Here is a 57,671-nt window from a genome sequence, read left to right as displayed (position 1 = left end):
AAGCGAAAAAATTAACTGATAAACCTTTTGGAGTAAATATAATGCTTTTAAGCTCTAATGCTGAAGAAGTAGCTAAACTTGTTTGTGAAGAAGGAGTAAAAGTAGTTACTACAGGAGCAGGAAGTCCTGGAAAGTATATAAGCATGTGGAAAGAACACGGAGTAAAGGTTATCCCTGTTGTAGCATCTGTAGCTTTAGCAAAAAGAATGGAAAAGGCAGGCGTAGATGCTGTAGTAGCAGAAGGATGTGAATCAGGAGGACATGTAGGAGAACTTACTACTATGGCTTTAGTTCCACAGGTTGTTGATGCAGTAAATATACCTGTTATTGCTGCTGGTGGAATAGGCGATAAAAGAGGAGTAGGTGCAGCATTTATGTTAGGAGCTTCAGGTGTTCAAGTAGGAACTAGATTTTTAGTAGCTAAGGAATGTACAGTACATCAAAATTATAAAGATAAAGTAATAAGTGCTAAAGATATAGATACTGTAGTAACAGGAAGAACTACAGGTCATCCTGTAAGAGTACTTAGAAATAAATTATCAAGAAAATATCAAATACTTGAAAAGGAAGAAGCATCAATTGAACAGTTAGATGAACTTGGTAAAGGTGCTTTAGTAAAGGCAGTTAAAGATGGAGATACAGATAACGGTTCTGTAATGGCAGGACAGATAGCAGGACTTATTTCTAAAGAGGAAACTTGTAAAGAAATAATAGAAGAAATGTTTGACTTAAAGTCTTTATTAAATAAATTTGATTCCATTATATAGCTTTAATATTTCTTTAAAACTAAAGAAAATATGAAGATTGGAGAATGGTTATGGAAAGTACGAAGAAAATTGCTTTTATTTTTCCAGGACAGGGTGCTCAATATCTTGGCATGGGAAAAGAATTATATGATAACTTTTCACAGTGTAGAGACACATTTAATGAAGCAGATAAAGCTTTAGGATTTAGTATAAGTAAAGTATGTTTTGATGGACCTGAAGAAGAGTTAAGTAAAACAGAAATAACTCAACCAGCTATTTTAACTACTAGTATAGGGGCACTTAGAATATTAGAAGATGAAGGCATAAAACCCGATTTAGTTGCAGGACTGAGTCTTGGAGAATATTCAGCTCTTGTATGTAGCAAAAGATTAGATTTTGTGGATGCAGTTAAGTTGGTAAAAAAGAGAGGAAGATATATGCAAGAAGCAGTACCTCAGGGAGTAGGAGGTATGGCTGCAATAATCGGATTAAAAGAAGATAAAATTTATGAAGTATGTAATGAAGCTTCAGTGTTAGGAGTAGTTGAACCAGCTAATTTTAATTGCCCTGGCCAAATAGTTATAGCTGGAGAAATAGAAGCATTGAAGCATGCCTGTGAAGTTGCTAAGGAGAAGGGAGCTTTAAAGGCAATTATGCTTAATGTAAGTGGACCATTTCATAGTTCTATGCTAGTTAAAGCAGCAGAAAAGTTAGAAGAAGAGTTACTTAATATAAACTTTATGAAATCGGATATTCCATTAATAACAAACACAACTGGTGAATATTTAGAAGAAGATAAAGTAAAAGAAACATTAAAGAAACAAGTAATGAGCTGTGTTAAATGGGAGCACACAATAAATACTATGTTAAGGGATGAAGTAACTACTTTTGTAGAAATAGGACCTGGAAAGATATTAAGTGCATTTGTAAGAAAGGTTAATAGAAAAGCAGAAGTATATAATATAGAAGATATTAAGTCATTAGAGAAAACACTAATAGCGTTGAAAAAATAAAATAATATTTAGTTGGAGTGGATAATTAGTATGTGTAATAAAACATTACAAGGTAAAACAGCAATAGTTACAGGTGGAAGTAGAGGAATAGGAAGAGCCATAGCATTAAAACTTGCAGAACTTGGCGCAAATATAGTAGTTAACTATAGAAGCAGTGCTAATGTTGTAGAAGAAATAATAAAGGAAATAGAGAGTAAAGGATCAAAGGCTATTGTAGTTCAGGGTGATGTTAGTAATTTTGATGATGCAGAAAGAATAATAAAAGCTGCAGTAGATGAATTTGGATCTTTAGACATATTAGTAAATAATGCTGGGATTACAGCTGATGGGCTTTTAATGAGAATGAAAGAGCAAGATTTTGATAAGGTAATAGAAGTTAATTTAAAAGGAACTTTTAATTGTATAAGACATGCTTCTTCAATTATGGTTAAACAAAGAGCTGGAAAAATAATAAATATATCTTCTGTTGTGGGTATTACAGGAAATGCAGGTCAGGCAAATTATGCAGCTGCTAAGGCAGGAATTATAGGACTTACTAAGTCTGTAGCAAGGGAATTAGCTTCAAGAGGAATAAATGTAAATGCAGTAGCTCCTGGATTTATAGAAACAGATATGACAGATTCCCTTTCAGAAAAAGTTAAGGAAGGTGCATTAGCAAATATTCCTTTAAAGAGATTTGGTAAAGCTGAAGATATAGCTGAAGTTGTAGCCTTTTTATCCTCAGACGATTCTTCTTATATTACAGGTCAAATTATAAATGTAGACGGAGGAATGGTTATTTAATTATTCAAAGAAAGGTTGGTATATAAAGTGAAAAGAAAAGTAGTTGTTACAGGAATGGGTGCCATAACTCCTGTAGGAAATAATGTAGGTGCCTTTTGGAATAGCCTAAAAGGCGGAGTTTGTGGTATAGATTTCATTAAAGCATTTGATACAGAAAACTTTAAAGCTAAGCTTGCTGCAGAAGTTAAAGACTTCAATCCAGAAGATACAATAGACAAAAGAGAAGCAAAAAGAATGGATAGGTATTGTCAGTTTGCTGTAGCAGCCGCAGTTGAAGCGGTTAAGGATGCAAATATAGATTTAGAAAACATAGATAAAGAAAGATTTGGAGTAGTTGTAGGTTCAGGAATAGGTGGAATAGGAACTATTGAAAAACAGCAACAAACGCTTTTAGAAAAAGGTCCTAATAGGGTACATCCATTATTTATTCCTATGATAATAAGTAATATGGCAGCAGGAAATATAGGAATAAAGTTTGGTGCTAAAGGAATATGTACTACAGTGGTAACAGCATGTGCTACAGGAACAAATTGTATAGGTGAAGCCTATAGAATGATTCAAAATGGTGTAGCTGATATTATAATAGCTGGCGGAACAGAGGCTTCAATAACACCTCTTTCTGTGGCAGGATTTATATCATTAACTGCATTAAGCAAGAGTACAGATCCAAATAGAGCATCTATTCCTTTTGATAAAGAGAGAAGCGGATTTGTTATGGGAGAAGGGGCTGGAATTGTTATACTTGAATCATTAGAGCATGCTGAATCTAGAAATGCAAAAATATATGCAGAAGTAGTAGGCTATGGATCAACTTGTGATGCTTATCATATTACATCTCCAGGACCAGAAGGAGAAGGAGCTGCAAGAGCTATTAAAATTGCTATAGAAGAAGCAGGCATAGAACCAGCACAGGTTTCTTATATAAATGCCCATGGAACAGGAACAGAAGCTAATGATAAGTTTGAAACAGCAGCTATAAAAACTGTGTTTGGTGATTCCGCTAAGGAAATACCTGTAAGTTCAACAAAATCAATGACAGGTCATCTTTTAGGTGCTGCAGGAGCAGTAGAAGCTATTGCTTCAATTAAAGCTATGGAAGATAACTTTATTCCTCCTACTATTGGTTACGAAGTAGCAGATGAGGAATGTGATTTAGACTATGTACCTAATAAGGGTAGAGAAAAGGAATTAAACTATGTTATGTCTAATTCTTTAGGATTTGGTGGACATAATGCAGTTATTCTATTAAAAAAATGGAGTGAATAAATATGGATTTTAAAGGCATTGCTGAATTAATAAAGGTAATGAGCGATTCTAAAATTACAGATTTAGAAATTCAAGAAAATGGTGTATCCATAACAATGAAAAAGGATACAGAAAAAGTATATGTAGAAAATTGCGAGAATAAGAATAAAACTATAATTTCTATGGATAGGGATATAGAAAAAGTGCAAGGTATTGAAGAAGATGTGGATAGTGAGAAGTTAGAGGAAAAAGTTATAAGAGAAGATAATAATGATTTAATTACAATATCTTCTCCTATAGTTGGAACTTTTTATATTTCACCTTCGCCAGATAAAGAGGCTTTCGTTAGTGTTGGAAGCAAAGTGAAAAAGGGAGATACTTTGTGCATTATAGAAGCTATGAAGTTAATGAATGAAGTAGATAGTGAAGTTGATGGTGAAATAGTAGAGATAATAGTTAAAGATGGAGATATGGTAGAGTATGGTGAACCCCTATTTAAAATTAAGCCTTAAAATTTATTAATGAAGGTGATTTTATGAATAAAGAATTAAATGTAAAAGAAATTATGGAAATACTTCCTCATAGATATCCTTTTTTACTAGTAGATAAAATTGTACAGTTGGATCCTGGTAAAAAAGCAGTTGGATATAAAAATGTTACTATGAATGAATACTTTTTTCAGGGTCATTTCCCTGGAGAACCTGTAATGCCAGGAGTTTTAATTGTAGAAGCATTAGCACAAACAGGAGCGGTAGCAGCATTAAGCCTTGATCAATTTAAAGGCAAAGTAGCATATTTTGCTGGAATTAACAAAGCAAGATTTAGAAAAAAAGTAGTACCTGGGGATACATTAAAGTTGGAAGTTGAATTAATAAAATTAAGAGGATCAGCCGGAATAGCTAACGCTGTGGCAACTGTAGATGGAGAAAAAGCAGCAGAAGCAGAAATAATGTTTATGATAGGGTGATAAAATGTTTAAAAAAATATTAATTGCCAATAGGGGAGAAATTGCTGTAAGAATAATAAGGGCTTGTACAGAAATGGGAATAGAAACAGTAGCGGTATATTCAACAGCAGATAAAGATTCTCTTCATGTTGAAATGGCAGATGAGGCAATATGTATAGGACCAGCATCTCCTAAGGATAGCTACTTAAATATAAAAAATATATTGAGTGCTACTGTACTTAGTGGAGCAGAGGCTATTCACCCAGGTTTTGGATTCCTTTCTGAAAATAGTAAGTTTGCTCAAATGTGTAATGAATGTAATATAACTTTTATAGGACCAGATGCGAATATTATAGATAAGATGGGGAATAAATCTAATGCTAGAAGTATGATGATAGAAGCTGGAGTGCCAGTAATTCCAGGATCAAAAAAACCTATATTAAATGATGAAGAAGCATTAAAAAATGCAAAAGAAATAGGATATCCTGTAATGATTAAAGCTTCTGCAGGAGGTGGAGGTAGAGGAATTAGAATAGTAAGAAATGAAGAAGAACTTCTAAGTTCTCTACACACTGCAAGAGCAGAAGCTAAATCAGCTTTTGGTGATGATACTATGTACATGGAAAAGTATTTGGAAAATCCAAGACACGTAGAAATACAGATATTAGCTGATAACTATGGAAATACAGTTTATCTAGGGGAAAGGGATTGTTCTATTCAGAGAAGAAACCAAAAGGTATTAGAAGAAGCTCCTTGTCCTATAATGACATCAGAGTTAAGAAAGAAGATGGGAGAAGCAGCTATAAAAGGAGCAAAAGCTGTAGGATATAAAAATGCTGGAACCATAGAATTTCTATTAGATAAAAATAATAATTTTTATTTTATGGAGATGAACACAAGAATCCAGGTGGAGCATCCTATAACAGAGTTAGTTACAGGAGTAGATTTAATAAAAGAGCAAATAAAAATAGCTTCAGGAGAGAAATTAAGCTTTTGCCAAAAAGATGTTGAGATTAAAGGGCATGCTATAGAATGTAGAATAAATGCAGAAGATCCTGAAAAAGATTTTAGACCATCACCAGGAAGGATAGATGGTGTGTTTATGCCAGGTGGACCAGGAGTAAGGATAGATTCACTTATTTACGATGGATATAAAATTCCTCCAAATTATGATTCAATGATAGCAAAGCTCATAGTGTATGGAAAGGATAGAGAAGAAGCTATAAATAAAATGAGAAGAGCTTTATGGGAGTTTTCTATAGGTGGAATTAAAACTAATATTGATTATCAATTTAAGATTATAAATAATAGTGATTTTATAAAGGGAAACTATGATACAGGCTTTATAGGCAGAAATCATAAATAGGAGGTGATTAGATGTTTAAAGGGCTTTTCAAGAAAACTAAATATATTACTGTTAGTTCACAGAGCTTAAATACCATAAGAAATAGCGAAGAAAAAGTAGAAAAGCCCAATATTCCAAATGGAATGTGGGTTAAATGTAAGAAGTGTGGACAGATTATCTATACTAAAGATTTGGAGGGGAATTTAGGGGTTTGTGGTTTCTGTAAATACAATTTTAGAGTACCAGCCTATAATAGAGTAAAACAGATTATAGATGAGGGAACTTGGACAGAAATAAATTTAAACCTATCTACATTAAATCCCATCCAGTTTAAAGACTATGAAGAAAAAATTAAAGCTTTAAAAGATAGTACTGGTCTAAATGAAGCTGTGGTTACAGGCATAGGAGAAATAAACGGAGAAAAAACAGTACTTTGTATTATGGATAGTAGCTTTTTAATGGGAAGTATGGGTTCAGTAGTAGGAGAAAAAATAACTAGAGCTGTGGAAAAAGCTATAGAAGAAGAGATACCATTAATAATATTTACTGCTTCTGGTGGAGCTAGAATGCAAGAGGGAATGTATTCGTTAATGCAAATGGCAAAAGTAAGTGCAGCTTTATCAAGATTAAATGAAAAAGGGCTATTATATATATCTGTACTTACAGATCCAACAACTGGAGGAGTTACAGCCAGCTTTGCTATGTTAGGAGATATAATATTGGCGGAACCAGGAGCTCTTATTGGTTTTGCAGGAAAGAGAGTTATTGAGCAAACAATAAAGCAAAAGTTGCCAGAAGAATTTCAGAGTGCGGAGTTTTTATTAAAACATGGTTTTGTAGATAAAATAGTACAAAGAAAAGAATTAAAGAATACATTAGGAGTAATATTAAAGTTACACAAGAAAAAAGATATAAAAGAAATTGAAGCTAATTGTAATAACATTGAAAATAAAGAAGAAGTAGATAAACGTAAAACCACACATCCTTTTAGTCCATGGGAAAAAGTTAATATGGTAAGAAAAATGAATAGACCTACTTCTCTAGATTATATAGATAGAATATTTGACTCTTTTATAGAGTTCCATGGAGATAGATATTTTGGAGATGATGGCTGTATAGTTGGTGGATTAGCATTTTTAAATGGGGTTCCTGTTACAGTTATAGGTCAACAAAAAGGAAGAGATTTAAAAGAAAATATAACTAGAAACTTTGGTATGCCTAATCCAGAGGGCTATAGGAAGGCTCTAAGGTTAATGAAACAAGCAGAAAAATTTAATAGACCTGTAGTGTGCTTTGTAGATACTCCTGGAGCTTATTGTGGACTTGGTGCTGAAGAGAGAGGCCAAGGTGAAGCTATAGCAAAAAATCTTATGCAAATGGCTTGTCTTAAAACTCCTATTATATCTATAGTAATAGGTGAAGGTGGTAGTGGTGGAGCCTTAGCTTTAGCTGTAGCAGATAATGTTTGGATGTTAGAAAACTCTATATACTCTGTACTATCAGTAGAAGGATTTGCAAGTATATTGTGGAAAGATGCATCAAGGGCAGAGGAAGCTGCAAAAATACTAAAAATAACAGCTCAAGATTTAAAAGAATTTGGCATAATTGATAAGGTGCTAAAAGAGCCTTTAAAAGATGCAAGTAAAGATATAGAAAAAATGTCTAGGGAGATAAAAGAAAATTTAATAAACACTTTATGTAATTTTAGTAACATATCTATAGATGAATTGTTAGATAATAGATATAATAAGTTTAGAAGAATTGGTGTTTATTCTGAATAAGTTAACAGGTATTTCCTGTTAACTTTTTTATAATTAACATAAAATTAATAGTAAAATATGATAAAATTCTTTTGGTGATAAATATGAATGAGAGAAAACTTAGGATATTTTATGAAGTAGCTATGAAATTAAATATGACCGAGGTTGCTGAAAGTATGTATATAAGCCAGCCAGCAGTAAGTCAAACTATACACGAATTGGAAAAGGAATTGAATGTAAAACTCTTTGATCGAATAGGTAAAAAGCTACATTTAACTTATGAGGGAGAAGTGTTTTTAAATTATGCTAGAAGAATACTAAATATATATGATGAAGGAATAAACAGAATCAAAGATATAAACAGCTTATCAGAAGGAAAGATAAGAATAGGTGCAAGTACTACTATAGGTATATATGTTTTACCTAATATAATTGGTAAGTTCATGAAAGAGTATAAGAATATTGATATATCTATAGCTATAGAAAATACTAAAATTATATCTGATATGATATTGGAAAATAAGATAGATTTTGCTTTTGTGGAAGGACCAGTGTGGGAAGACGATATAATAGTTGAGGATTTTTGTGAAGATGAGCTTGTAATAATAACTTCTAAAGATCATAATTGGTCAGAATTACAAGGAATAAATATGGATAAAATCAGTGAAGGTAGAATTATAATGAGAGAAGAAGGTAGTGGTACAAGAGAAGTTTTTGAAAGTATATTAAATGCTAAGGGAATAAGTTATAAAGTTGCTTTTGAATTAGGAAACACTGAAGCTATAAAAAAAGCTGTAGAAGCAGGATTAGGAATAGCTTGTATTTCAAAGAGATGTGTAATAAATGAAGTATTGGATAAGAGAATAGTCACTATAAAATTATTAGATGAAACTATTAAAAGAGAATTTAGTCTAATCTATCATAGGGATAAGTTTATGTCGAATTTATTTCAAAACTTTATAAATTTTGCTAAAAAGGAAGTTAATGATATATGACCCCTATATAAAAAATAGGGGCCATATACTTATGGCAATAATTTATTTAAATCTAGTATACCACGCCCTTGAAGCCACCTTGACATATTAATAAGTTTGCAAGAGATTTTAAGCAAAGAAGATATATCTTTAAAAGTAAGGCTAGGATTATTCTCGTATAGTAGAGCACATACTCCACTTATATAGGCAGCGGCACAAGAGGTGCCAGTATATGATGTATAGGGTATATCTAAAGTTTGAGGATATATTTTTATACCATTTTTTTCTGAGATGTAATTTGTATTTGAGTTTAAAGAACAAATATCTACACCAGCGGCAGATAAATCAGGCTTATCTATTTTATTTGCTGGTCCACAAGAAGAATTTATATAGGGTTTAATAACTGCAGAAGTTGTATCTAAGGCACCCACAGTTATGCAATTATCTAATATAGCAATTCCCCTCATAGAACATTCATTGTTTCCATTATGTCCTGCAGGTACTATAACTGTCATTCCTTTATTTGTAGCCTCTTTAAAAAGTTTAGAAAATAGTGAAAGAATAAAATCGTTATTTTGTGTTATTTCAAATGGAAGACATATAACCTTTATGTTAAATTCTTCTCTTTGCTCTATTAATCTTTCTATTGAATATAATATGTCTGATACAAAGCCTCTTCCTAGGTTATTAAAAGCTTTGATGCAATAAATACCACTATTTTCAGCTATCCCTTTATACACTCCTTTAGAGAGATAACCACTACCGCATATTACACCGCTAATAAAGGTGCCATGTCCATTATCATCATAAGGATATTTATAGTTATTAATTATATCTATGAATTTTTTTATTTTGTTTCTTGGGGTAAGCAGGTCAGGATGCGGATATACTCCGCTGTCAATTAATCCTATACATATACCATTTCCAGTGAGCTTATATTTTTCTTCAAATCCAACCCCATTAGATTCCATTACTCCTTGACCACACAAAAAGGCATAAGAATCAAAAGTTATATAGTTTATATTAGGATATTCTAAGATTCTATCTATTACGTTTGGTGAGGCAGTGGCACATATGCAATTGATAGAAGAAATGGTTCTGATAACTTTACCTCCATAGCTTTTTATTTTATTTTCGGTTTTCTCTTGTAAGGTTTTGCAGTGAATTAATATTCTTATATTTTTATAGGATTTATCTTTAACTATTTTTTTTAAATCAGGATCCAATTTACTTTTCAGTGTAAACATTTAGCACTCCTTAAAATTAATTCCATTATATATTATAAGCAGGAATGTGGATAAATGTGATATAAATACAAAAATTAAGAAAATTTTAACCTTAATTTGGATAGTAATTATATGGTAATTATTATAAAAATTTAGTATAATATACATGTAAGTTTTTTTTATATATTATAAGTTTCGATGAAATAAAAATTAATAAGGTAGAGGGGGAGGATTATGGAATATGTAATAGGGATAGATGGAGGAGGCACAAAAACAGAAGCTATTGCTTATGATTTTCAGGGTAATGAGCTATTTAGAAATTATAGTGAGTTTGGTAATTTAGCAGTAGATAAAGAAAAGGCTTTATTTAATATAGAAAGTACAGTAGACAAGTCAATAAAAGTGCTAGGTAGTGATTGTAGATATATATACTTAGGATTAGCAGGAGTAGAGTCCGGCAATAATAAGGAATTTATTGAAACTTCATTAAAAAATAGATTTAACACTAAGGTAAAGGCTGTTAATGATGCGGATATAGCACTATCTGCAGTATTAGAAGGTAAGGACGGTATTTTAACTATAGCAGGTACAGGATCTATAAGTTATGGAGTATATAAGGGAATAACGGCAAGGGCAGGTGGCTGGGGTCATCTTTTAGGTGATGAAGGTAGTGGTTATTATATAGCTATAGAAGCTTTTAAAAAGGTGATAGAAGAAAGAGATTTGGGAATAAAGGAAAGCTTGTTAAGTAGGCAGTTATTAAAAGGAATAAATATATGGAGTGATGAAGACATAAAAGATTTCATATATTCAAATACAAAGGGGAAAGTTGCTGGAGTGGCTCCAATAGTTATTGAAGCTGCTAATAATGGTGAAGAAAACGCAATAAATATAGTAAAAAAATCTACTAACGCTTTAGGGGATATAACTTTTAAAGTATATAAAAGATTGGGAATAGAAGAGGATGTTAACATAGGAATAAAAGGAAGTATACTTACAAAGTCAAAGCTTGTAAAAGGTTTATTTGAAGACTATATAAAAGAAAATATAAAAGGTTTTAGACTAGTTGACAATGAAATATCTCCAACAAAGGGAGCATATTATCTTGCCATGAAAGAATTAAATAGTAAGTAGATTAGGAAAGGTGATTTTATGGCAAAATATGTAGTTGGACTTATGTCGGGCACTTCTTTAGATGGTATAGATGCGTCATTGGTGAAAATAGAAGGTTACGGAAAAGATACAAAGATCAATCTTATAAAATATATAAAAAAGGATATGCCTGAAAATATAAAACAAGAAATTATGAATTGCTGTGATGTTGAAAAGTCTGATGTAAGAACTATATGCAGTTTAAATTTCAAGTTGGGATATATTTTTGCGGATGCTGTAAAACAGGTTTGTGAGGAAGCTAACTTTTTTATTAATAAGTTAGATTTGATAGGATGCCATGGACAAACAATATATCATATACCAGATAAATATGATGTTTTTTATAGATCAACTTTACAAATAGGAGAACCAGCTGTAATAGCTTATGAAACGAGAACAAAAGTAGTATCAAATTTTAGAACAATGGATATTGCAGCAGGAGGGCAAGGAGCCCCATTAGTGCCTTATACTGAATTTATTTTATATAGAAGCGATAAAAATACACTCCTTCAGAATATAGGGGGCATAGGGAATGTAACCGTTTTACCGGCCAATTGTAATTTAGAAGATATATATGCTTTTGACACAGGCCCAGGAAATATGATTATAGATGAAATAGTAAAAAGGTTAAAAGGAATACCTTTTGATAAAAATGGAGAAATTGCGGCTAAAGGAAGGCTAAATGAAAATCTAATAGATGAACTTATGAATATTGAATATATAAACAAAATCCCACCAAAAACTACAGGAAGAGAAGGTTTTGGTAAAGAATTTGTTAATAAACTCATAGATAAATGGGGGAGTATAAAAACTGAGGATTTAATATATACTGTTACAGCGTTTACTGCAAAATCTATATGTGAAAATTATAGAAAATTTATATTCCCTAATTTAAAAGTAGAAGAAGTAATACTTGGTGGGGGAGGCAGTTATAATAATACTTTAGTGAATATGATAAAAGGGTTATTACCACATTGCAAGGTTATGTTACAAGAGGATTTGGGATATTCATCAGATGCTAAGGAATCTATAGCCTTTGCCATATTAGCTAATGAAACAATAAATGATAATTTTGGAAATGTTATTAAAGCTACAGGAGCAAATAATAGAGTGATATTAGGTAATATCACTCCTGTCCCTATAAATGATTAGGATTATTATATATGTATACACATATTAAATATTTTAAATAATATAAGGGGGATTTTTGTATGTTAAATTTAAAAAGGATTTGTGCAGTAGCACTGACAGGGGTTATGATGGCCGCTGTATTAACAGGTTGTGGTGGAAAAACATCAACAACTTCTGGAGAAAAAGAGGGAAAGAAGGATGTTGTTAAAGTTTGGACATTTCCTGTAGAAAAAAATTATCAAAAAACCTTTCAAGAAATAAAGAATGATTTTGAGAGTAAAAATAAAAATGTAAAAGTGGAAGTAGAAGAACTTTCTTGGTCAGAAGGAATGAAAAAATTTGATACTGCAATAAATGCAGGGACGCCACCAGATATAATGTTTGTGGGTCCATCAGCAAAATATGTACAGACAGGTCTTGCTGTATCAGTTGAAGATTATATAAGTAAAGAAACATTAGCAGATTATTACGCTAACATAGTTGACTATATGAAGATTGGAGGAAAACTTTATGGACTTCCACTATATATGGAGCCTCATACTATTGGAGGAAACAAAAAGTTATTAGAAGAAGCAGGTATTGATTGGAAGAAAATACAAAAAGAAGGTTGGACTTGGGAGGAATTTAAACAGCTAGCTAAAAAAGGAACAAAGAAAAATGCAGATGGAAAACAGCAATATGGTTTAGTATTCCATGGGGCAGGTGGTCCATCAATGTCATCAGAGTTGTTTGATCATATGATTAAGAATAATGGATTACCTTACGCTGTTGATGAAAAGAACAATTATATGTATACTGATTCAAAATTTTTAGAAACAGCTAAATTTATAAGATCACTTATAGATGAAGGAATTATGCCAAAAGAATCAAATCAAATTACTCCAGCCAAAAGAATGGAATATTTATATTCAGAGCAGGCTATGATAATTGGAAAATCTATGGCTTATTATGAAGTAGTTATTGGAGATAATAACGAAAAAGTAAAGGACGGAAAAGCCCCAGCAGGACAAAAGGAAGTGGAATTTGTTTTATTGCCAGAACCACATGGTAAGGGTCAGAAGTCTGTCACAGCTGGTGGAGTGGATGGATATTCAATGTTTAAGCAGAAGAATTACAAGGGAGATGTTTCCCAGGAAGAACATTTAAAAAATACAGCTAACCTATTAGTAGCTTTAACTTCAGGAAAAGCAGGAGCTTCAGCAGTAGTTTTATGTATTCCACAAGTAACAAAATCAGGGGAAGCTATGTGGAATGATAAATATACAATGAAAGCAGAAAATAAGGCAGTGGTAGATACTTTATTTAAGAATTTTGTACCTCCAGTACAATGTGATCCAGCTGCATCTAAAAAAGCAACTAAAATTAAGGATGAAGTTATAATTCCTAAATATTCAGGTTTGCTTGGTGGAGATGTAACGCCTGAACAAATGTATGATGCAGTTAAAAATAGAGCAAAAGAGGAGTTTAGTAAGTAGTGAAAAAAATTTTAAAAATATAGCCAATATATTGAAAATTTGTTTAATTTGATGTATGATGTTAATTAAAAGGTAATATATAGAAAAAATGTTTTTAGGGGCAGGAATGATAATTAAAATATAGTTTAGGGAAGGGGGATATACAATGAAGAGCGTTAAAAAAGTAGTTGGAGTAATTTTAGCAACTGTAATGTTAACTTCAACTTTTGCTGGCTGCGGAGGGACAAAGCAAACTAACGGACAAACTGCTGAAAATAAAAAGGATATAGTTAAGATTTGGACTTTCCCAGTAGAAAAGGACTACAATAAAAACTTCCAAGCTATTAAAGAGGATTTTGAAAGTAAAAACAAAAATGTGACTATTGAAGTAGAGGAACTGTCTTGGCAAGAAGGAATGAAGAAGTTTGATACTGCAATAAATGCTGGTTCACCACCAGACTTAATGTTTATGGTTCCTTCAGCAAAATATATACAAACAGGTCTTGCAGAACCAGTAGAAAAATATATAGATAAAGCAATCTTAGATGATTATTATCCAAATGCACTTCAGTATATGAAGATAGATAATAAATTATATGGATTACCTCTTTATATGAAGCTTCATAGCATTGGAGGAAACAAAAAGTTATTAGAGGAAGCGGGAATTGATTGGAGAAAGATACAAAAAGAAGGTTGGACTTGGGATGAATTTAAACAAATAGCTAAAAAGGGAACAAAGAAAAATACAGATGGAAAGCAACAGTATGGTTTTATATTTCATGGTGCAGGTGGACCATCGATGTCAGCAGAATTATTAGATCACATGCTTATAAATAATGGATTAGAAAATGCAGTTAATGAAAAGAACGAGTATACGTATAAAGACCCTAAATTCTTAGAAACATTAAAGTTTATAAGATCTTTAATAGATGAAGGAATTATGCCAAAGGAATCTAACCAGATAACTCCTCAAAAGAGAATGGAGTATTTATATTGTGAACAGGCTATGATTATAGGAAAAGCTATGCCTTATTATGAAGTAGTTATTGGAGATAATAATGCTAAAGTAAAAGAAGGAAAGGCACCAGCAGGACAAAAGGAAGTAGACTTTGTATTATTGCCAGAACCACACAATAAGGGACAGAAGGCTGTTAGTTCTGGTGGAGTAGATGGATATTCAATGTTTAAACAAAAAAATTATAAGGGGGAAGTGTCACAAGAGGAACATTTAAAAAATGTTGCTAAAGCTTTAGTGGCATTGACTTCGGGAAAAGCAGGAGCATCAGCAGAAGTATTATGCCTTCCTCAAGTTACAAAGTCAGGAAATGACATGTGGAAAGATAAATATACAATGAAACCCGAAAATAAACAGGTTGTAGATGGTTTATTTAAAAATGTAATGGTTCCAATTCAAGTAGATCCAGATACAGCTAAAAAGGCTTCAAAAATTAAAGACGAAGTTATAATACCAAAGTATTCTGCTGTTTTGAGTGGAGAAGTAACTGCCGATGATATGTATAAAGCGGTTCAACAGAAGGCTAAAGAGTTATTTGGTAAATAAATAAGAATGGCTTAAGGGCGTTGCCCTTAAGCCATATTAAAAATTAAGGGGAGTTCGGTATATGGAAAACGCAACAAAGCTAAACAGGAATTCAGGAAAATTTAAAAGGTTCTTAACTGACTATGGGTGGTGTTATATATTTATAGCACTTCCAGTAATGCTGTTTACATGTTTTACATTATATCCGCTAATAAGAGCTTTTATAATGAGTTTCCAAGAATATAATGTTTCTCAGTCAACCTGGGTAGGCCTTGATAATTATAGACAAGTTTTTACAAGTGCCTTATTTAAAAAGTCATTAATAAATACATTAATATATACTGTGGGAACAGTTCCTATTAACATACTTATATCTTTGGGATTAGCTGTACTTATATTTCAGCTAAGTAAAAAATCACAAACATTTTTTAAAGCCGCATTTTATCTGCCAGCAGTAACGTCAGGTGTTACTATGTCCTTAGTTTGGTTATGTATGTATGATCCTATGCCAGAAGGATTAATAAATAGGTTAATAAGTTGGTTTGGATTTACGAATGTTAATTGGTTAGGACAGAAAAGTACAGCACTTTTTTCTTTGATGTTTATGACATATTTGGGTGGACATGGAGGAGGAATAATACTTTATCTAGCTTCTTTAGGAGGAATACCAAAGACTATATATGAAGCAGCAGATATAGATGCTGCTGGTACATGGTCAAAGTTTAAAAATATAACATGGCCATTATTGAAACCTACTACATTATATATGTTTGTAACAGGTATAATAGGATCTTTTCAAGTATTTATGAATGCATATCTTATGACAGGTGGAGGACCAGATCATGCTACTACCACCATTGCCCTTTTAATATATGATCATGCTTTTTCTTATTTTGAATTTGGTGTAGCAGCTGCAGAATCTTTTGTTCTCGCAATAATTATTGTAACAATATCAGTATTGCAATTTAAATATTTGGGTTCGGATGTTGAATATTAATGGAGGTGAAAATATGGCTGAAGTTAAATTAAAAAATGAAAATGTACCTGTGTTTGTGGAGAAGAAAAGTAAAGCTGCTAAAGTAAAAAAGTGTATAACATATGCTATTTTAATATTGTGGTGTATATTTACCATTTTACCTTTATATTTTATGTTAATAACCTCATTTACAGATCCAAATTCTTCGGCAAACCTGCAATTTACTTTAATTCCAACTGAATTTACATTAGGCTCCTATAAATACTTTTTTACTTTTAATAAGAATGTGTTAAGATGGCTTTTAAACTCACTTTTAGTAGCATCCATAATTACATTATCTAATGTATTATTTGCTTCTATGGCTGGATATGCTTTTTCTAAACTTAGGTTTCCAGGAAAAAACGCAATATTTTGGATGTTAATGTGTGCAATTATGATACCTGGGCAAGTAACATTGATACCTCTTTATATATTAGTAAAAAATATTTTTAATATGACAGACTCGTATTTTGCGCTTATAATACCTTCGCTTGTATCAATATATAACATATTTTTGATGAAGCAATATATGACATCAATACCATCTACCCTAATAGATGCGGCTAGAATAGATGCTTGTAGTGAATTTGGTATTTATGCAAAAGTTATATTGCCTCTAGCAAAACCTGGACTAGCTGTTATGGGCATATTTAGTTTTGTTGCCCATTGGAATGATTTTTTCTGGCCTTTGCTTGTAACAGAGTCAAGTACTATGAGAACAATACAAGTTGGACTTGCTTCTTTTAAGTTTGTAGATTCAACAATGTATGGTCCATTGATGGCAGGTTCAGTTATTGCATCTATACCAATGTTCATATTGTTCTTCTCGTTGCAGAAGTATTTCTTACAAGGTATAACCATAGGTGCTATTAAAGGTTAAGGGGGAAAAATAATGGCTAAGATAGTATTTGAACATATAACTAAGGAATTCGTAGATGAAAAAAGAGGAAAGGTTAGGGCTGTAGATAATGCTAATTTTACTATAGAAGATCAAGAATTTATGGTATTTGTAGGTCCTTCTGGATGTGGAAAAACAACTTCTTTAAGAATGATAGCAGGACTTGAAAAGCAAACCATGGGAAATATATATATAGGTGACACATTAGTAAATAACCTTCATCCTAAGGAAAGAGATATAGCTATGGTTTTTCAGGACTATGCTTTGTACCCACATATGACTATATATGAAAATTTATCTTTTGGTCTTAAGAATTTAAAGGTTCCAAAAGATGAGATAGATAGAAAAGTTAAGAGAGCTTCTGAAATATTAAGTATAGGAGATTTATTAGACAGAAAGCCTAGGGAGTTATCAGGAGGACAAAGACAGAGGGTAGCGGTTGGAAGAGCCATTGTTAGAAACCCTAAGGTATTTTTATTTGATGAACCATTATCTAATTTAGATGCAAAGCTTAGAGTTCAAATGAGAATAGAGATAGCTGAACTTCATAAAAAGCTAGGAACTACTATAGTTTATGTAACTCATGATCAGGTAGAAGCTATGACATTAGGACAAAGAATAGTAGTAATGAATAAAGGAGTAATTCAACAGATTGCTTCTCCAGATGAATTATATAATAATCCAGTAAATATGTTTGTTGCAGGATTTATTGGGGCACCATCTATGAATTTCATTCAATGTAGAGTTGAAAATGATAAATTCATAGCAGAAGATGTATCTTTAGATATACCTGAAAAATATTTGAATGTTATGGCACAATATCAAGGTAGAGATATAATTATGGGAATAAGACCTGAGGATATACATGATGAAAAATATTGTCATACAGTAAAAAATAAGGCTGAAATTATGGCAAATGTTAAAGTAGTAGAAAAGTTAGGATCAGAAAATTTGGTGTATTTTAATAAATGGGGTAATACAGTTACTGCTAGAGTATCTCCAGAGAGTAAGATTGTTTATGGAGATAAAGCTAAATTAGTTTTTGATATGGATAAAATTCATGTTTTTGATAAAGAAACAGAAATGGCAATATAGATTAGGCACATTAAAATAAATAACAAGTCAAAGATGCAAAATAGCCTAGCATACTGACTTATTTATTTTTTAAATGTGACTTATATGAAGTAGGCTTAGGCTTCAAAAATTAATATCTGTTTATATTAAGGGATATTATGTTTTTGAAGCTTATTCTATTAATTAATGTAGGAGGAATTTATGAATAGTTTAAGCAGGGTTCTTAAAAAAAGTGGACATGATATTTTTGAAAATATTGTAGAAATATTAGAAATAAGTTTGATGGCATCTATACCAATTTTGCCAGCTTTTTTTGTAGTGTTGCCTATAGGTATAGTATATTTACTTTTATTAGCTATGCCATGTTTTATTGCAGCATTTTATGCTTTAAGGCAAAGAATAGATAGGAAGCCCTTTAAATGTAAATTGTTTTTTAAAGGATTTAAGAAGTATTATTTAAGAAGTATGGCTTATGGATTAATAATTGCATTATTTTTATTAATAGTCATATCTTCATGGTGGTATTACCTAAAAGTAAAGACTATGGTATCATTTACCATAGCTATGTTTCAGAGCTACTTTTTTATTATGATATTTGCATCACAAATGTATACTGTATCAATTCTTGTAACAGAAGATATAAGTTTATTTAAATCTATAAATTCATCTATAAAACTTTTCTTAGATAATCCTGGCTATACTATGGGGACGCTAATTCAGATTTTGGCTTTAAGTGTGTTGCTAATTTTAACAGTAGTAAGTGTACCATTGCTTTTTGCGGGGATGGTGTCTATATTCTCCATAAATATATATGATAATTTATTATTAAAATATAAGGAAGAAAGGGAGGAACAGTTAATTAGTCAAGAATAGGGGTGTCTTTATGATTAATAGTAATTTTATTATAAGTGAAATTAATGATTTGCATATTCCCAGAGTAGTAGAATTATGGAATAAAACTTGTAATAAGAATTTTTTGTATAAGCCATTTAAGGAGGAAACTTTTAAAGAAAAGTTTGTAGACAGTTCTTATTTTAGGTGCAGTAGAAATTATGTATGCTTATTAAATAATGAAGTTGTTGGATTTGCTAATGGTGTATATAGAAAAGAGTTATTACCAGGAGAAAAATATGAAGATATACCTGGTTATATAACTATAATAATTGTAAAGGATGACAAGAAAGGACTGGGAATTGGAAGAGCTTTAGTAGAAAAGCTAGAAAAGTATCTAAAAAATGAGGGGAAAAATAAAGTACGTGTAGATTTTTTTAATCCAACAAGTCTACCTTGGTATATACCAAACTCATTAAGACATGATCATCCTAACGCTCCTGGGGTAGATATAGAAGGAGAGGGTTACGAATTCTTTAAAAAGTTAGGGTATATAGAAAGAACAAAAGAAGTATCTATGTATAGAACTTTAAAAGAATTTGTATTGGGAGAAAGAATAAAAGAAAGGGAAGAAGAGCTTAATAAAAACGGGATTGTAATCCAATATTATAATAAAAGTAAACATTATGGATTAGAGGAATTCTTCCATAACTTAAAGAATGAGTATTGGAGAAAAGATATATTTAACAATTTATCTTTAGAAAAACCATATCCATTTTTTATAGCAGCTCATAATGGTAAAGTTTGTGGTTTTGCAGGTCCACTGCAGGTAGAGAAAAGTGGAAGAGGATTATTTTGTGGTATAGGAGTAGAGCCAAATTATGAAGGAAAAGGAATAGGAAAGCTGCTCTTTTTTAAACTTTGTGAAGGTTTTAAAAAGGAGGGAGCAGAGTTCATGTCTCTTTTCACTGATATTAATGGGAATGCTAGAAAAATGTATGCTGATGCTGGATTTAAGGTAATAAGAACTTGGGCATTATTTGAAAGGGAGGTATAAAAAATGGACAAAAAAGTTCACATAATGGCTATAGGTGCTCATGCAGGAGATATGGATCTTACATGTGGAGGAATTTTAGCCAAATATGCTATGGAGGGACATAGGGTTACATTGGTTCATATGACCCCAGGAGAAAAGGGACATCCAATTTTAAATGATGAAGAATATGCGAAACAAAAGCTTGAGGAAGCTAAAGAATTTGCAGATAAGATAGGAGCAGAGGCTTTAATGCTTCCATATAGGGACGGAGAGTTAGAGGATACTGATGAAGTGAAATTTCATGTTTGTGATATTATTAGGCAATACAAGCCAGATATTTTAATAACTCATTGGAAGAATAGTATGCATAAGGATCATGCAGCTACTTATAGAATTGTACAAGATGCTTATTTTTATGCTGGTATTAAGTCTTTCAACAGAGATTTGCCAGAACATTCTGTAAGCGGGTTGTATTTTGCAGAAAATTGGGAAGATCCATATGATTTTAAGCCTTATGTTTATATAGATATATCCTCAGCTTATGATAAATGGATAGAAGCTATAAAGAGCTATGAATTTGTTTCTAATAGTCCTTACTTTAAGTATTTAGAGTACTATAGTGCTCTGAGTGTGGTAAGAGGGGCTGAATGTAGAAAAGATAAAGCAGAGGCTTTTGCAGTAGATCCACTATCAATGAAGCAAATTTTTGAATATTTTCCTGTGAAATAACTGAGTTTAGAAATTATGAAAAAGCTTATAGGGAAGGTAATGTTATGAAAAGTGTATTAAACGATGCTAGCAAATTATTAGACATGGGAGTAGAAGAAGAAATTTTCCCAGGGGCTGTGGTTATAGTTGGAGATAAAGATAAAGTTTTATTTAAAAAGGCTTGCGGATTTAGAGAACTTTATCCTGATAAAAAAGCTATGAATATAGATACCCTGTTTGATTTAGCATCCTTAACTAAAGTAGTGGTTACTACTCCTTTAATTATACTATTAGTAGAAAAGGGTGAGATTTCGTTATATGACGAAGTAGGGTATTATTTACCTCAGTTTAAAAGTTACGAAAATTTAAGAATAATAAATTTACTTACACATACATCGGGATTTAAAGACTTTTTTCCCTTGCACAAATTTTGTAAAGGTTTGAAGGACAGTTTGGATTTTATAGGTAAATCCAAGCTTGAATGCAAAGTAGGGGAAAAGGTAATATATAGTGATAACAATTTTATAATACTAAGATCAGTAATAGATAAGATATTAGGTAAATCTTTTGAAGACAGCAGCTATAAGTATATATTTAAGCCTTTAAATATGAAGAATACCTTCTTTAGCCCTAAATATGATGATAATATAGCAGCAACAGAATTAGATAATACAACAGGAACATATATAAAAGGAGTAGTTCATGATGAAAATGCTAGGTTATTTAATGGAGTATCTGGGCATGCAGGACTATTTTCTACAGCGTTAGATCTAAGTAAATATTGTAGTAGCTATTTAAACAAATCTCTTCTTAGGGAGCAAAGTATTAAAGCTATGACATATAATTATACTAAATGTTTAGGTGAAAGTAGAGGGTTAGGGTTTTGTATTAAGTGCTATGGGGAGAATTCTTCAGGTGGCGAATTAATTAGTGATGGTGCTTTTGGGCATACAGGCTTTACAGGTACCTCAGTTTGGATTGATAGCACCTTAGGCATATATATAGTACTCCTTACAAATAGAGTGCACCTATCAAGGGATAACACAAAAATAATTAGATTTAGAAGAGTATTTCATAATGCTGTAATAAGCCAATTAAGTATGTAAAAGAAAAAATAGTTGGAGTTAGTCATTAAATTTTGCTATTACTTTTTCAGTATGCTTTAAATAAAGAAGGGGATAAAAATGGGTAAGGTAAAGTTAGGTATAGATAATATAGATAAATATATGGATATATTTGAAAATAAGAAAGTGGGACTTATCACTAACCCTACAGGTATGGATAGTAACTTTAATAGCACTATAGATTTATTAAATGAAAGAACTAATTTGGTAGCACTGTATTCTCCGGAACATGGAGTAAGAGGAGATATTCAGGCAGGAGAAATGGTAGATAACTATATTGATGAAAATACAGGATTGAATGTATACAGCCTTTATGGAAAAAGCAAAAGGCCATCCTATGATATGTTAAAGAATATAGATGTTTTAGTATTTGATATTCAAGATGTTGGATCAAGATTCTATACTTATTTGTATACTATGGCGTATGCTATGGAAAGCTGCAAAAAGTTTAATAAAATATTTGTAGTATTAGATAGACCTAATCCCATAGGTGGAGAGGAAGTAGAAGGAAACATTTTAGATGTAAACTATAAATCATTTATAGGGCTTTACCCCATAACTCAAAGATATGGGTTAACTATTGGAGAGGTAGCGTTACTTTTCAATAATGAATTTAAAATAGGATGTGATTTGAAGGTAATAAAAATGGACGGTTGGGAAAGAAATATGTATTTTGAAGATACCAATCTTCCATGGATAATGCCTTCACCTAATATTCCAACAATTGATACTGCTTTAATTTATAGTGGAACATGTATTTTTGAAGGTACAAATATTTCAGAAGGCAGAGGAACCACTAAGCCTTTCGAAGTAATAGGGACCCCATGGCTAAACCCTTATACAATATCAGAGGAAATGAATTTAATAAACTTACCTGGTGTAAAATTTAGACCAGTATATTTTACTCCTACTTTTTCTAAGCATAAGGGGGATTTATGTAAAGGGGTTCAAGTTCATATAACTAATAGAAAGGAATTTAAACCAGTAAGAACAGGATTAAGCTTGTTATTTAAGATTAAGCAACAAAGCAAGGATAAATTTCAATTTAGTCCTCCATATACGGAATTTGGAAAACATATGATAGATTACAATACTGGTGGAAGTAGCGTTAGGGAAGGTAAAGCTACATTACAGCAATTAATTTCAATATGGGATGAAGACAGAAGAAAATTTACAAATATTAAAGAAGCATATCATATATATTAGTGTAATTTTGAAATAGGTTAGGGGGGTGTGATTAGTGAAATTAGAAAATATGACTCTACAGCAAAAGATAGGACAGATGTTAGTTGCAGGGTTTAGTGGAACTGAATTAAATGATCATATAATAAAGGCAATCAGAGATTATCATATAGGAAACGTAATATTGTTTGCTAGAAATTTTAAAAATCCTAAACAGCTTTATAACTTAAATAAAGAACTTCAAGAATTAGCATTAAAAGAAAATGGAATACCTTTATTTATTACTATAGATCAAGAGGGGGGAATGGTTACTCGGATAACAAATGGAGCTACTTTTTTCCCAGGAAATATGGCATTATCTGCTGGAGGAAATGAAGAAGATGCTTACTTATATGGTAAGTATTGTGGAGAAGAATTAAAGGCAATGGGCATCAATTTTAATTTAGCACCTGTATTAGATGTAAATAATAATAAGGATAATCCAGTAATAGGTATTAGAAGCTATGGAGAAGATCCAGAAAGGGTAAGTAGATTAGGATCAGCTTATATTAAAGGTATCCAGGAAAATGGCATTATTGCAACAGGAAAGCATTTTCCTGGGCACGGGGATACAAAAGTGGATTCTCATCTAGAATTGAGTAGTGTAAGCCATAATGTAGACAGGTTAGAAAAAGTGGAACTTTATCCATTCAATGAAGCTATAAAGAATGGTATAAAAGCTATTATGTCAGCTCATGTAATGTTTCCAGCATATGAAGATAGAAAACTTCCAGCTACATTATCAGATAAAGTCCTTACAGATTTATTAAGAAACAAACTTAACTTTAAAGGATTAATACTTACAGATTGTATGGAAATGAATGCAATAGATAAGTATTTTGGTACTATAGAAGCGGCAGCTATGGCTGTTAAGGCAGGAGCGGATATGATATTTATTTCTCATACTAAGGAAAAGCAAATAGAAGCTTTAAATAGAATAATGGAAAAGGTTGAATCTAAAGAAATAGAGGAAGATAGAATAAATGAATCAGTAAGAAGAATAATGGAAACTAAATCCAAGATTCATACGGAAAGCTTCATAAATTCTTCCTTTAAAGATGTGGAACATATAATAGATAATAGTGAACATAAAGCTTTTGCACAAAAAATAAGTAATAATAGCATTACTATAGTACGAGATGATAAATTATTGCCTGTAAAGGCAGAGGAAGAAATATTAATAATATCCACTAATGCTCAAGCAATTACTGGCATAGAGGATTCTATAGAAAAGAGAAGCATAAATGATTATTTTCAAATAGAATTCCCTAATTGTGATGCTGAGATTATAAGTTTGAAGCCTAGCGAAGAACAGATGGAGTTATTGAAAGAAAAATCAAAAGGTAAAGATAAAGTAATAATATGTACTTATAATGCTAATTTAAATATTGAACAAATAGATTTAGTAAATAGAATATATAAATGCAATAAAAATATTATAATGATCCCTATGAGAAATCCTTACGATGTGGTGAATTTAGATTATATACCATGTTTAATCTTGGCATATGAATATACACCTATATCAATAAAGAGTTTAATAAAGGTTGTTAAAGGAGAAATAGAAGCTAAAGGAATATGTCCTGTTACCTTATAATGATGAAAACCACAAATGGTACAACTTATTTTAATGAGGTGATATTATGGAGGTTTACTATAGATTTGTTCGTGAAGAAGAATTAAAAAGTATAATAAGAATTTGGAATGATAATATAGGATGTATTTTTCCTATGGACAAAAAATTACTTTATCAAAATATTAATTTAGATAAAAACTTATTAAAGAAGGATATTTTAGGTGGGTTTATTGAGGAAAACTTAATAGGTTTTATAATATTTAAGCAGCAGCTAAGAAATTTAGGACTTGTAGAAGCTAATAAAAGTCAGGGAAATATAAATTCATTAATAGTAGATTTTAAATATAGAAATAAAGGGATTGGAAGTAATTTATTATATCAGTGTGAAAATATATTGCAGTCTAGAAGAGTAAGGCATATAGAGGTTGGTAGGGATACTTTTCACTTTTTTCCAGGAATACCTTTAGAGTTCAAGGAAGGATATGAATTTCTTAAAAAAAGAGGATATGAAGATGGTTATATTTCTACTGATTTAATATGTGATATAAGTAAGGTAGATTTATCATATTTAAAAGATAAAAAAGGACTATATATAAATGAAGAAGAAAATTATATAATAAGGCCTTTGGAAGATGGAGATAAAAAAGGACTAATACAATTTTTTGAGAAGTCTTTTCCTGGTAGGTGGCTAGAAGAGGTGAAGTTTGCTTTAAACTATGCAATTAATGGAGAGGATATGATTGTAATTAAGGATATTAAAAATGATAGAATAATAGGATTTAGCAGAATATATCATAAAAAAAGTAGCATAATAGGTCCTCCAATATATTGGAGAAAACTTTTAGGTGGAAATTATGGAGGATTAGGACCTATAGGTGTAGATTTAGAATATAGAAAAAAGCGACTAGGGTTAACTTTGCTTTTTAAATCCTTAGAAATATTAAAAAATAAGGGAGTACAACATATGTGCATTGATTGGACAGATCTTTATAAATTTTATGGTATGTTTAATTTTATGCCATGGAAATCCTATATGCATATGGGAAAGGATTTTAATTAGAAATTGTTGACAGTTAATGGGAAAACCTTGATTAAGGGAAATTTTGAAGTTATAAAATAGCTTTAAATGATAAAAAGTAATAAAGAATAAATATTGGATTAATTATCCTTATTTATTCTTTATTATTCTTTATCCAGCAACTACATGCCCTTTATTTTCACATTCTTGAAAGTATAAGTAAAGAACAGCTACTTTCATGGATAACGATTTCCAAGCTTTAGCGAGAGCAAAAACTTCTTCTAAAGACAAGAAATTTGTTTATTTAAGTTTTTGCATGGTGGTAGGTGAGGAAAAATATATTTAGTTGTAAATTCATAACTAAAAAGTTAAATATAGGTTTTAACATTTCCATTTGAAAATTATTATGCCTACAATCATAACAGCTACTCCTATAAGTTTTGTCATACCAAATTTTACTTGATCAGAGCCAAATAGTCCAAAAGCATCTATTAATGCGGCAGCAGTAAGTTGAGCTACTAGTATTGTGGCAATAGAGTATGTAGGACCAAGTGCGGATATACCTTTCATTACAGTATATATTATTATAACTCCTAAAACTCCCCCTAGAAGATATATCTTATTAGATTCTTTTATGTTTTTTAAGTTACCGTCTCCAGCAAAAAGCAATATTATAAATGTTAATACTAATCCTGTAAGTTGAACTACTAGATTAGTTTCCCATGCTCCTATTTTTTCACCGAGTCTTGTATTAAAAACACCTTGAAAGCTCATAGCAATTCCTGCTACTATGGAAAAAATTATACCAAGCATACAACCAACCACCTTTCTTACTTTATTTTATCCATGAAAAAAATAATTATTAAAAAAAGATAGAGATAAACTCTATCTTTAATGATAAAATATGTAAAAATTAATAACCACTTACCTGTCTATTATGGTTTATAGTGTTCTTCCTATAATAAGCAGTTTCGATTTCCTTTTCTGTAAACCCTAAACTATTTCCTAACAATAAAAAGTCCTCAAAAAGTGTTTCATAGTGATCTTTTGAAGAACATATTATAAAATCATTTATATCAATATAAAGATTTAAAAATTGTTCAGTTATATCTGTATTAATGTCTTCTTTTGGAATTGTAAAAATAGCGTCTGTGTAATTTTTCTCTAAGCCAATAGTAAGTATAAAATGTAGACAATCAACATATTCCTCTAAGATAGATTCTTTAGAAGATGGGCCTTTATTACTCCAAAATTTAAAGCAACGAGTTTCATTAGCTAATTCTGCAATTTCTACTTGAAGGGCCAATAGTTTTTGGGAAAAAAGGGTTTTACCGTAAAGATCATGTTGTTCTATAATATGATGATCTAATTTCTCCTGCATTACAAAAAGATTTTGAAGATTCATATGATAGATCCGCCTTTCTGTGTACTTTTTATAAATATTAAAAATATAAATACAATAATATAATTATATTCTATCTAAGTTTAAGAAAAATTAAAAGATTTCGCAATCGGTTACATTGAAAAAAAGTAATATATGATAATAAATTGAAAAAAAAGAGAGATGCAAACGATTTATGTTCGTTTAATGACGTAAAACATTCAATAACGGCAAAATAAGATATGTTTAAAATTGAAAGAAGATACAAAGTAAAAACACCTTTCATAAATTTATGAAAGGTGTTTTTATGTATGTTAATGTTATTAATATACAATCACTTTATAGGATTATAATAAAACAACATTAGCAGCCTGTGGTCCTTTAGTTCCTTCTACTACATCGAATTGAACCTGTTGACCTTCTTGTAATGATTTGTAACCATCAGCCTGTATAGCAGAGAAGTGTACAAAAACATCTTCTTCACCTTCTACAGAAATAAATCCAAAACCTTTAGTTGAGTTAAACCATTTAACTGTACCTGTTTTCATTTGTCTAAAGTCCTCCTAAAATAAAAAAAATATTATATTTGTTATTATACTCTTTAAATTTAGTATTATCAATACAATTATAATTTAACAGCAAAAAATGAAGGTAAAAGAAGAAAAGGGGAGCATTACTAAGATAGAATAAAGTATTTTAATTAATTAGAAAATTTTACCTACAACTTAGTGTGCAGGGTAGAAGTTGTAGGTTGATAAATGTAATGTAAGTACCCTATAATAGTATATAAGATTAAAAATTCATATATAAAAGTAACAACTTAAAACTTTATTATGGTTGTTAGATTGTTACTTTATAGATAAATATAAAAATATTATCAAGGGGATGGTTTTGGTGAGAAGTATTGGATTTTTAATTAGCCCAAAGGAAAATGAGAAAAGGAGAGCGATTCTCCCAGAGGATGTTGCAAAATTAAAAAATCCAAATATGCTTTATTTTGAAAGAGGATATGGGAACGTTTTGGGGATAAAGGATGATGAATATTTAAATGCTGGAGCAAATATAGAGGATAGAAAAAGCATATTGAGAAAAGATGTAATATGTGATCCTAAAATAGGTGACAGCAATTATTTAGGGGATCTAAAAGAAGGTCAAATTATATTTGGTTGGGTACATGCAGTTCAGAATCGAAAAATAACAGATACTCTATTAAATAATAAATTAAAGGTTATAGCATGGGAGGATATGTATGAGGAAGGCAGACATGTTTTTTGGAGAAATAACGAAATAGCAGGAGAAGCAGCTGTAATACAAGCCTATGAATTATATGGAAAGCTTCCTTATGAAACTAAGGTAGCAATTTTAGGTAGGGGTAATACTGCTAGGGGAGCATATAGAATATTAAATGGACTAGGAGCAGATATAACTGTATACAGTAGGAATATGGAATCATTGTTTAGAAGAGAAATAGGGAAATATGATGTGATTGTAAATTGTATTCTTTGGGATACAACAAGAAAAGATCATATAATATATAGAAAAGATTTAAAGAACATGAAAAAGAATTCTTTAATAATAGATGTAAGTTGTGATGCTCATAAAGCTATAGAAACAAGTAAAATTACTACTTTCACTAATCCCATATATTATGTTGACGGAATAATGCATTATGTTGTAGATCATACACCTTCCATATTCTATAAGACTGCTAGTAAAGATATAAGTAACCTATTAGTAAGATATTTGGATTATATAGTAGAAGGAAAAGAAAATAAAAATAGTGTATTAGCAAATGCCATAATAATAGAAAATGGTGATATTTTAGATGAAAAGATAGTAAAATATCAACATAGAAAGTATGAACAGATTAATATTGCATAATTTTAAAAAATTATTATACAAAAATATTTTAAATGATTAAGTTTTTAAATAAAATTTGGATATAAAACAAAGAAGGGACTTCTCATATTGCATTTTTATGCATTGTGAGATAGACCCTTTTATTTTATAATATAAGTTTATATATTGGAATTATTATAAGGCTTAATATAGTAGTTATGGTTACCATAACAGCAGCAAACTTATAATCTGCATCATAAACTTTAGCCATTATAGCAGTGTTTGTCATAGCAGGCATAGCTGCTTGTATAACAAATACATTTTTCATTAGTTCAGGTAAAGGTAATGGACGAGCTATTAAGATAACTAAAAGAGGAGAAACTATAAATCTACCTACTAATAAAGCTATCATATCTTTATCTATTTTTATGTCTTTAATATCTATTGTATAAATAGTATGTCCTATAAATAACATGGATAAAGGAGTGGTAAGGTTGCCTAAGTATTTGCAAGTGTCAAAAACAAATTTCGGAAGCCTTATTTCTAAAAGAATTAATAAAATAGCAAATATAAATCCAAGCAATGGTGGAGATATAATACGCTTTAAAGTATCTTTAGAAAATATGCTTGTACTAGAGCCAGTACCATCTTTACTAATTTCATAAACTCCGATCGTCCAAAAAAAGGTAGTGTTTACTATGTAATACAATAGTACATAAGGAACGCTTGCGTCTCCAAAAAGAGCTAGATTAACGGGCAACCCAATGAATATAGTATTAGAAACAAAAAATATAGATTGAAAGATTCCTCTTCGTCCAGGTGATACCTTAATTAGTTTAGTAACAAGTTTCCCTATTAAGTAAGCTAAAGCTATTGAGGCAAAGGGCACATAAAGCCCCTTACCTAAACTAAGCAATTTATTTTTATCAAAATTGGCCATCAAATTTGTTATCATTAATGTTGGTAGTGATAAATTTAGAACAAGTCGTGAAAAAAGTTTTGCATTTCCATCATCTATCCACTTTTTTCCTGTAAGTATATAGCCTATTAAGATCATTAGAACTATGCTAAATACACTACCAAAGGCATTTAAAAGAGCCATCAGCATATCTCCTTTTTATTGTTTTTAGAATTCTGCTGAACCAGTTGTTCTTGGGAATGGTATTACGTCTCTAATGTTGGAGATTCCAGTAAGATACATTAATATTCTTTCAAATCCTAAACCAAAACCTGAATGTTTAGTTCCACCGTATTTTCTAAGTTCTAAGTACCACCAGTAATCTTCATTTTTAAGATTAAGTTCGGCCATTCTCTTTTCAAGTACATCAAGTCTTTCTTCTCTTTGGCTTCCACCAATTATTTCACCAATACCTGGTACCAAAAGGTCTGCTGCAGCAACTGTTTTCTTATCATCATTTAATCTCATATAGAAGGCTTTTATGTCCTTAGGATAATCTGTTACGAAAACAGGTTTCTTGAATATTTTTTCTGTTAAATATCTTTCATGCTCTGTCTGAAGGTCAATTCCCCATTCAACAGGATATTGGAAAGCCTCTCCTGATTTTTGCAAAAGTTCTACTGCTTCAGTATATGGAATTCTTACAAAGTCTGAGTTTAATACATTATTTAATCTTGCAAATAATTCTTTATCAACAAAGCTATTAAAGAAAGTCATTTCTTCTGGTGCATTTTCCATAACATAATTAATTACGTATTTTACCATATCTTCTGCTACATCCATATAATCTTTTAATTCAGCAAAAGCCATTTCAGGTTCTATCATCCAGAATTCTGCTGCATGTCTTGCAGTATTTGAATTTTCTGCTCTAAAGGTAGGGCCAAAGGTATAAACGTTTCTAAAAGCTAATGCATAAGCTTCTGCTGATAACTGACCACTTACTGTAAGATTAGCATCTTTTCCAAAGAAGTCTTGAGAAAAGTCTATTTTCCCTTCTTTATCTTTAGGCACATTGTTTAAATCCAATGTAGTAATTCTAAACATTTCTCCAGCACCTTCACAGTCACTACCTGTAATTATTGGAGTATGAACATAAACAAATCCTCTTTCTTGGAAAAATTTATGAATAGCATAAGCAGCTAATGAACGTACTCTAAATACTGCAGAAAAAGTATTACTTCTAGGTCTTAAATGAGCTATAGTTCTTAAAAATTCAAGAGAATGTCTTTTTTTCTGTAAAGGATAATCGGAAGATGAAAGTCCTTCTATTATTATGTTTGAAGCATGAATTTCAAAAGGTTGTTTAGCTTCAGGTGTAAGAATTACCTTACCTTCAACGGTTAAAGATGAACTTATGGATAACTTAGATATTTCCTCAAAGTTACTTAATTTATCTTCAAATACTATCTGAGTGTTTTTGAAAAAGCTTCCGTCATTTAATTCGATAAATCCAAAAGTTTTAGATACTCTTTCTGTTCTAATCCATCCAGAAATACTTATTTCTTTGTCTACAAACTTATCAGTTTCTCTATAAAGTTGCTTAATAGATATTTTTTCCATTGTTAAATCCTCCCTAGTAGTATTTATTTTTATAAAAAACAAAAGTCTTTCGTCCTCATAAAGGGACGAAAGACTATATTCGCGGTACCACCCAATTTGCCAAAGTTTTGGCCACTTAAAACCCGTACAGTTAAATTCTATACTTACCAAAAGTAAGGCTTTGGCAACCTCTAAGCCTACTCTCAAAACTTTGATTTCGGTTAGAAACTCAGAGATGTTCTTCAACAAAGTTATCACATCGGTCTTACACCATCACCGACTCGCTTAAGTTACTTACTTTATCTACTCTTCTCATCATAGTTTTTATAAATATATCTATGTTTAATTATTATAATATTTTAAATTTTTTATGTCAAGGATATGAATTATAATATAAATTTAACTAGGCATAAATAATTAGCCGAATTATGTAGAAAAAAAGTTTGCAAATGCACAATAAATTAATAAAAAATATATATGAAAATTTAAAATTATAATATATAATCATTATGCTAAATATGTTACTTATAATTTGCCTTAAAGAGAATTAATTATAGGAGGTAAAAAATGCACATAGTTTGTGAATTAGGTGAATTTTTAATTACTACTGATCCAAATAAAGTTGATATTGATGCAGTAAATGAGCTGCTAGCTAGATCTTATTGGGCGGAAAAAAGAAATAAAGAAATAGTTAAGAAGTCAGTGGAAAATTCTCTTTGCTTTAGCTTGTATGATAAAGACAAGCAAGTGGGATTTGCAAGGGTTGTAACAGATTATATTACTTTTGGATATGTAAGAGACGTATTTATACATGAAAATTATAGAGGAAAAGGACTTGGGAAATGGTTAATGGAATGTGTAATTTCTCATCCTGATATAAGAAATATTGAGAGGCTTATGTTAGCTACAAAGGATGCACAGGAATTCTATAAATATAAAGGATTTTCTCAGCTCCAAAAGCCTGAAGCTTTTATGGAAAGACTAACTGTATTAAGTAAATAACTTAGAAAATATATATTACTGAATTCCAAATTTATGTTTTAGAATTCAGTAATAATTTTATTTTAAAAGAAAAGGATTTCATAGATTGACAACAATTTTTTTCTTCATAGAACATTCATAATGATTTGATACAATAAACGTTACTATAAAATAAAGGGAGGAGAAAATTTGAATAATAATATATCGTTGATTTTTGCATTTTCCTCTGGAGTGCTTTCATTTTTATCACCCTGTGTTTTGCCATTAATACCAATATATTTAACTTATTTGGCAGGGACTACAGTGAATGAAATAGATAAAAATAAAGTTACAGTGATTTATAGGGCTATAGGCTTCACTGTGGGCTTTTCTATTATATTTATTCTTATGGGAATTTCAATAACATCTTTAGGGATGATGTTCGCTAATAACAAGCATATATTTAGGCAAATAGGCGGGATTATAATTATAATTATAATATTTGGGATTCATACTACAGGTTTATTAAAAATAAAATTGTTTTACTATGAGAAAAGATTATTTGATTTTAATAAATTAAGCTCTAGTATAAGTTCCTTAATTATGGGGATGGCTTTTGCTATAGGATGGACACCATGTATAGGACCAGTATTAGCTTCCATACTAATATATGCGGGAAGTGTAGCAACATTTAATAAAGGCTTATTGCTTTTAACATCATATTCGTTAGGCCTTGCAGTTCCATTTATAGTTTCAGCATTTCTGATTGATGGTATTTCAAAATATATAAGAAGGATCTCCCAATACTTTAATGTTATAGCTATTATAAGTGGGGTAATACTAATAATTATGGGAATTATGACTTTTACAGATAAAACTTATATATTGAATAACTTATTTAATTAATAATTAGGAGGAATAGTATTGAGAAAGAAAGTATTGTTTATATCATGTATGCTACTTATAGTTTTAGCATTTGGTGTAATTAAATATTATAATAAAGATTTAAGCAATAAAAAGGTAACCATTGAATCTAAAAATGAGGAAGAAGCTAAAAAAATAAAAGCAATAGATTTTAAGCTAGTTGACATAAATGGAAAAGAGAGAACACTTAGTGAATTCAAAGGCAAAAAAGTATTTTTAAATTTCTGGGCAACTTGGTGTGGATATTGTAAAACTGAAATGAAGGATATACAAAAACTATATGATGAAACTAAGGATAAAAATATTGTTATACTAGCTGTAGATGTTGGAGAAAGTAAGGATAAGGTTAAAGATTTTATAGACAATAATAAATATACTTTTACAGTTTTATTGGATAAGGATCAGGAGATAACGAAGGCTTATGGAATTCAAGGATTTCCCACCACTCTTTTTATAGATGAAGAAGGATATGTATACAGCGGAATACAGGGTGGAATGAGTATAGATACAATGAGAAGAGAATTATTTTTAAAATAATAATAAAAACTTTTGATAAGGTTAAAAAATCTAAAAGTCCATGGAAAGTTACCATGGACTTTTAAGTATTAAAAAGCAGGAATTGCAGAATCCTTATAAATATCAGATATTAGTTTTTTTGTTTCTTCGCCTTGATATATTTCTAATAGTTTTTTCAATGCAGGGTTATTCTTATCTTTTGTTCTTACAGCTATTATGTTAAAGTAGTTTTTAGTATCTGGATTTTTAGTATCTTCTATATATATTGAATCTTTCAGTGGAGAGTAGTTAGCATCTACTGCTACTCCGTTGTTAATTGCTGCGATATCTACATCTTTAATGGAACGGGGAATTTGTGTAGCTACTAATTCTGATATTTTTAAATTCTTAGGATTGGCTACTATATCTTTTACTGTTGGTGTAATTCCAGGATTATCTTTAAGTTTTATAAGTCCTGCACTTTGGAGTAAAAGAAGGGCTCTTCCACCATTAGTAGGGTCATTTGGTATAGCTACTTTTCCATTATCTTTTAAATCTTTTATATTCTTTAATTTATCGGAATATATCCCCATAGGTGCAAGTAAAGTATATCCTAGGGAAGTTAGGTCTAACTTATGATCTTCCTTAAATTTATTAAAATAAGCAATAGTCTGGAACGCGTTAGCATCTAGCTCCCCTTCAGATAGAGCCATATTAGGACGTATATAATCGCTAAAGGTGATTATTTTAAGTTCTATATTTTCTTTTGCTAATCTTGTTTTAATATTATCCCATAATTTATGGTCATCACCAGTTACACCTATTTTTATTACCTGCTTTCCACTCTTGGGTTTAGTAGAAGTTTTCTTTTCACCACAAGCTGTTAATGATGTTATTGCTAGTAATGCTGATAAAATAATTGCTGATAATTTTTTCAATTTCATTTTAAAATCCTCCTCAAATAATTAATGACTTAATTTTTTTAATAGAATGTCTCCTATACTTTGAATTAAATTTACTATAACAAGAAGTATTATTATGGTTACTATCATTACATCAGTCTTAAAATATTGATATCCATATCTTATAGCAAAATCTCCAAGTCCGCCCCCTCCAACAGTTCCTGCTACAGCTGAAAAACCTATTAAACTTATAGTAGTTATAGTAAGGGAATAAACTATTCCAGGAAGTCCTTCCAAAAGAAGAACTCTAAAAATTATTTCTAAAGGACTAGACCCCATAGCTCTTGCAGCTTCTATAACACCTGGATCTACTTTAAGCAAAGCAGATTCTATTTGGCGTGCTACAAAAGGAGTGGCTCCAAATATTAGTGGGACTATAGCACCTTTTGTACCTATGGTTGTACCTACAAAGAATCGGGTAATAGGGATTATAGCTGTTAGTAATATGACAAATGGTATAGACCTAAATATATTTACTAACTTGCTAACTATATTAAAAATGAATTTATTTTCTAATAAGTTATCTTCTCTTGTTACAATCAAAATAATGCCTAAAGGTATACCTATTAAGGAAGAAATTATGCCAGATATACTAACCATATTAATTGTTTCTAATAAAGCTTGTATCATGTCAGGAAATAGTTCCACTACATTTGGAATTATTGAATTCATCAGTTTCATCATCTTCTATCACCTCTACATTGATATTATTTTCTCTTAAATAATTTATGGCTCTGAATACTTTATCATCAATTCCACTAAACTGGACAATTAAGTTACCTACAGGTACACCTTGTAAGTATTCAATGCTGCCAAATAAGATACTAGCAAATACTTTATATTCCATTGAAATTCTAGATATAAAAGCTTGACCAGTAGTCTGACCAATAAAAGAAATTTTAGTAGTAATATATTTCTTATTTGGATATTTAATAAATTTATTCTCTTTTAGCATTTGGACAACATTATCACAGTGCATTGTATTAGCTATAAAGTCTTTAGTAATTTTTGTTTTAGGATTTGAGAATATATCTACAATACTTCCTTCTTCTACTATTTCACCATTCTCCATAATAGCAACTTTATTACAAATATCTTTAACTACCTCCATTTGATGAGTTATTATTACTATGGTTAAGTTAAGACTATTATTTATTTCTTTTAGAATATTTAATATAGACTTTGTATTTTCTGGATCTAGTGCTGATGTAGCTTCATCACATAAAAGTACCTCTGGATCATTGGCCAGTGCTCTAGCAATTGATACTCTTTGTTTTTGACCACCACTTAGCTCCGAAGGATAAGCAGTAGCTTTATCTTTTAAGCCTACAATCTCTAATAAATGCAGTACTTTTTCTTCAATCTGAGTTTTGCTTAGGCCTTTACCTTTTAGTGGATAAGCCACATTTTTAAATACATTTCTACTACTCATTAAATTAAAGTGTTGAAATATCATGCCTATTCTTTGTCTATATTTTCTAAGTTGTTTTTCATTTAATGATGTAATTTCAGTACAATTAATAAAAACTTTACCTGAAGTAGGGGTTTCAAGTAAGTTTATGCATCTAATTAAAGTGCTTTTACCTGCGCCGCTATATCCTATAATTCCAAATATGTCACCCTTATTTATTTTTAAGTTTACATCGTTGAGTGCATTAACAGTATTATTATTACTTAAATAGGTTTTTTTTACATGTTCTAATAATATCAATTTCCTATTACCTCCTATTTTCTAAAATAAAAAATCCTCTTCATTCTAAAAGAAGAGGATTTTGAAAATAAAAAAAACCCTTGGAAGGGTATATAAATTATATTATTCCTTCCCCCATCTTTCAGAACAAAGTTCTGCTGGATTTAGCACCGTGCACAATATATGCGGTTGCTGAAACGTCATAGGGCCAGTCCCTCGGTTTCTCTTGATAAGGATACGTATTTAATTTTAATGATTTAACAAGTTTTGCCTTGCTTGTATGTTATTATAGGATTTGTTTTTTAAAATGTCAATAGGTAGATAAAAAATATTTAAGTTTATTTATGTATTGACAAATTTAAGTAATGGGAGTAATGTTTTAAGAAATGAATATTAAAATTCTTATCTAGAGAGGTGGAGGGAATGGCCCTATGAAGCCTCGGCAGCGGGTTCCTTTTATAAGGAATACTGTGCTAATTCCAACAAGAATTAAATTTCTTGAAAGATGAGGAGAGCAAATGTCTTTAGGATAACACCTCTTCTTTTCGAAGAGGTTTTTTTATTTATTTAAATATAAGAGGGGGATATTTATATGTGTGAATTTAAGGATTTAAGGGATACTGTTTTGGAGGATATTGATAAGCAAAAAGAAGATTATATTTACATAAGTCATGCTATTCATAGTAAACCTGAAATAGGTAATAAGGAATTTTTTGCTTCAGAAACTTTGATAAAAAAATTAGTTGAAAATGGTTTTATTGTAGATAAAGGGTTAGCCAGACATGCAACATCATTTATTGCTAGTAAAAAGTCTAGTAAAAAAGGCCCTACTATTGCATATTTAGCAGAATATGATGCTTTACCTAATTTAGGACATGCATGTGGTCATAATATTATAGGAACCTTGAGTATAGCTTCAGCTATAGCTGTAAGCAAAGTTATAGAAGAAACAGGGGGCGAAGTTAGGGTTCTAGGAACTCCTGCGGAAGAAGGCGGGGAAAATGGTAGTGCTAAAGCTAGTTTTGTAAAGTATAACCTATTAGAAGGAATAGATGTATGTATGATGATACATCCATCAAATGAAACTTCTATAACAGCGGATTCTTTAGCAGTAGATCCTTTGGACTTTGAATTTATAGGAAAAGCGGCGCATGCGGCTGCATGTCCTGAACAAGGAATTAATGCATTAGATGGGGTAATTCAACTTTATAATGGCATAAATGCTTTAAGGCAACATGTAACAAGTGATGTAAGAATTCATGGAATTATAACTCATGGTGGAGATATGCCTAATATTGTGCCCGAATATGCTAAGGCTAGATTTTATATTCGTGCTAATACAAGAAAAACATGTGATGAGGTTACGAGAAGAGTAAAGGATATAGCAGCAGGAGCTGCTTTGGCCACTGGAACAAAATTAAATGTAATAGCATACCAAAATTCTGTAGACAATTTACTTATAAATAAGGAATTTGATTCAGTGTTTAAGGAAAATATGCAGTACTTAGGTTGTGATGTTAAAGAGGAAAACGTAAAGGGAATTGGATCCACGGATGCAGGAAATATAAGCCAAGTTGTTCCAACAATACATCCATATATAAAGATAGGAGGCAGTGAATTAGTAGCACATACTAAGGAGTTTTGTAATGCGGCAGTATCCAAAGAAGGGGATGGAGCTTTAATTCTAGGAGCTAAGGGACTTGCTCTTACTGGATTAACTTTGCTTACTGATAGAAATAGACTAGAAAAAATAAAGGAATTATTTAAAATTAAAAAAGATTTATAATAATAATCCCCTATGTATTGTAAACAATACATAGGGGGGAATTACTACTTTTTATTATTTGCTTTTTCATCTTTTATTTCTTTTGTATGTGATTGTTCATTTTTTTGTTTTTCACGAATATTTTCAAGAGAATTAGTTTTTTTACAATTATTGTTCTTATTAGTATTATCTTCATTTACAGTAGTGTTATTTTCTTCAGTATTTGTATTTACAACATTTGTATCAACAGGATTAGATGTAGTAGTGTCTTTAGGTACATTGGTTACTTTTTCATCATTATCTTTTACAGGTACTTCTTTCTTTATGTTATTTTTTGATTTTTTTGAATCTTTAACAACATTTTTCTTATTTTCTACTGCAGATTTATATTCCTCTTGTGCCTTTTGTAATGTAGTTTCTTTGTCTTTTAGTAAAGATTCAGCATTCTTTATATCTTCTTCACTACCAGATTTTTGTACTTTTTTCAATTGAACAGCTGCATCCTTAAATTCTTTTTTAGCAGCATTTAATTCATGTCTTTCTTTAATCATATTTGCAACTGCTTCTTTTTTCTTTGTTTGCATTTCTATAACTTTTCCAATTACTTCTTTAGCATTTCCGCTAACTTTTTCTTGAACTTTTTTTAGTACTTCAATAGAGTTCTTTTGTTTCAATTCTAATTCTTTATTAAGATTATTTGCTTTATCTAAATCTTCTTCACTATTTTCTTCATCGGTTTTACTAATAACGTTTTGTACCTCTTGTGAAGCTTGCTCCATTTTATTATTAAAGTCCTCAATAGCTGTTTGTGCTAAATCACCCTTTTCTTCACTTGCTAAAACTTCACCTTCACCAAGTCTTTCTTCAGCAATATCTGCTAAAGTTTGTACTTTGCTATCAGTATTTTGTGCAAGGCTTATTTTAAGATTGTCAATAGCTTGATCTACAGGGTATAAGATACTATCTGGAGTTATACCAGCCTTATCCTGCAATGAAGTAGGATCAGCAGCAAGAACACTTCCCCCTAAGTTAAATATTATAGCAGCTGCAGCCACCAATGTAGTTATTTTTTTCATTTTAAAATCCTCCTTTAAATCTTCTCACCAATATATACAAAAGCAGAAATTTATTTTGAGGGGGAACGCAAAAAGTATTTTTTACCATAAATTTGCCCCTTCAAAAATATTAGTGGATATTGTATATAATATATGAGGTGATCATATGAACCTTAAAGAACGGTTGAATAATGACAGAAATAATTTTATTGAGGATAATAAAAATTTTATATATACAACAACATATAATGTTTGCAAACGTAGACTTCAATGGGAAAATGATGATGAACTTAGTATTGCTATGATAGCTTTTAATAATGCTTGTAATAGTTATGAAGAAAATAGAGGTAATTTTTTTAGTTATGCAAGAGTTCTAATAAAAAACTCCTTAATAAATTATTTTAAGAAGATAAGTAATAAGACTTATTTAATGTTTAGTGATGATGACGATGCCACACAATATATAGAATTAAAAAAATCCATGGATAATTACGAAACTCAAGTTGAAAATGAAAAGAGAGCAGAAGAAATAAAATTATTTAGTCAAGAATTATTAAAGTATAAAATAACTATTAAAGATTTAATTAAATCATCTCCCAGTCATAAGGATACTAAGAATTCCCTATTAAATATAGCTATAAAATGTTCAGCTAATGAAGATATAATTAGTTATATTAAAGCTAAGAAAATGTTACCTATAAAACAAATATGTATGGCTACTGAAGCAAAGGTAAAGTTTATTGAAAAGTGGAGAAGATATTTAATTTGTATTATTTTAATTATGAACAGTGATGATTATATATATTTAAGATCTTATTTAAATATAGAAGTAGGTGATGAAAGTGGCAAATAAAAAAGGCATTGTTATGGAAGTAGCCAATAAAGAGGTATATATACTTAGTAATAATGGTGAGTTTCACAAATTAAGGTTAAAAGGTAGAAAACCTAATATAGGTGAAGAATATTTTGGCGAAGAAATTAATGAAAGAGGTATATTCAATTATTTTAATAAGGTAGCAGTAGCGGCTTGTTTAACTTTCACTATTTTTTCGTCTACAGCTGCGTATGCATATTATAAGCCTGTATCAACAGTTTTGTTAACAGGTAGCTCAGCTATAGAGTTAAAATCCAATAGATTTAATAGGGTAATAAGTGCAAAATCTTTGGATAATAAGGGTACAAATTTATTAGACAAGGTAAAGATTAATAATAAATTAGTTGATGATGCATTAGTAGAGATATTAAATGAAATTCCTAAAAGTAATGATGAGACTATGGATTTAAAGGTAACTGGAAAGAATATAAAGGTTGACAAGTTTAAAAATAGTATTGTAAATAATAATTTAAGAGTAAAAGTAACACAAAATGATAAAATAGAAGAGGTAATAGGGGAAGAAAAGAAAAATTCTAAAATTAATATTCATGAACAACCTAATAGCAATATAAAGAAGAATAATGATAATAAAAATGACAATCAGAATTCAAATGGAAACAAAAAGAATGTAAATCCTATAATCTCAAATAAGAGCACAAATAATAAAACAAATAACAATGGAATAACTAATAAGCAACATAATAATACAAAAGAGGATATAAACAATAAAAATTATTTGAATAAATCCAATAAAGATAATAAAGGTAAAGGCAATGAAATGAAGAATGAAAAGAATCGTAAATAAATTTTTAGGCTATCTTAATTTTAAGATAGCCTTAGTACTTTTTATGAACTATATTAAAAGAGTGGTTTTATAATAAATAATAAATATTCAAATCAAAACCATTGAGAAACTTCATTTAATATTTTAAAGTTAGTTAAATCGTAATGAAGAGGAGTTAAAGTAACATAGCCTTGTTTTAAATAGTACACATCTGTATTGATTTTGTGGTTTTTGTTAATTCTACCAGTTAATTTAAGAACTGTATCCCCAGCTTCATTTATGTCTTCAATAAAGAAATTATCATAAATTTTGTCACCCATTCCGCATACCTTTATTCCTTTTATATCTTTTTCATCTAAGCAAGGAACATTTACATTTAAAACCAAGTCATTCTTGATTAAGTTATCTTTTGAAGTTTTTATTATATTAGATACAAATTTAGCAGCAGAATAATAATTAGCACAGTTTTCTTTTAATTCAGATGATATAGCTATAGAAGGTATTTTATAAATGGCAGCTTCTATAGCAGCTGATACAGTTCCAGAATAGATTATATCCATTCCAAGGTTTGTGCCCATATTTATACCGGATATAACCATATCTACAGGTTTATCAAGGAGCTTATGAACAGCAACTCTTACACAATCAGCTGGCGTGCCAGATATACTATAGGCATCAGAGCTTATATTTGGTAAATTTACTTTCTTTATTATTAATGATTCAGCAATAGTTATGGAATGGCTACAGGCACTTTTTTGATTACTAGGTGCAGCAATTATAAGTTCATGTTCCTTTTCTAGTTCTTTTGCTAAAATATAAAGCGCCTTTGATTCAATTCCATCGTCGTTTGTTAAAAGTAATCTCATTATTAGTATCCTCCATATTAATTATTGATATAGCATTTTGTAAAATGATATACTTACATATATAGTTTAATCAATATTTTATAATAGTTGTATAATATTTTCAAAGAAAGTAGGGTTGTATATGTATATAAACAGAACAAAATTAAAAGTTAGATATGTAGAAACTGATAAAATGGGTATAGTGCATCACTCTAATTATTATGCATGGTTTGAAGTGGGCAGAGGGGAATTTATATTAGAATCTAGTATGAGTTATAGGGAATTAGAGGAAAAGGGAATAATGATGCCATTAGTAGAAACTTATTGTAAATATATAGAGGGAGCAAAGTATGAAGATAATATAATTATTGAGACTTTTATAAAGGAATTAACTCCAGCAAAGGTTATTTTTAATTATAATGTAATAAGAGAAGATGATAATAAGCTTTTAGCCCATGGTGCTACAACGCAAGTTTTTGTAAATGATAATTTTAGAATAATAAATATACGAAGAAAATATCCAGACATATGGTTAAAGCTAGAACAGTTGTATAAATAATGAAATATTGTAAATATAATGTTGACCAAAGTCGGAATATACAAAAAATTGATATATGATATATTTTTTGATACAATTTTAATGTGATTTGAAATATTAAATTAAAAGGAGATGTGGAATTATTGTCAAGTTTTATTTCTACAGTTAATAACATGCTTTGGTCATATATTCTTATTGCAGTGTTAATTACATTAGGGCTTTATTTTAGTGTTAGGACAAGATTTGTACAAGTAAGATATTTTAAGCAAATGTTCAAATTATTGGGGGAAGGTGCTAGTAAATCTATCACAGGTGAAAAAGGAAAAGGGGTATCGTCCTTTCAAGCTTTCTGCATAAGTACAGCTTCTAGAGTAGGTACCGGAAACTTGGCTGGTGTAGCTATAGCTATTTCTTTAGGTGGTCCTGGAGCAGTTTTTTGGATGTGGGTAATTGCTATAATAGGAGGAGCATCAAGTTTTGTAGAAAGTACACTAGCTCAAATATATAAGGTTAAGGACAAAAATGGATATAGAGGCGGTCCAGCTTATTATATGGAGAAGGCATTAAATATGAGATGGATGGGAGTAATGTTTTCCATACTTATAACAATTAGTTTCGGACTTGTTTTCAATTCTGTGCAAGCAAATACAATTTCATTAGCGTTTGAAGAAGCGTTTGGTATGAACACACTTGTAGTGGGGTTAGTTTTAGCAGGTGTAACAGCTATAATTATATTTGGAGGAGTTACAAGAATTGCTAAGGCAGCAGAAATGATTGTACCTGTTATGGCAGTTGCTTACGTATTAATAGCGTTATTTGTTATTACAAAGAATGTAACTTTAATTCCAACTGTATTTAAGCTTATTGTAACTAATGCTTTTGGTATAAATCAAGCTGTTGGTGGGGGAGTTGGAGTAGCTGTTATGATGGGCATAAAGAGGGGATTATTTTCAAATGAAGCAGGTATGGGAAGTGCTCCTAATGCTGCAGCTACAGCAGAAGTAACTCACCCTGTAAAGCAGGGACTTATTCAAACTTTAGGAGTATATACTGATACCCTTTTAATTTGTAGTGCTACTGCATTTATAATATTGTTATCAGGGGTATATACAAATAAAGATTTAACAGGAATACAGCTTACTCAAAATGCTCTTAGTTCTCAGGTTGGATCATGGGGAAATACTTTTATAGCTATGTGTATACTTTTATTCGCTTATAGCTCCATAATAGGTAATTATTATTATGGGGAAACAAATATAGAATTTTTGAATTCAAGTAAAGGTTGGTTATTTAGTTATAGAATAGCTGTACTAGCTATGGTTGTAGTTGGTAGTGTAGCTAAAATACAAATAGTATGGGATATGGCAGATTTATTTATGGGATTAATGGCGTTAACTAATTTAACTGCAATATCAATGCTTGGGAAAATTGCCTTTGAGGCTTTAAAAGATTATTCATATCAGAAGAAGCAAGGAAAAGATCCAGTATTCAACGTAAATAATATTAAAGGATTAAATAATGTTGAATGTTGGGGAGAAATTGAAAAAGAAGCCATGAATGCTTAAAAAGATTTAAAAAAGCCCTTTTGGGCTTTTTTTTTAATCCAATTCTTCTAAAAGATCTTTATTATCTTTAGAAGTGGTTTTATTTATTTTCAAAAATTCTAATTTAGTTTCAGCAGTTATTATAGCAATAAATATAGTTATACATCCTACGAACATTTTATAAGTAAATCTTTCTCCAAGTAGGATAGTAGATAATAAACTTCCAAACACAGCTTCTAAGCTTAATATAATAGCAGTGTGGGTTGCAGTTGTATACTTCTGAGCTACATTTTGTATTAAAAATGCTATTAAGGTACTAAAAATAGCCAAATACGCAATAGGCATAATTGCGTCCTTTGATATAGAACTAGGAGTACTCTCAAATACAAACATGGAGATTAATGAAAGAACAGCTGCTACTAAAAATTGAAGAAAGGTTAAAATAATAGGGTCATGTTTTTCAGCAAAATAACCTACAAAAACTATATGACAAGCAAAAAATAGTGCACATATTAAAGTTAGTGTATCTCCTAAATTTATATACAATGTTCCATCTAAGGTTAAAAATGATATACCTAGTAAACATAAAAAAGCTGAAATAAGATTATACATATCTGGCTTTTTTCCTGATACAAGCCAATAAATAAATGGAACCATTACTACATTTGTTCCAGTTAAAAAAGCTTGTTTTCCAGCAGTAGTGTATTGTAGCCCTATAGTTTGAGCAGCAAATGCTATAAATAAGAAAAAACCAATGATGCATCCAGCTCTTAAATCTCTTATATTAATTTTAATTATTTGTTTAAAGAATATTAACCCCATTAAAACACAAGCTAAGATAAACCTTAAAGACAGAATAAAAAAAGGAGAGGAAGTATCCAAAGCGTTCTTTGTTGCAACAAAACCACTGCCCCAGATTATTGTTACAATTAACAAAGAAAGATCAGCCACAAGGCTTTTTTTGCCTAGTAAATTTTTCATGTTATCAGCCCCCATAATAAAGTAATAATTTTATATAAATAATATTACGTATGAGTTTTATTATAGCATGTATTTTTTGCAATTGTAACCTATGTTACATACCTTAAATTATTAATGAAATATAATTAACTCATAAATTTAAAAGTTAATCACAAAATATAATATATAAAATAATTTAGGAGGATAATTATGAGTTTATTTTTAGGTAAAATTCATTATTGGTTATTTAATAAGATAAAATGGTTTGAAGGGCTAGAGGGTGATATTGTAAATTGGGCTGAGAAGAAAGGAAATTTTCCAATTGAACAGTGGAAAAGTGAAATATATGAGAAATATGATGAGCCTGTAGGAGATAAAATGCTTGAAGAAGTTATTGATACCTCAAATATTCACGGTTGGCTGCAAGACAAAATTTCTAGAGCAGAAGGAAGGCAAGCAGCTTGGGTTACAAAGATACTAAATGTTTCACTAGAATATAAGGATGAATTAATAGGTATTTTTAATGAACAAGGAAACAAACTTGGAATGGAATATAAAAAGAAAGTTCAACCAGAACTGCCAGTAGAAGTATTTAATGTATTAAATGATTTTATATTAGAGGGTATGCCTTGTGATAGAGTAAATGAAGAATTACAAAATGATAAAGAAGCATATGTATGGAGAGCAAGAAAGTGTTTGCATGTGCCTTATTGGGAGGCTGAATATGGAGATGTAGAGAATTTTTATATGTTAAGAGAAGCTTGGATAAAATCATTTATAAGCGCATTAAGTGAGGAGTTTACTTATAATGTGGAAATAGTAGATGATAAGAAAGTTCATGAAATAAGAAAAGTTATGTAAGGGAGAAGATATGTATGAATGCTATAGAACTTATGGTAGAAGAGCATAAAAATATAAAAAGAATGCTTAAAGTTATAAGGAGGTATTGTTATAAAATATTAAAAAACGAAAATGTAGATTATAAAGATTTTTATAAAATAATAGATTTTGTAAGAAACTATGCAGATAAACATCATCATGGTAAGGAAGAGGATATATTATTTACACTAATGGATAAGCAATTTAATATGATCAAAAGTGGCCCTATTATGGGAATGCTTATTGAACATGACTTAGGTAGATTGTATATGCATAATCTAGAAAATGCATTAAAGGAATTGGAAAATGGAAATGAGGAAGCTAAATTAGATATAATAGCAAATGCAGTTTCTTATACGGATTTACTCAATAGGCATATAGATAAAGAAGATAGTACTATCTATAAGTTTGCAGAAAGATCTTTGTCTGAGGAAAACAAGAAAGAACTAAATGAGAAATCTGGAGAGATAGAAAGGGCTGCAATGGATAAAAATATTCAAGATAAGTATTTATCACTTATTCAGGAATTAGAGAAAAAGGCAATTATGTAAAAAGTGGAGATAATTTATTATCTCCATTTTTATATTTTAAATAGAAAACTGTTGCTTTTTAGAAAAATAATGATATACTTATAATAAATTAAAGCATACTATTCATATAGGTATTATATGAATAGTAAAATAAGACATTAGGAGGAATAATATGGTTTTATTAGTTTCATTAGGATTATTACTATTTTTGTATTTATTAAAGATTAAAAAAGTTAGCTTTGGAAACAGAGTTTTAATTGCAATGGTATTAGGAACTGTTATGGGCGTAATTTTTAAAAGCGATGCTAAAATTATAGAGCCTATAGGTAAGGTATATGTAAGCTTAATAAAGATGTTAGTAGTACCACTTGTTATATCAACTATAATTTCTAGTATTACTTCATTAGAGAATCCAAGTAAGCTAAAAAAAGTAGGAGTTAAAACTGTGGGATGGTTAATGTTTACTACTGCCATGGCTTGTGTTATTGGAATAATAGTAAGTACAATAATACAACCAGGAGTAGGTATACAGTTTACTAAGGATGCTAATTTCAAGGCTAGGGAAATACCTACTATTACTAGTGTTATATTGGACATGATCCCATCAAATCCAGTTTCTGAAATGGCTAATGGAAAAATTATACCAGTAATCATATTTGCATTGCTTGTAGGAATTGCTATAACTATTGAAGGGGCCAAGAATGTTGCCACAGTAAAGCCTGTAAAAGATTTTTTTAAATCATTTTCACAAATAATGTTTAGAATTACTAAGATGGTTCTTAAGATAACTCCTTATGGAGTATTAGGGCTTATGGCCTCTGTAGCTTCTAATTATGGCTTAAATACACTTCTTTCCTTAGGAAAAGTAATTTTAGCAGTATATATTGCCTGCGCATTACAAATATTGTTAGTTCATGGTAGCCTTTTAGCTTTTATAGTTAAAATTAATCCTTTTAAGTTCTTTAAGAAAATATATCCTGCCCAGGCAGTTGCTTTTACTACTAGAAGTAGTTATGGAACATTACCAGTAACATTAAAATCTTTAACAAATAGGGTGAAAATATCAGAAAATATTGCAAGTTTTGTAGCACCAATGGGAGCTACCATGGGTATGAATGCTTGCGGAGGTATATATCCAGTAATTGTATCAATTTTTGTAGCGAATATATTTAATATTCCTATGACTATATATAGCTATGTATTACTTGTGATAATAACTACTATGGCTTCAATAGGAACAGCAGGAGTGCCAGGTACCGCTTCTATAATGGCAACAGTCGTACTTTCAAGTATGGGACTTCCAGTAGAAGGAATAGCTATGGTACTTGGAATTGATACTATTTTAGATATGGCTAGAACAGCTACTAATGTTACTGGAGCTTCTGTAGTAGCTTTGTTAGTTGCAAATTCTGAGAATGAATTTAATAGAAAAGGTTTTGAACTTGAAAATACAGATGAGCTAGAGTTAAGTGCATAGGTTAAAAGGGATGAGAATACTCATGATTTTTGGAACATTTATATTTTTAACACATAATATATATTGTTAATATTTATTAGGAGAGTATATATGTATTGCCCATATTTTAACTATTTACAGGATATGTATCGTCAGTATTCACCACCGGGAGGACCACCACCATTTGGAGGAGGAGGACAGCCGCCATTTGGAGGAGGTACTCAAGGGCCAGGTGGACCAGGAGGTCAAGGAGGACAAGGAGGCCCAAGCGGACCACCACCATCATTCACTCCGTCTAAGTCTAGTCCACAGTTAAAAGCTGTAGATCCAGGAGCAGTTAGACCTTGTAGATATAGATTTATATATATATGGTTAGATAATGGCAGGTCATTCTGGGCTTGGCTTACTTATGTTGGAAGAACATCTGTTGCAGGATGGAGATGGAATGGACGTAGATGGGTGTACTTTGGAATAGATACTAGAAGAATTGAAAGTTTTGTATGTTATTAAAGTTTATTAAATATTGCGGGAGATGCTATTAAGCATCTCCTTATTTTATTTATAGATATATAATTTGGGAAAATATTATTGAATATTAAAACAGATAACGTAAAGAATATTTATATATTAAAAAGATAAGGAGTTTGAAATATGAGTGGTGAAAATAAGATAAAGAACAATAATTTAAAAACCGAGTGGGCTAAAGAAATAGGTATAGGAGAATCGGAAAATATAACATCTAGTGTATATGGAAATACTGGTGGAAACGAGATAAGAAATGCTGTAAAAGAGTTTGAAAAGAAGCTTATAAAAAATAGCTAAAAAAATGCAGAGAATCTAAACTTCTCTGCATAAAAAATTTATAGGTAATTATTTCATAAAATCTGGCTTTGGCATTACAAATAAGCGTGGTTCTTGTAAATAATCCTGAACTATCCTAAGTGCTTCACCAAATCTTTGATAATGTACAACTTCTCTTTCCCTTAGGAATTTTAAAGGTTCTAATACATCTGGATCATCACCAGCGTTAATTAAATATTCATAGGTAGCTCTAGCTTTTTGCTCTGCAGCTAAGTCTTCAGTAAGATCTACAATTGGATCACCTTTTGACTGTACATATGAAGCGGTAAATGGAACACCTGCAGCACTTACAGGATAAATTCCCCTACCATGATCTACATAATAAGGGTCTAAGCCTGCTTCTTTAATTTCTTCAAGGCTTGCATTTTTAACCAATTGATGAACTATTGCACCAACAATCTCTAAATGAGCTAATTCCTCTGTTCCTATATCATTTAATGTAGCTATGGCTTGAGGAGTAACCATAGAGAATCTTTGACTCAAGTATCTCAAAGAGGCTGCTAATTCTCCATCTGGTCCTCCATATTGAGTTATTATTATTTTTGCCATTTTAGGATTTGGATTTTTAATTTTTACTGGATATTCTAGAAACTTCTCGTAAGTCCACATGTATTATCTCTCCTCCCCACAAAGCTTAAAATTGGCCTCATACTCCCAAGGCCATGGCTCGCATATCCATTGCCAAGGATAAGGACTTTGGGAACTATGCTCAGATAGCATTCCATAACATCTCTCATAGGTTTGTTTTAAGGCATTAGCTTCTACAACACAACAATTGTATTTGGCTAGAGCCTCACGATCCGTTGGATGAGTATTAAGATAGAGAGAGAGATCCTCTAGTACAAAGTTTACAGAAGTAATTCTTCTTAAAAGGTCTACTCTATTCATTTCTTTAGTCATCACAGTATACCTCCCTTTGTTTACACCCACATGATTTGTATTTTTTATCTCTTCCTTCATATGGACTGTAGAGCTCAGGGAAAACAGTTCCTCGTCTAAGAGCTTCTAATGGAGAGAAAAGCGTGCATAATTTTTGATAAGGAACATATGCAGCTGCTAATCTAACATTTGTTATTACAGTTTCTTGTGGAATACATTTGCCCATAGATGGACAAGTTCCTGGGTTTACAATATGAGCCATAATTATATATCTTATCCTCCTTGATTTGTTGCTCACGTAATAACATTATATTATGTTTGCAAAAAATTGTTACAAATCATTGGAATATATAATTAAATAAAAATCCAACTTAACTGTAATTAAGTTGGATTTTTATTAATATTGAACATTTATTTTTATTTATGGTACGGTTCACCACTATTTATTCTAAAGCCTCTATATATTTGCTCTAGTAATATTACTCGCATAAGCTGATGTGGGAAAGTCATTTTAGAAAAGGATAACTTATAGTTGGCTCTGTTAAGGACATCAGATGATAAACCTAAAGATCCACCAATAACAAAAGCTAAATTACTATTTCCATTTATACCTTGGGCTTGAATAAAATTAGCCAATTCCTCAGAGGAGAACATTTTTCCATCTATAGCTAAGGCTATTACAAAGAAATTATCCTTTATATTTTTTAGAATTTTTTCTCCTTCTTTTTCTTTTATTAAGAGTTCTTCTTTCTCTGAAGCATTTTCAGGAGTTTTTTCGTCAGACACTTCTATAATATCTAATTTGCAATATCTAGTAAGCCTTTTAGAATATTCTTCTATGGCAGCTCTTAAAAATTTTTCTTTTATTTTTCCTACAGTAATAAGTGTTATATTCATTATATATCTCCTATTTTTTAATTTAAATAAGAGTCTATATCTAAAATTTAAGATATAGACTCTTAATAATTGCTTTTAAAACTTATATACTAGTTTTTTCCACAGCACTTTTTGTATTTTTTACCGCTGCCACAAGGACAAGCATCATTTCTACCTATTTTATCGTTGTTTACAACAGTTTTTGAATCTCTCCATTGTCTGTGTATTTCTTTTCTTTTTTCTGGTGAGAATATAGCTTCCCATTGTGGTAAATTATAAAGATAATCTGCTTTTGCATCTAACATATTAAAATAAAGTTTTTCAAAATCTATAACTAGATTTAACTCAGTATCTTCTTCAGTCTTTTCTAGATCAATAGGGTTTACAAGACTCTCATTTATACCATCCATAAAGCCCATAAAGAATATACTAGTTGTTCCATATTCATCTGCCAATTTTTTAAGGCTACCTTTTATTTCATTTTTGTGATTAGCTAATACTTTAGTATAGATGCTTTTTTCAATAGAACCATACTCGTTCCAAAACGCAGCTTCTCCTTTTGTCTTCACATAATCAATAACCATGTCTGTCCAATCTTTATATAAACTCATAATCAATTCTCCTTCAGTAAAAAATTTGTAATTTATGTTATATATTATAAATTATAATAAAATTTTATCCTATATTCAATAAAAAACTAAAAATCTTTATCGATATTAGGAATTTCTAGTATATAAGTAGCTTTACGAGTACAATATTGGCATTTAGTATTTATGCCATATAATTTATCCAATACTGGGAAAATTTCATTATCTAATATGAAATCATCCATAGCAATATCAATATGTTCTTCGCAACTAAAACTACTTCTTTTTTGCATTATCTATATCTGCCCTTCCTAATGGTTTTGAAATATCAAAGTTGCCATTCAAGGTTTTTGTATCCTTATTTTCTATTAATATTTTAACTTTCTCAACTGATGGTAAAGATGTTAAGGACCAAACTATACTTCTAACACAAGCTTCTTCTTTGTTAGAGGACATTCTTGTAATAGCTTCCTTGCTTAAGTTAACATATGCAATCTTATCTTTTATAGAAAAGCTTAAAAGTCTAGTATCTTTTGGAAGTATGGGCATTAATTTGCTATTTACAGTAGGACCTTTTATTAGTTCATGAACAATAAGTTCTCCTAAAAGTTCGTCCTTTTTTATTAATCTTTCTTCTTTGGCTATCTCTAACTTTTTGTTATTTTTTGAGGAATCAAAATATAGTTCTAGATCTATAATGTCATCTTTGGAATCCGGCAAAGCTACTTTTACAATCTTTTCCTTATTCTGCATACTTAGTTTATCTTTTTTTTCACACCCACTTAAAGTCATGGTAAAAACAAGCATAAGTGAATATACACATATAACAACCCATTTTTTCATTTCTTCACCTTCCCTAGAGTTCTATATACTTGCTTGGCATATCCCTTTTAGCCATAAATAATTCTATATCCGCGCCTATTTTAACTCCATTTTCAGTTAATACATTTGCTACAGTTTGGTATGCTAGTTCAGGATAATTATTTGTTTTACTTAAATGACCTAACATTACTTTTTTAGGGCCATTACTTAATATGCTTAATAGGGCTTTACCACAATCTTCATTAGATAAATGGCCTACATTACTTAAGATTCTTCTTTTTAAAGGATAGGGATAAGGTCCAAATTTAACCATTTCAACGTCATGATTACTTTCAAGTAGAATAGCATCTGCATCCTTTAAAATATATTCTACTTCCTTAGAAAAATAACCTAAGTCTGTAGCTAGGCAGAATTTTTTATTTCCATTACATACAGCATACCCTTGAGGGTGAACAGCATCATGAGGAATTACATAACTAGTTATATCTATATCTTTAATAGTTACAGATTCATTATCTATAATTCTAATGTTATCCTCTTTTATTTTGCCCACTGTAGAAAGTATAGCTTTCCAAGTTAAAGGGTGTGTATAAATAGGAATATCGTATCTTCTAGATAGTACACCTACACCTTTAGTATGATCTGTATGTTCATGGGTTACAAATATGCCATCAATTTCATTAGGATTTTCTCCTATACTAGCTAAGGCTTTTTCAATGCTTTTGCCTGGAAGGCCTGCATCTATAAGTATTTTTGTATTTTTAGAAGAGACAAAAATACTATTTCCGCTACTTCCACTATACAAAGAACAAAAATTCATAATAATTCTCCACCTTATTAAACAGTAGCTCTTTTTATATTAGCACCTAGTTCGTTAAATTTATTTTCGATATTAGGATATCCTCTATCGATATGTTCTATATTTAAAACTTCTGTATTACCTTCTGCAATAAGTCCAGCAATTATCATGGCAGCTCCTGCTCTTAGATCAGTAGCTTTTACCACTGCACCTGTCAATCTATCAACGCCGTCTATAATAGCTGTTCTACCTTCTACTTTAACAGTAGCACCCATTTTCTTTAATTCATCTACATGTTTAAATCTACTTTCCCAGATGCTTTCATTTATTATGCTTCTGCCTTTAGAAACACATAAAAGAGCACTCATAGGTTGCTGCACATCTGTAGGGAATCCAGGATAAGGTAAGGTCTTAATATTTACTCCTTTTAGATTTTTATTTGATTTAACAGTAACGGAATCACCATTTTCTATAACATCTGCTCCCATTTCTATAAGTTTTGCAGAAATGGATTCTAGGTGTTTTGGAATAACATTATTTATAGTAACTTCGCCACCACATGCAGCTGCTGCGATCATATAAGTACCAGCTTCGATTTGATCAGGGATAACGCTGTAGGAACATCCTTGAAGTTCTTTTACACCAGTTATTCGTATAACATCAGTTCCTGCTCCTTTGATATTAGCGCCCATTGTATTTAAAAAGTTAGCTACATCTACTACATGGGGCTCCTTGGCTGAATTTTCCAATACCGTAGTACCTTCTGCAAAAGTTGCTGCTAGCATAACATTTATTGTAGCACCTACGCTAACTACATCAAAGAATATATTTGTACCAACCAATTTGTCAGCTTCAACTATTACTACACCATGTTCGATTTTAACATTAGCACCTAAAGCCTCAAAACCCTTTATATGCTGGTCTATAGGTCTTACACCAATAGGACATCCTCCAGGCATCTCAACTCTAGCTTTTTTGAATCTACCTAATAAAGCACCTATAAGATAGTAAGAAGCTCTCATTTTTCGCACGTCTTCTGTATTAGCATCATAGCTTTTTAAAATAGAACTATCTATAGTTACTGAGGTATTAGTCACTTTAACTTTACAGCCCAAACTTTCTATAATTCGTTCTATACAATGTACATCTTCTATATTAGGTATATTATCTATAACACAAGTTCCTTTACCAGCCATTATAGCTGCTGGAAGAATTGCTACAGCAGCATTTTTTGCTCCACTAATTTCTACTTTTCCATATAGGGGTCTACCGCCATTTATAATTAATTTTTCCATTCCCCGCATCCATCCTTATCTATAGATTTATATGTTAAAATTACTTTCGTAAGTTAAATTCTTAATAAAATAATTACAAACTTTATTATAACATAATTCCATATTATTTTAACATTAATTTTAAAAATGTGAATACCATATGAGAAAATAAATAAAAAAATCCAAAGGGATTTTTTTATCCTTTTGGATTTTTAGGAAAATATTTATCTTTTTTCAAAACTGTTGCAATCAGTGCATTCTACTGTACTTGCTACTGGTTCATGTTTTGCAACCTGAATTTTGGCAAGAGTACAGTAATCATCATCTTTGCAATGAAATTTGCACTCGGCAACTGTACATGCTATACTATCATTATGACCATGATTATTTTTCATAAATGTTCCCTCCTAATATTTAATAATTCTTTTTATTTATGAACATTTTTATGTTTCCACGTATAGATTTTAATATGCATATAATTTAGAAAAATTACAATATATATTTAAATTACGAAAATTGGGGGATAGAAATGAAGTATTATTTAGTTGCTCTCTTTAATGAGGAATCTTACTGTTATATGGAACAAATTCAAAAGAAGGTATGTAAAAAGTATAAAATATATAAAAATTACCCTATGATTCATATAACCTTAGAGGTTATAGAAGATCCAGAAATAGAGGAACTAAGCAGATTGATTAGCAATATTTTAAAACCTTATAAGAAATTTAAAGTAATGATAGATGGAACAGCTTGCCTTGAACCTCCATATAAGTCTATAAATCTAAAGGTAGAGAGTAAAGGATATATAATAAGATTAATGAGACATATAAATGATAAATTGAAGATAAATGGATTTAAGGTAAGAGAGAATATAGATAATTGGAATATGAATGTTTCATTAGCTAATACTAATTATGCAATAAGAGAATGGAGTAATAGAGAGCATTTATCTACATATCAAACCAATAAAGATGACTATATAAAAATGATGGCTACTATAGAGAAGTTAGAGCTTTGGAAATCTATAAATAATAGAAAAGAAATGGTGGTAAAAAGTTTTCCTTTAAGGGATTTTTAAATTTAGTACCATAATTTGAATAAACTTATAACATAAAAAGTCTAGTAGATGTTCTACTAGACTTTTTACATTATATATCCAATAAATTTTTCTTATAACAAGAATATAAACCTCTTAGTTTACTCATTTGGCTATCTAACTCTAATTGTAAATTGGAAAGTTCTGCGTAATTTTTCTTATTTGCAGCTTCTCTCATTTTTGTAAATAAGCTTTTACTAGTATAGCTATCCTTCATAATATAATGTCTTAATTCATTTATTGACATCCAATTTGATATATCTAAATCCAATGCTCTGTCTATGGAATGTAGCATTTTATAGCTTCTTATCTCTTCTGTATAGTTATTTATAAATCTATTAGTAATCTCAGTAATCCATCTACTTATAGCCGCTAATCTGAAACTATTTATAATTTTGTCAGTAAATATGTTACCATCTTTAATAACTTCTAATTTTTCAGCATACTTATCAAAGGCTATTAAGTTTTCATATACAGTTGCAGGGGCTTTACCGAAATATTCTTCTCTTTCAGATTCAGTAAAGTCTTCAAAAACATCTTCTTCTGTTCTATATGCTCTACTTTTTTCTAAGTAGTCAGCATCTTCACCAGGTCTCTTTGAAAGCTCATTTAAAAGACTATCTGCAGACTTATTGTTTAATATTGCATACTTTATACCATCTAACATAGTTAAATAAAGCGTTGATATAGCTAGATAAGTATTTGTATGAGGATTAGGTGATCTTAGTTCGAATCTAGTAGCAAAAGGATTTTGTAAATCTCTTATAACCCCAACAAGTATTGTTCTATTTCTTGATGGAATTTCGACAGTGTGTCCTATAGATGTAACTATACATACAGGGGCTTCAAATCCAGGTTTTAATCTTCTAAAAGCATCATTTGTGGAAGAAACAAATGGATTTATTACTTCATAATTTTTTAGAATACCCATTAATGATGCATATCCTATAGAACTTAAGAAGTGATGCTCATTGGTTGAAAACAAGTTTACTTTAGATCCATTTTTTAATCTAGCTGCAATACCCACATGGATATGTTTACCGCTTCCTGCTACGCCGTCAACAGGCTTAGCTAAAAAGGTTACATCTAAGCCATTTCTTCTAAAGGTTTCTTTAACTAGTGTTCTTGCTAATAATTCATTATCTGCAGCTTGAAGAGGAGTTGAGTATTTCCAATCTATCTCTAATTGCTCCATAATGTGTGTCAATTTTCCAGAGTCGTCTAACTTAGCTTTTACTCCACCTACTTCTTTATGCCCCATTTCTGCACCTAGGCCATAAGCATCTAGAAGTAATAATGATTGTTCTAAAGATGTTCTTACTACACCTTTTGTTCTAGTCCAGTATTGTTCGTGAAGGACTTGAGATGTTGAAAGTTCTTCTATTTCAGCTTTATCATTAGGAGTTTTTACCCAAAATTCTAATTCTGTAGCAGAAGTAACTTCTAGGTGGTCTATATCATTATATTTAATTCCAAATTGGGATAAATATTCATTATTAGATTTAAATAAATTCATAAGAGAAGTTTTAAAGTGTTCAATGGAGTTTTTAAGAATAATTCTAGAATCTATAGGTTTATTGTCATGATAGAGGTAGCAAGGAATACGAAGAGTACCAATAGGTTTGTTAGTCTCCAAGTCTATATGCTCGTAATTATAATCTACAAACCAGTTTACGTCTAAGTCTGCAATCATATCTACTTTTGCATTGTTTAAGGTAGCTATTCCAGGAAATGAAACAGATGAACCATCAGTTTGTACAGCACCTTTTAAAAAAGTGGATATGTCTTCTAAAAAAAGAGCTACTGGTATCTTCTCATCAGTATCATTTCCTGATAAGTCAACTCCTACGAAGGATACAAATTTTATTTCAGGATGTGAACTAAGTAGAGAGTGAAGCGCTTCTTCTGAGTGCTTTTCTCTTGGTATCGTGTAGATTAAGTCTTTTAGCATGTTAAACCTCCTTAATAATAAGAAAATTAATATACCCTAAATTCTATAGTTATTATAAATCATTGTCAATAAGAAAATGAAAGGTTTTAAAATATAAATTGCAAATGAAATATATTTTTATATTAATTGAAAAATGCTGTATAATTAGTATGGTAGGCGGTAATAAATGAAAGGAAAGGGTGTGATTCTATATTGGAAAATAACGAGGTAATGTTGATATATGGGTTTTCTAAAAAAGATATAGATAAAATAGATAAATTAACCAAAGCTAATAATCTTCCTAGGTATATTTTATTAGAAAAAAGCATGGCTAATATGACTATACGGGATATTTTAAATGGTCTAAATCTAAGGGTATTTAATAATATGGATATACCAGAAGATAAGGTAATATTATTTAATAATTTTACTGACAAAAATCTAGATAAATCAATAACCATACTCAGAAAAAATTTAAAAGAATCCCCTATACTTGCTGTAGTTACACCTACATCAATAGAATGGACATTTAAGAGCTTAATAGAGCACTTAATGGAAGAAAGAGAATGGTTTAAAAGTCAGAAGATGAAATAAGTAATATAAAATATCTAAGAGGTGAATAAGATGAGTAGATTAGGAGAAAAAATAAAAGTACTAAGAATGGAAGGGGGACTATCCCAGAAGCAATTAGGTAAAAAGTTAGGGGTCTCAGAAAGTTTTATAAATGAAGTAGAATTAGGAAGAAAAGTTATA

Annotated in this window: 63 protein-coding genes, 2 riboswitches and 1 other annotated feature (2 of these 66 cut by a window edge); of the genes, 40 read left to right on the top strand and 23 right to left on the bottom strand. The window is 30.5% G+C overall.

The genetic code is table 11. The features are described from left to right. From fabK to T514_RS0114560, 9 genes are all read left to right on the top strand, one after another. On the top strand, window positions 1-767 hold the 3' portion of the coding sequence (fabK, locus tag T514_RS0114600; protein WP_027625466.1) for an enoyl-[acyl-carrier-protein] reductase FabK. The gene continues 172 nt to the left of window position 1, outside the view; the window shows 767 of its 939 coding nt (coding positions 173-939); its start codon lies off the left edge, out of view; it ends in the stop codon at window positions 765-767. A gap of 50 nt (window positions 768-817) precedes the next feature. Next, window positions 818-1,759 carry an ACP S-malonyltransferase gene (fabD, locus tag T514_RS0114595; RefSeq protein ID WP_034869250.1) on the top strand — a complete coding sequence of 314 codons (942 nt, stop codon included), beginning with the start codon at window positions 818-820 and terminating at the stop codon, window positions 1,757-1,759. Window positions 1,760-1,789: 30 nt separating this feature from the next. Then, window positions 1,790-2,542 (top strand): 3-oxoacyl-[acyl-carrier-protein] reductase, encoded by a 753-nt coding sequence (gene fabG, locus T514_RS0114590; protein WP_027625464.1) that lies wholly within the window; start codon window positions 1,790-1,792, stop codon window positions 2,540-2,542. Window positions 2,543-2,569: 27 nt separating this feature from the next. Continuing rightward, the gene (gene fabF / locus T514_RS0114585) at window positions 2,570-3,808 is read left to right on the top strand and encodes a beta-ketoacyl-ACP synthase II (protein WP_027625463.1); all 1,239 of its coding nucleotides are present in this window, start codon (window positions 2,570-2,572) and stop codon (window positions 3,806-3,808) included. Window positions 3,809-3,810: 2 nt separating this feature from the next. Further along, a complete protein-coding gene (accB, locus tag T514_RS0114580) occupies window positions 3,811-4,299 on the top strand; it encodes an acetyl-CoA carboxylase biotin carboxyl carrier protein (protein WP_027625462.1) in 489 nt (162 codons plus the stop codon). A 23-nt stretch (window positions 4,300-4,322) separates the two neighbouring features. After that, complete coding sequence (gene fabZ, locus T514_RS0114575) at window positions 4,323-4,754, top strand: 3-hydroxyacyl-ACP dehydratase FabZ (protein ID WP_027625461.1); 432 nt, start codon at window positions 4,323-4,325, stop codon at window positions 4,752-4,754. 4 nt (window positions 4,755-4,758) lie between these two features. Continuing rightward, entirely contained in the window at window positions 4,759-6,099 is a 1,341-nt protein-coding gene (locus T514_RS0114570; protein ID WP_027625460.1) for an acetyl-CoA carboxylase biotin carboxylase subunit, read from the top strand. Window positions 6,100-6,110: 11 nt separating this feature from the next. After that, on the top strand, window positions 6,111-7,859 hold the full coding sequence (locus T514_RS0114565) for an acetyl-CoA carboxylase carboxyl transferase subunit (RefSeq protein ID WP_027625459.1): 1,749 nt from the start codon (window positions 6,111-6,113) through the stop codon (window positions 7,857-7,859). 83 nt (window positions 7,860-7,942) lie between these two features. Next, window positions 7,943-8,833 carry a selenium metabolism-associated LysR family transcriptional regulator gene (locus tag T514_RS0114560; protein WP_027625458.1) on the top strand — a complete coding sequence of 297 codons (891 nt, stop codon included), beginning with the start codon at window positions 7,943-7,945 and terminating at the stop codon, window positions 8,831-8,833. A gap of 29 nt (window positions 8,834-8,862) precedes the next feature. On the opposite strand, the gene T514_RS0114555 is transcribed toward T514_RS0114560, so the two are convergent. Further along, window positions 8,863-10,059 (bottom strand): S8 family serine peptidase, encoded by a 1,197-nt coding sequence (locus tag T514_RS0114555; protein ID WP_027625457.1) that lies wholly within the window; start codon window positions 10,057-10,059, stop codon window positions 8,863-8,865. Window positions 10,060-10,272: 213 nt separating this feature from the next. Here T514_RS0114555 and T514_RS0114550 point away from each other — a divergent pair, with 213 nt between their 5' ends. The 14 genes from T514_RS0114550 (at window position 10,273) to T514_RS0114485 (ending at window position 25,858) form a co-directional block, all read left to right on the top strand. Then, window positions 10,273-11,172 (top strand): N-acetylglucosamine kinase, encoded by a 900-nt coding sequence (locus T514_RS0114550; protein WP_027625456.1) that lies wholly within the window; start codon window positions 10,273-10,275, stop codon window positions 11,170-11,172. A gap of 18 nt (window positions 11,173-11,190) precedes the next feature. Then, window positions 11,191-12,342: an anhydro-N-acetylmuramic acid kinase AnmK gene (gene anmK / locus T514_RS0114545; protein ID WP_027625455.1), complete on the top strand. Its 1,152-nt coding sequence runs from the start codon at window positions 11,191-11,193 to the stop codon at window positions 12,340-12,342. Between the two features lie 59 nt (window positions 12,343-12,401). After that, window positions 12,402-13,796 carry an ABC transporter substrate-binding protein gene (locus tag T514_RS0114540; RefSeq protein WP_034869247.1) on the top strand — a complete coding sequence of 465 codons (1,395 nt, stop codon included), beginning with the start codon at window positions 12,402-12,404 and terminating at the stop codon, window positions 13,794-13,796. Window positions 13,797-13,941: 145 nt separating this feature from the next. Next, window positions 13,942-15,336, top strand: coding sequence for an ABC transporter substrate-binding protein (locus T514_RS0114535; RefSeq protein WP_027625453.1), 1,395 nt, complete (start codon window positions 13,942-13,944; stop codon window positions 15,334-15,336). Window positions 15,337-15,397: 61 nt separating this feature from the next. After that, entirely contained in the window at window positions 15,398-16,312 is a 915-nt protein-coding gene (locus T514_RS0114530) for a carbohydrate ABC transporter permease (RefSeq protein ID WP_027625452.1), read from the top strand. Between the two features lie 13 nt (window positions 16,313-16,325). Next, window positions 16,326-17,210: a carbohydrate ABC transporter permease gene (locus T514_RS0114525; protein ID WP_051542052.1), complete on the top strand. Its 885-nt coding sequence runs from the start codon at window positions 16,326-16,328 to the stop codon at window positions 17,208-17,210. A 12-nt stretch (window positions 17,211-17,222) separates the two neighbouring features. Continuing rightward, entirely contained in the window at window positions 17,223-18,323 is a 1,101-nt protein-coding gene (locus T514_RS0114520) for an ABC transporter ATP-binding protein (protein WP_027625450.1), read from the top strand. A 180-nt stretch (window positions 18,324-18,503) separates the two neighbouring features. Then, window positions 18,504-19,175: a DUF624 domain-containing protein gene (locus T514_RS0114515; RefSeq protein ID WP_027625449.1), complete on the top strand. Its 672-nt coding sequence runs from the start codon at window positions 18,504-18,506 to the stop codon at window positions 19,173-19,175. A gap of 10 nt (window positions 19,176-19,185) precedes the next feature. After that, window positions 19,186-20,190 (top strand): GNAT family N-acetyltransferase, encoded by a 1,005-nt coding sequence (locus T514_RS0114510; protein ID WP_027625448.1) that lies wholly within the window; start codon window positions 19,186-19,188, stop codon window positions 20,188-20,190. A gap of 3 nt (window positions 20,191-20,193) precedes the next feature. After that, window positions 20,194-20,898, top strand: coding sequence for a PIG-L deacetylase family protein (locus T514_RS0114505; RefSeq protein WP_027625447.1), 705 nt, complete (start codon window positions 20,194-20,196; stop codon window positions 20,896-20,898). 44 nt (window positions 20,899-20,942) lie between these two features. After that, the gene (locus T514_RS0114500) at window positions 20,943-21,983 is read left to right on the top strand and encodes a serine hydrolase domain-containing protein (RefSeq protein ID WP_027625446.1); all 1,041 of its coding nucleotides are present in this window, start codon (window positions 20,943-20,945) and stop codon (window positions 21,981-21,983) included. 78 nt (window positions 21,984-22,061) lie between these two features. Continuing rightward, window positions 22,062-23,207 (top strand): exo-beta-N-acetylmuramidase NamZ family protein, encoded by a 1,146-nt coding sequence (locus T514_RS0114495; protein ID WP_027625445.1) that lies wholly within the window; start codon window positions 22,062-22,064, stop codon window positions 23,205-23,207. Between the two features lie 34 nt (window positions 23,208-23,241). After that, a complete protein-coding gene (gene nagZ / locus T514_RS0114490; RefSeq protein ID WP_027625444.1) occupies window positions 23,242-24,819 on the top strand; it encodes a beta-N-acetylhexosaminidase in 1,578 nt (525 codons plus the stop codon). A gap of 46 nt (window positions 24,820-24,865) precedes the next feature. After that, entirely contained in the window at window positions 24,866-25,858 is a 993-nt protein-coding gene (locus T514_RS0114485) for a GNAT family N-acetyltransferase (protein WP_027625443.1), read from the top strand. 339 nt (window positions 25,859-26,197) lie between these two features. On the opposite strand, the gene T514_RS0114480 is transcribed toward T514_RS0114485, so the two are convergent. The 3 genes from T514_RS0114480 to T514_RS0114470 all read right to left on the bottom strand — a co-directional run bounded on the left by T514_RS0114480 (window position 26,198) and on the right by T514_RS0114470 (window position 27,745). Beyond that, on the bottom strand, window positions 26,198-26,629 hold the full coding sequence (locus tag T514_RS0114480; protein WP_027625442.1) for a DMT family transporter: 432 nt from the start codon (window positions 26,627-26,629) through the stop codon (window positions 26,198-26,200). Window positions 26,630-26,729: 100 nt separating this feature from the next. Continuing rightward, complete coding sequence (locus T514_RS0114475; RefSeq protein WP_027625441.1) at window positions 26,730-27,221, bottom strand: dUTP diphosphatase; 492 nt, start codon at window positions 27,219-27,221, stop codon at window positions 26,730-26,732. A 323-nt stretch (window positions 27,222-27,544) separates the two neighbouring features. Beyond that, window positions 27,545-27,745, bottom strand: a complete 201-nt coding sequence (locus T514_RS0114470) for a cold-shock protein (RefSeq protein ID WP_027625440.1) — start codon at window positions 27,743-27,745, stop codon at window positions 27,545-27,547. A 346-nt stretch (window positions 27,746-28,091) separates the two neighbouring features. Between T514_RS0114470 and T514_RS0114465 the strand changes: the two genes are divergently transcribed. Then, window positions 28,092-29,078, top strand: coding sequence for a N(5)-(carboxyethyl)ornithine synthase (locus tag T514_RS0114465; RefSeq protein ID WP_027625439.1), 987 nt, complete (start codon window positions 28,092-28,094; stop codon window positions 29,076-29,078). Between the two features lie 124 nt (window positions 29,079-29,202). Here the strand turns inward: T514_RS0114465 and T514_RS0114460 are convergent, their stop codons facing one another. Both T514_RS0114460 and asnS read right to left on the bottom strand, forming a co-directional pair. Then, on the bottom strand, window positions 29,203-30,138 hold the full coding sequence (locus tag T514_RS0114460) for an AEC family transporter (RefSeq protein ID WP_027625438.1): 936 nt from the start codon (window positions 30,136-30,138) through the stop codon (window positions 29,203-29,205). 24 nt (window positions 30,139-30,162) lie between these two features. Further along, window positions 30,163-31,554: an asparagine--tRNA ligase gene (gene asnS, locus T514_RS0114455; RefSeq protein ID WP_027625437.1), complete on the bottom strand. Its 1,392-nt coding sequence runs from the start codon at window positions 31,552-31,554 to the stop codon at window positions 30,163-30,165. Window positions 31,555-31,612: 58 nt separating this feature from the next. Beyond that, window positions 31,613-31,861: a binding site (T-box leader), on the bottom strand. Window positions 31,862-32,100: 239 nt separating this feature from the next. On the opposite strand from asnS, the gene T514_RS0114450 reads away from it, so the two are divergent. From T514_RS0114450 to T514_RS24625, 3 genes are all read left to right on the top strand, one after another. Beyond that, complete coding sequence (locus T514_RS0114450; protein WP_027625436.1) at window positions 32,101-32,535, top strand: GNAT family N-acetyltransferase; 435 nt, start codon at window positions 32,101-32,103, stop codon at window positions 32,533-32,535. Window positions 32,536-32,703: 168 nt separating this feature from the next. After that, the gene (locus T514_RS0114445; RefSeq protein WP_034869241.1) at window positions 32,704-33,399 is read left to right on the top strand and encodes a cytochrome c biogenesis CcdA family protein; all 696 of its coding nucleotides are present in this window, start codon (window positions 32,704-32,706) and stop codon (window positions 33,397-33,399) included. An 18-nt stretch (window positions 33,400-33,417) separates the two neighbouring features. Then, complete coding sequence (locus T514_RS24625; protein WP_051542051.1) at window positions 33,418-33,954, top strand: TlpA disulfide reductase family protein; 537 nt, start codon at window positions 33,418-33,420, stop codon at window positions 33,952-33,954. A 68-nt stretch (window positions 33,955-34,022) separates the two neighbouring features. Here T514_RS24625 and T514_RS0114435 read toward each other — a convergent pair whose 3' ends face one another. From T514_RS0114435 to T514_RS0114425, 3 genes are read right to left on the bottom strand one after another with little or no spacing between them, the layout of a single operon-like run. After that, window positions 34,023-34,856: a MetQ/NlpA family ABC transporter substrate-binding protein gene (locus T514_RS0114435; RefSeq protein ID WP_034869239.1), complete on the bottom strand. Its 834-nt coding sequence runs from the start codon at window positions 34,854-34,856 to the stop codon at window positions 34,023-34,025. A 21-nt stretch (window positions 34,857-34,877) separates the two neighbouring features. After that, the gene (locus T514_RS0114430; RefSeq protein ID WP_027625433.1) at window positions 34,878-35,558 is read right to left on the bottom strand and encodes a methionine ABC transporter permease; all 681 of its coding nucleotides are present in this window, start codon (window positions 35,556-35,558) and stop codon (window positions 34,878-34,880) included. Continuing rightward, window positions 35,506-36,585: a methionine ABC transporter ATP-binding protein gene (locus T514_RS0114425; RefSeq protein ID WP_027625432.1), complete on the bottom strand. Its 1,080-nt coding sequence runs from the start codon at window positions 36,583-36,585 to the stop codon at window positions 35,506-35,508. The genes T514_RS0114430 and T514_RS0114425 overlap by 53 nt, the downstream gene beginning before the upstream one ends. Window positions 36,586-36,696: 111 nt before the next feature. Further along, window positions 36,697-36,800, bottom strand: a riboswitch (SAM riboswitch). A gap of 163 nt (window positions 36,801-36,963) precedes the next feature. Continuing rightward, window positions 36,964-37,076, top strand: a riboswitch (SAM riboswitch). A gap of 80 nt (window positions 37,077-37,156) precedes the next feature. Between T514_RS0114425 and T514_RS0114420 the strand changes: the two genes are divergently transcribed. Beyond that, window positions 37,157-38,350: a M20 family metallopeptidase gene (locus T514_RS0114420; protein ID WP_027625431.1), complete on the top strand. Its 1,194-nt coding sequence runs from the start codon at window positions 37,157-37,159 to the stop codon at window positions 38,348-38,350. Window positions 38,351-38,394: 44 nt separating this feature from the next. Here the strand turns inward: T514_RS0114420 and T514_RS0114415 are convergent, their stop codons facing one another. Next, window positions 38,395-39,405, bottom strand: coding sequence for a DUF5667 domain-containing protein (locus T514_RS0114415; RefSeq protein ID WP_027625430.1), 1,011 nt, complete (start codon window positions 39,403-39,405; stop codon window positions 38,395-38,397). A gap of 145 nt (window positions 39,406-39,550) precedes the next feature. On the opposite strand from T514_RS0114415, the gene T514_RS0114410 reads away from it, so the two are divergent. Together T514_RS0114410 and T514_RS0114405 are read left to right on the top strand one after the other, a co-directional pair. Further along, window positions 39,551-40,237: a sigma factor gene (locus tag T514_RS0114410; RefSeq protein WP_027625429.1), complete on the top strand. Its 687-nt coding sequence runs from the start codon at window positions 39,551-39,553 to the stop codon at window positions 40,235-40,237. Continuing rightward, complete coding sequence (locus T514_RS0114405; protein WP_156939930.1) at window positions 40,227-41,063, top strand: anti-sigma factor domain-containing protein; 837 nt, start codon at window positions 40,227-40,229, stop codon at window positions 41,061-41,063. The genes T514_RS0114410 and T514_RS0114405 overlap by 11 nt, the downstream gene beginning before the upstream one ends. A 92-nt stretch (window positions 41,064-41,155) precedes the next feature. Here T514_RS0114405 and surE read toward each other — a convergent pair whose 3' ends face one another. Continuing rightward, window positions 41,156-41,908: a 5'/3'-nucleotidase SurE gene (gene surE, locus T514_RS0114400; RefSeq protein WP_027625427.1), complete on the bottom strand. Its 753-nt coding sequence runs from the start codon at window positions 41,906-41,908 to the stop codon at window positions 41,156-41,158. Between the two features lie 121 nt (window positions 41,909-42,029). Between surE and T514_RS0114395 the strand changes: the two genes are divergently transcribed. Both T514_RS0114395 and T514_RS0114390 read left to right on the top strand, forming a co-directional pair. Further along, window positions 42,030-42,446 (top strand): acyl-CoA thioesterase, encoded by a 417-nt coding sequence (locus tag T514_RS0114395; RefSeq protein WP_027625426.1) that lies wholly within the window; start codon window positions 42,030-42,032, stop codon window positions 42,444-42,446. Between the two features lie 113 nt (window positions 42,447-42,559). Beyond that, complete coding sequence (locus T514_RS0114390; protein WP_027625425.1) at window positions 42,560-43,990, top strand: alanine/glycine:cation symporter family protein; 1,431 nt, start codon at window positions 42,560-42,562, stop codon at window positions 43,988-43,990. Between the two features lie 33 nt (window positions 43,991-44,023). Here the strand turns inward: T514_RS0114390 and T514_RS0114385 are convergent, their stop codons facing one another. Continuing rightward, window positions 44,024-44,950, bottom strand: coding sequence for a DMT family transporter (locus T514_RS0114385; protein WP_027625424.1), 927 nt, complete (start codon window positions 44,948-44,950; stop codon window positions 44,024-44,026). Between the two features lie 189 nt (window positions 44,951-45,139). Between T514_RS0114385 and T514_RS0114380 the strand changes: the two genes are divergently transcribed. From T514_RS0114380 to T514_RS26175, 5 genes are all read left to right on the top strand, one after another. Further along, window positions 45,140-45,790 carry a hypothetical protein gene (locus tag T514_RS0114380; RefSeq protein ID WP_027625423.1) on the top strand — a complete coding sequence of 217 codons (651 nt, stop codon included), beginning with the start codon at window positions 45,140-45,142 and terminating at the stop codon, window positions 45,788-45,790. A 14-nt stretch (window positions 45,791-45,804) separates the two neighbouring features. Further along, the gene (locus T514_RS0114375; protein WP_027625422.1) at window positions 45,805-46,359 is read left to right on the top strand and encodes a hemerythrin domain-containing protein; all 555 of its coding nucleotides are present in this window, start codon (window positions 45,805-45,807) and stop codon (window positions 46,357-46,359) included. A gap of 151 nt (window positions 46,360-46,510) precedes the next feature. Then, window positions 46,511-47,815 (top strand): dicarboxylate/amino acid:cation symporter, encoded by a 1,305-nt coding sequence (locus T514_RS0114370; protein WP_051542050.1) that lies wholly within the window; start codon window positions 46,511-46,513, stop codon window positions 47,813-47,815. A gap of 90 nt (window positions 47,816-47,905) precedes the next feature. Further along, window positions 47,906-48,304 carry a hypothetical protein gene (locus tag T514_RS0114365; protein WP_051542049.1) on the top strand — a complete coding sequence of 133 codons (399 nt, stop codon included), beginning with the start codon at window positions 47,906-47,908 and terminating at the stop codon, window positions 48,302-48,304. A 141-nt stretch (window positions 48,305-48,445) separates the two neighbouring features. After that, entirely contained in the window at window positions 48,446-48,616 is a 171-nt protein-coding gene (locus tag T514_RS26175) for a small, acid-soluble spore protein, alpha/beta type (RefSeq protein ID WP_084284589.1), read from the top strand. Window positions 48,617-48,664: 48 nt separating this feature from the next. Here the strand turns inward: T514_RS26175 and T514_RS0114355 are convergent, their stop codons facing one another. The 10 genes from T514_RS0114355 to T514_RS26170 all read right to left on the bottom strand — a co-directional run bounded on the left by T514_RS0114355 (window position 48,665) and on the right by T514_RS26170 (window position 54,287). Continuing rightward, window positions 48,665-49,264 carry a manganese catalase family protein gene (locus T514_RS0114355; RefSeq protein WP_027625419.1) on the bottom strand — a complete coding sequence of 200 codons (600 nt, stop codon included), beginning with the start codon at window positions 49,262-49,264 and terminating at the stop codon, window positions 48,665-48,667. 3 nt (window positions 49,265-49,267) lie between these two features. Continuing rightward, window positions 49,268-49,555 (bottom strand): spore coat protein CotJB, encoded by a 288-nt coding sequence (locus T514_RS0114350; RefSeq protein ID WP_051542048.1) that lies wholly within the window; start codon window positions 49,553-49,555, stop codon window positions 49,268-49,270. After that, entirely contained in the window at window positions 49,548-49,796 is a 249-nt protein-coding gene (locus T514_RS24620) for a spore coat associated protein CotJA (protein ID WP_051542047.1), read from the bottom strand. The genes T514_RS0114350 and T514_RS24620 overlap by 8 nt, the downstream gene beginning before the upstream one ends. 155 nt (window positions 49,797-49,951) lie before the next feature. Continuing rightward, entirely contained in the window at window positions 49,952-50,431 is a 480-nt protein-coding gene (rlmH, locus tag T514_RS0114340; RefSeq protein ID WP_027625417.1) for a 23S rRNA (pseudouridine(1915)-N(3))-methyltransferase RlmH, read from the bottom strand. Between the two features lie 89 nt (window positions 50,432-50,520). Further along, the gene (locus T514_RS0114335; RefSeq protein ID WP_027625416.1) at window positions 50,521-51,021 is read right to left on the bottom strand and encodes an SEC-C metal-binding domain-containing protein; all 501 of its coding nucleotides are present in this window, start codon (window positions 51,019-51,021) and stop codon (window positions 50,521-50,523) included. Window positions 51,022-51,107: 86 nt separating this feature from the next. Next, window positions 51,108-51,290 (bottom strand): CxxH/CxxC protein, encoded by a 183-nt coding sequence (locus T514_RS0114330; protein WP_027625415.1) that lies wholly within the window; start codon window positions 51,288-51,290, stop codon window positions 51,108-51,110. After that, window positions 51,274-51,840, bottom strand: a complete 567-nt coding sequence (locus T514_RS0114325; RefSeq protein ID WP_027625414.1) for a GerMN domain-containing protein — start codon at window positions 51,838-51,840, stop codon at window positions 51,274-51,276. The genes T514_RS0114330 and T514_RS0114325 overlap by 17 nt, the downstream gene beginning before the upstream one ends. 13 nt (window positions 51,841-51,853) lie before the next feature. After that, on the bottom strand, window positions 51,854-52,639 hold the full coding sequence (locus T514_RS0114320; RefSeq protein WP_027625413.1) for an MBL fold metallo-hydrolase: 786 nt from the start codon (window positions 52,637-52,639) through the stop codon (window positions 51,854-51,856). A gap of 17 nt (window positions 52,640-52,656) precedes the next feature. Beyond that, window positions 52,657-53,913 (bottom strand): UDP-N-acetylglucosamine 1-carboxyvinyltransferase, encoded by a 1,257-nt coding sequence (locus T514_RS0114315; protein ID WP_027625412.1) that lies wholly within the window; start codon window positions 53,911-53,913, stop codon window positions 52,657-52,659. 203 nt (window positions 53,914-54,116) lie between these two features. Next, complete coding sequence (locus tag T514_RS26170; protein WP_084284587.1) at window positions 54,117-54,287, bottom strand: DUF1540 domain-containing protein; 171 nt, start codon at window positions 54,285-54,287, stop codon at window positions 54,117-54,119. Between the two features lie 134 nt (window positions 54,288-54,421). Here T514_RS26170 and T514_RS0114305 point away from each other — a divergent pair, with 134 nt between their 5' ends. Further along, on the top strand, window positions 54,422-54,970 hold the full coding sequence (locus tag T514_RS0114305) for a 2'-5' RNA ligase family protein (protein ID WP_027625411.1): 549 nt from the start codon (window positions 54,422-54,424) through the stop codon (window positions 54,968-54,970). Window positions 54,971-55,040: 70 nt separating this feature from the next. Here the strand turns inward: T514_RS0114305 and T514_RS0114300 are convergent, their stop codons facing one another. Then, window positions 55,041-56,939: a type I glutamate--ammonia ligase gene (locus T514_RS0114300; protein WP_027625410.1), complete on the bottom strand. Its 1,899-nt coding sequence runs from the start codon at window positions 56,937-56,939 to the stop codon at window positions 55,041-55,043. A gap of 192 nt (window positions 56,940-57,131) precedes the next feature. Here T514_RS0114300 and T514_RS0114295 point away from each other — a divergent pair, with 192 nt between their 5' ends. Together T514_RS0114295 and T514_RS0114290 are read left to right on the top strand one after the other, a co-directional pair. Further along, window positions 57,132-57,512: a DUF3783 domain-containing protein gene (locus tag T514_RS0114295; protein ID WP_027625409.1), complete on the top strand. Its 381-nt coding sequence runs from the start codon at window positions 57,132-57,134 to the stop codon at window positions 57,510-57,512. Between the two features lie 30 nt (window positions 57,513-57,542). Then, on the top strand, window positions 57,543-57,671 hold the start of the coding sequence (locus T514_RS0114290) for a helix-turn-helix transcriptional regulator (RefSeq protein ID WP_027625408.1). Its footprint extends 540 nt past the window's final position; the window shows 129 of its 669 coding nt (coding positions 1-129); its start codon is at window positions 57,543-57,545; its stop codon lies off the right edge, out of view.

Origin of the sequence: Clostridium lundense DSM 17049 (genome assembly GCF_000619945.1) — a bacterium.
GTDB classification, from domain to species: Bacteria; Bacillota; Clostridia; order Clostridiales; family Clostridiaceae; genus Clostridium_AO; species Clostridium_AO lundense.
The sequence above is the reverse complement of the archived record's forward strand: the minus strand, read 5'-3'. Positions and strand labels throughout refer to the sequence as shown.

Bases quoted from the DNA above. Each gene is read 5' to 3' on its own strand.
- fabD (WP_034869250.1), top strand. From the start codon at position 818: ATGGAAAGTACGAAGAAAATTGCTTTTATTTTTCCAGGACAGGGTGCT.
- fabG (WP_027625464.1), top strand. From the start codon at position 1,790: ATGTGTAATAAAACATTACAAGGTAAAACAGCAATAGTTACAGGTGGA.
- accB (WP_027625462.1), top strand. From the start codon at position 3,811: ATGGATTTTAAAGGCATTGCTGAATTAATAAAGGTAATGAGCGATTCT.
- fabZ (WP_027625461.1), top strand. From the start codon at position 4,323: ATGAATAAAGAATTAAATGTAAAAGAAATTATGGAAATACTTCCTCAT.
- T514_RS0114570 (WP_027625460.1), top strand. From the start codon at position 4,759: ATGTTTAAAAAAATATTAATTGCCAATAGGGGAGAAATTGCTGTAAGA.
- T514_RS0114565 (WP_027625459.1), top strand. From the start codon at position 6,111: ATGTTTAAAGGGCTTTTCAAGAAAACTAAATATATTACTGTTAGTTCA.
- T514_RS0114560 (WP_027625458.1), top strand. From the start codon at position 7,943: ATGAATGAGAGAAAACTTAGGATATTTTATGAAGTAGCTATGAAATTA.
- T514_RS0114555 (WP_027625457.1), bottom strand. From the start codon at position 10,059: ATGTTTACACTGAAAAGTAAATTGGATCCTGATTTAAAAAAAATAGTT.
- T514_RS0114550 (WP_027625456.1), top strand. From the start codon at position 10,273: ATGGAATATGTAATAGGGATAGATGGAGGAGGCACAAAAACAGAAGCT.
- anmK (WP_027625455.1), top strand. From the start codon at position 11,191: ATGGCAAAATATGTAGTTGGACTTATGTCGGGCACTTCTTTAGATGGT.
- T514_RS0114540 (WP_034869247.1), top strand. From the start codon at position 12,402: ATGTTAAATTTAAAAAGGATTTGTGCAGTAGCACTGACAGGGGTTATG.
- T514_RS0114535 (WP_027625453.1), top strand. From the start codon at position 13,942: ATGAAGAGCGTTAAAAAAGTAGTTGGAGTAATTTTAGCAACTGTAATG.
- T514_RS0114530 (WP_027625452.1), top strand. From the start codon at position 15,398: ATGGAAAACGCAACAAAGCTAAACAGGAATTCAGGAAAATTTAAAAGG.
- T514_RS0114525 (WP_051542052.1), top strand. From the start codon at position 16,326: ATGGCTGAAGTTAAATTAAAAAATGAAAATGTACCTGTGTTTGTGGAG.
- T514_RS0114520 (WP_027625450.1), top strand. From the start codon at position 17,223: ATGGCTAAGATAGTATTTGAACATATAACTAAGGAATTCGTAGATGAA.
- T514_RS0114515 (WP_027625449.1), top strand. From the start codon at position 18,504: ATGAATAGTTTAAGCAGGGTTCTTAAAAAAAGTGGACATGATATTTTT.
- T514_RS0114510 (WP_027625448.1), top strand. From the start codon at position 19,186: ATGATTAATAGTAATTTTATTATAAGTGAAATTAATGATTTGCATATT.
- T514_RS0114505 (WP_027625447.1), top strand. From the start codon at position 20,194: ATGGACAAAAAAGTTCACATAATGGCTATAGGTGCTCATGCAGGAGAT.
- T514_RS0114500 (WP_027625446.1), top strand. From the start codon at position 20,943: ATGAAAAGTGTATTAAACGATGCTAGCAAATTATTAGACATGGGAGTA.
- T514_RS0114495 (WP_027625445.1), top strand. From the start codon at position 22,062: ATGGGTAAGGTAAAGTTAGGTATAGATAATATAGATAAATATATGGAT.
- T514_RS0114485 (WP_027625443.1), top strand. From the start codon at position 24,866: ATGGAGGTTTACTATAGATTTGTTCGTGAAGAAGAATTAAAAAGTATA.
- T514_RS0114480 (WP_027625442.1), bottom strand. From the start codon at position 26,629: ATGCTTGGTATAATTTTTTCCATAGTAGCAGGAATTGCTATGAGCTTT.
- T514_RS0114475 (WP_027625441.1), bottom strand. From the start codon at position 27,221: ATGAATCTTCAAAATCTTTTTGTAATGCAGGAGAAATTAGATCATCAT.
- T514_RS0114470 (WP_027625440.1), bottom strand. From the start codon at position 27,745: ATGAAAACAGGTACAGTTAAATGGTTTAACTCAACTAAAGGTTTTGGA.
- T514_RS0114460 (WP_027625438.1), bottom strand. From the start codon at position 30,138: ATGGCTCTTTTAAATGCCTTTGGTAGTGTATTTAGCATAGTTCTAATG.
- asnS (WP_027625437.1), bottom strand. From the start codon at position 31,554: ATGGAAAAAATATCTATTAAGCAACTTTATAGAGAAACTGATAAGTTT.
- T514_RS0114450 (WP_027625436.1), top strand. From the start codon at position 32,101: ATGCACATAGTTTGTGAATTAGGTGAATTTTTAATTACTACTGATCCA.
- T514_RS0114435 (WP_034869239.1), bottom strand. From the start codon at position 34,856: ATGAAATTGAAAAAATTATCAGCAATTATTTTATCAGCATTACTAGCA.
- T514_RS0114430 (WP_027625433.1), bottom strand. From the start codon at position 35,558: ATGATGAAACTGATGAATTCAATAATTCCAAATGTAGTGGAACTATTT.
- T514_RS0114420 (WP_027625431.1), top strand. From the start codon at position 37,157: ATGTGTGAATTTAAGGATTTAAGGGATACTGTTTTGGAGGATATTGAT.
- T514_RS0114415 (WP_027625430.1), bottom strand. From the start codon at position 39,405: ATGAAAAAAATAACTACATTGGTGGCTGCAGCTGCTATAATATTTAAC.
- T514_RS0114410 (WP_027625429.1), top strand. From the start codon at position 39,551: ATGAACCTTAAAGAACGGTTGAATAATGACAGAAATAATTTTATTGAG.
- surE (WP_027625427.1), bottom strand. From the start codon at position 41,908: ATGAGATTACTTTTAACAAACGACGATGGAATTGAATCAAAGGCGCTT.
- T514_RS0114395 (WP_027625426.1), top strand. From the start codon at position 42,030: ATGTATATAAACAGAACAAAATTAAAAGTTAGATATGTAGAAACTGAT.
- T514_RS0114385 (WP_027625424.1), bottom strand. From the start codon at position 44,950: ATGAAAAATTTACTAGGCAAAAAAAGCCTTGTGGCTGATCTTTCTTTG.
- T514_RS0114380 (WP_027625423.1), top strand. From the start codon at position 45,140: ATGAGTTTATTTTTAGGTAAAATTCATTATTGGTTATTTAATAAGATA.
- T514_RS0114375 (WP_027625422.1), top strand. From the start codon at position 45,805: ATGAATGCTATAGAACTTATGGTAGAAGAGCATAAAAATATAAAAAGA.
- T514_RS0114370 (WP_051542050.1), top strand. From the start codon at position 46,511: ATGGTTTTATTAGTTTCATTAGGATTATTACTATTTTTGTATTTATTA.
- T514_RS0114365 (WP_051542049.1), top strand. From the start codon at position 47,906: ATGTATTGCCCATATTTTAACTATTTACAGGATATGTATCGTCAGTAT.
- T514_RS26175 (WP_084284589.1), top strand. From the start codon at position 48,446: ATGAGTGGTGAAAATAAGATAAAGAACAATAATTTAAAAACCGAGTGG.
- T514_RS0114355 (WP_027625419.1), bottom strand. From the start codon at position 49,264: ATGTGGACTTACGAGAAGTTTCTAGAATATCCAGTAAAAATTAAAAAT.
- T514_RS0114350 (WP_051542048.1), bottom strand. From the start codon at position 49,555: ATGACTAAAGAAATGAATAGAGTAGACCTTTTAAGAAGAATTACTTCT.
- T514_RS24620 (WP_051542047.1), bottom strand. From the start codon at position 49,796: ATGGCTCATATTGTAAACCCAGGAACTTGTCCATCTATGGGCAAATGT.
- rlmH (WP_027625417.1), bottom strand. From the start codon at position 50,431: ATGAATATAACACTTATTACTGTAGGAAAAATAAAAGAAAAATTTTTA.
- T514_RS0114335 (WP_027625416.1), bottom strand. From the start codon at position 51,021: ATGAGTTTATATAAAGATTGGACAGACATGGTTATTGATTATGTGAAG.
- T514_RS0114330 (WP_027625415.1), bottom strand. From the start codon at position 51,290: ATGCAAAAAAGAAGTAGTTTTAGTTGCGAAGAACATATTGATATTGCT.
- T514_RS0114325 (WP_027625414.1), bottom strand. From the start codon at position 51,840: ATGAAAAAATGGGTTGTTATATGTGTATATTCACTTATGCTTGTTTTT.
- T514_RS0114320 (WP_027625413.1), bottom strand. From the start codon at position 52,639: ATGAATTTTTGTTCTTTGTATAGTGGAAGTAGCGGAAATAGTATTTTT.
- T514_RS0114315 (WP_027625412.1), bottom strand. From the start codon at position 53,913: ATGGAAAAATTAATTATAAATGGCGGTAGACCCCTATATGGAAAAGTA.
- T514_RS26170 (WP_084284587.1), bottom strand. From the start codon at position 54,287: ATGAAAAATAATCATGGTCATAATGATAGTATAGCATGTACAGTTGCC.
- T514_RS0114305 (WP_027625411.1), top strand. From the start codon at position 54,422: ATGAAGTATTATTTAGTTGCTCTCTTTAATGAGGAATCTTACTGTTAT.
- T514_RS0114300 (WP_027625410.1), bottom strand. From the start codon at position 56,939: ATGCTAAAAGACTTAATCTACACGATACCAAGAGAAAAGCACTCAGAA.